The sequence below is a fragment of the Kocuria rosea subsp. polaris genome (assembly GCF_001483755.1).
Taxonomy (GTDB): domain Bacteria; phylum Actinomycetota; class Actinomycetes; order Actinomycetales; family Micrococcaceae; genus Kocuria; species Kocuria cellulosilytica.
Map to the genome: position 1 here is coordinate 506345 of NZ_LQBK01000004.1, position 56273 is coordinate 562617.

Here is a 56273-nt window from a genome sequence, read left to right on the forward strand (position 1 = left end):
CGAGGACGCCTTGGCCCCGCCGCGCTCGCCGTAGCGCAGCTGCAGCATCTGGGAGACCGTGAAGACCCTGAGGGACTGGATGCGGCCGGCGAAGAACAGGCTGAGCGCGGCCAGGCCCGCGGCGATCGCCACGACCAGCCACATCCCGGAGATGCCGTAGGTGAAGCCGAGGCCCACCCCGCCCACGGTGGAGGCGCCGCCCAGGACCACGGCGGCCATGGTGCCCGTGTAGAAGCCGGGGCCCAGGCGGCGGCCGGCCACCCGGTAGTCCTCGGCGTCGTGCGCCCGGCGGCTGGCCCAGAGCCCGACCGCCACCATGGCGACCAGGTACAGCACGATGATCAGCACGTTCATGGATGTCACTGCTTCCTCGGGGCGCTGCCGCCCACGGGGTCGGTCGGGGGAGTTCCTCACCGCGGGTTGTCCAGCAAGAAACAAAAGTTGTCCCACATAGTATGATGCAGATCATGTTTTGGGAACGGGTCCGGGTCGTGACGGGCGGGTGAACCCGTCCGGGAGGAAGAGGCGTCGTCGTGAAAGCACTGCCCATCGAGAGCTCCGGGCACTCCGCCGCCGTGGGATCGCGGCTGCGCAACCACCGGCGGCGCAGCCACATGACCATCGACCAGCTCGCCTCCGCGGCGGGTCTCACCAAGGGCTTCGTGAGCCGGGTCGAGCGGGACATCACCTCCCCGTCCGTGGACTCCCTGGTGCGGATGTGCCAGGTGCTGCGGATCGACGTGGGGGCGCTCTTCGCCGGGCCCGCCGACGTGGAGGTGGTCCGGCTCGCGGACGCCCCGCACATCGACCTCGGCGGCGAGGGGATCGAGGAGCAGCTCGTCACGCCGGCGGCCCAGCGCTCGGTCCAGGTCATCCGGGCCCGCGTGGCCGCCGGCGGCCGGGGCGAGGACGCGATGTACAGCATGGACTGCGAGACCGAGGTGCTGCATCTGGTCAGCGGCCTGTTCCGCCTCCACGTCCCGGACCGCACCTACGACCTGGCGGCCGGGGACACCGTGACGTTCCCCGGCTCCGAGCCGCACACGTGGGAGAACCCCGGCACCGAGGAGGCCGTGCTGCTGTGGATCCTCGGCTCCTGAGCTCCCCGCCCGTCCCGTCCACCATCCCCGTCTCCACCCACCGAGAGGACACCACGCCATGAATCCCGAGCGCATCACCGGCTCCGCCCCGGACGGCACCCCCGTCGTCGGGCCCGTCAACGCCGCCCTGACCCCGCGCTGGGCCGGACTGGGCACGTTCGCCCGCCTGCCGCGCACGGACGAGGTCGCGCACACGGACATCGCCGTGGTGGGCGTGCCGTTCGACGCCGGCGTCTCCTACCGGCCCGGCGCCCGGTTCGGGGCCAACCACGTCCGGGAGTCCTCCCGCCTGCTGCGCCCCTACAACCCCGCGCAGAACGTCTCCCCGTTCGCCGGGACGCAGGTCGCCGACGCCGGGGACATCGTGGCCAACCCCTTCGACATCCCCGAGGCGATCGCCGCCATCGAGGCCCAGGCCGCGGAGCTCATGGGCGAGGACACCCGGCTCGTGGCGATCGGCGGCGACCACACCATCGCCCTGCCGCTGCTGCGCGCCGTCCACGCCCGCCACGGCAAGGTCGCGCTGCTGCACTTCGACGCCCACCTGGACACGTGGGACACCTACTTCGGCGCCGAGTACACCCACGGCACGCCCTTCCGCCGCGCGTTCGAGGAGGGCCTGCTCGACACGGACGCGGTGTGCCACGTCGGCACCCGCGGTCCGCTCTACGGCACCGAGGACCTCGACGACGACGCCCGCTTCGGCTTCGGCATCGTCTCCTCCGCCGACGTCATGCGGCTGGGGGTGGACGCCGTCGTGGCGCACCTGCGGGAGCGCGTCGGCGACCGCCCGCTCTACGTGTCCCTGGACATCGACGTCCTGGACCCGGCCCACGCCCCCGGCACGGGGACCCCGGAGGCCGGCGGCATGACCAGCCGGGAGGTGCTCGAGATCCTGCGCGGGCTGCGGGGCACGCACGTGGTCGGGGCCGACGTCGTCGAGGTCGCCCCGGCCTACGACCACGCGGAGATCACCGGGGTGGCCGCCGCGCACGTGGCCTACGAGCTCATCAGCCTCCTCGCGCTGGGCCCCGGCGCGGCCCCGGACGGGCCCGCCTACGGTCTGTCCGGGCACGTCTACGGGGACGCCGCGCCGGGGCCGGCGCAGGGCCCGGCGCAGGAGACCTCGGGGGAGCAGCGGTGACCGGGGGCGCGGCCGTGACCCCCTGGCCCGGCCACACCTCGCTGTTCGCCCACCGCGCCGACGAGTTCCGGCCCTCCCCGGTCCGCGCCGTGTTCGAGATCGCGATGCGCCCCGGGATGATCTCCCTGGCCGGCGGGAACCCGGACATGAGCGTGCTCCCGCACGACGTCGTTGCCGCGATGGCGGCGCGGATCCTCACCGAGCGCGGGCCCGAGGTGCTGCAGTACGGCTCCGGGGCCGGGATCGAGCGCCTGCCCGGACTGGTCGTCGAGCTCATGCGCCTGCAGGGCGCGGAGACCACGCCCGACTCGATCCAGATCACCACCGGGTCCCAGGCGGGTCTCGACCTCGTGACCAAGCTGTTCTGCGACCCGGGGGACGTGGTCGTGGCCGAGGGCCCCACCTACGTGGGGGCCCTCGGCGTGTTCGGCAGCTACGAGGTCGAGGTCGCGCACGTGGACGTCGACGACGACGGGCTGGACCCCGAGGCGGTCGCCGAGCGGATCGACGGGCTGCGGGCCGCCGGCCGGCGGGTGAAGTTCGTCTACACCGTGCCGAACTTCTCCAACCCCACGGGCGTGACGACCACCGAGGACCGGCGCCGCCGGCTCGTGGAGGTCTGCGCCGAGCGCGGCGTGCTCGTCCTCGAGGACGACCCGTACGCGCTGCTCGGCTTCGACCGCGCCCACCGGCTCCCGTCCCTGTACTCGCTGGACCCCGGCACCGTGATCCACCTGGGCAGCTTCTCCAAGATCTTCTCGCCGGGGCTGCGGGTGGGCTGGATCGCCGCGGCGCCGGCGGTGCGGGCGCGGCTGCAGATCGCGGCCGAGGCCGTGACCATCCACCCGTCCGTGCTCAGCCAGGAGCTCGCCGCGGAGTACGTGGCCGGCGAGCACTGGCGGCCCGCCCTGGACCGGGCGGTGGAGCTCTACCGGTCCCGCTGCGCCGCCATGATGGCGGCCCTCGAGCGGTTCATGCCGGCGGGGGTGCGCTGGACGCGCCCGGCCGGCGGGTTCTTCACGTGGCTGGACCTCGACCCGGCCCTCGACCACGGGGACCTCCTGGGCCGGGCCATCGGGCACGGCGTGGTGCTCGTGCCCGGCGGGGCCTGCTACGCGGACGGGCGCGCCTCCACGAGCCTGCGCCTGGCCTACTCCGCGGCCTCGGAGGAGGACATCACCGAGGGGGTCCGGCGGCTGGGCGAGATGCTGCGCGGCTGAGCGGGAGCGCGGCCGAGCGGCCGAGGCGGCCGCTCGGCCGAGGCGGCCGCTCGGCCACGCGCGTGGGGGAGGTCCTCGCGATCCTGCCCCGCGCGGTCCTGCCCCACGCGGTCCTGCCCCGTGCCCGTGCTGCTGCGGTGTCCCCGGCAGGGGCGATACTGGCCGCATGAGCGAGGAGCCGACCGGCCGGATCGGGGGCCTGTGGTCCAGCGCCCGCGGGAACGGGCCGCACTTCGTCCTGCTGCACCCCGGGGGCACGGACTCCCGCGCCCTGGGCCCACTGGTGGCGGAGCTGACCGGCCGGTACCGGGTGATCACCCCCGACCAGCGCGGGCACGGACGCACCCCCGACCGGGAGGGCCCGCTCTCCTACGCGGCGATGGCCGAGGACACCGTCGCCTTCCTCGGCGCCGCGGCCGAGACGCCGGTGCACCTGCTGGGGTTCAGCGACGGCGCCGTCGTCGCCCTGACCGTGGCGCTGCGACGGCCCGACCTGGTCCGGGACCTCGTGGTCGCGGGCGGGGTGTACCACCACGACGGCTGGGAGCCCGGCGTCCTGGCGGAGGAGGCGGAGGCGCCGGAGTTCATGGCCGACGCCTACGCGGAGGTCTCCCCGGACGGCCGCGAGCACTACGGCGAGGTCGTGGCGAAGCTGCGGCGGATGCACGCGGCGGAACCGGCCTTCACGGACGCGGACCTGGCGGACCTCGGCCTTCCCGTGCTCGTGCTCGTCGGCGACGACGACGAGGTGCGGCTCGAGCACGCCGTGGCCCTGTACCGCGCCCTGCCGCACGGGGAGCTGGCCGTGGTCCCGCACGCCTCCCACGGCGTGCTCGTCGAGAAGCCGCAGCTGTGCGCGCGGCTGATCACCGACTTCCACGCCGCCGACAAGCCGGCCGGCTTCGCCCCGAGACGGCGCCGCACGGGACGCTGACCGGGCAGGCTTGGCGGGAGCGCCGGCGCCGGGCAGGATGGCCGCAACGGACCACTGTGGCCGCGCCCCTCGGGGCCGGCGCCGAGGAGGCGGGATGAGCACGCGGAACCCTGGTGCGGACGTCGTGATGCCGGCGGCGTTCTTCGGGCACGGCAACCCCATGAACGCCCTGGAGGTCAACCGGTACACCTCCGCCTGGCGGGCGTTCGGGGCCTCGGTGCCGCGGCCCCGGGCGATCCTGGTGGTCAGCGCGCACTGGTACATCAACGCCACCGCGGTCACCGCGATTCCGGCGCCGCGCACGATCCACGACTTCTACGGCTTCCCGCAGGAGCTCTTCGACGTGCAGTACCCCGCCCCCGGGCTGCCGCGCCTGGTCGAGGAGATCAGCGACACCGTCCACCCCACCTGGATCGGGGCCGACGTCGACAGCTGGGGCATCGACCACGGCACCTGGTCCGTGCTCACCCACGCCTTCCCGGACGCCACGATCCCGGTGCTGCAGATGAGCATCAACGCCGACAAGCCCCTGGACTACCACCTGGACCTCGGCGCCCGCCTCGCCCCGCTGCGGGAGGCGGGCGTGCTGATCATCGCCAGCGGCAACATCGTGCACAACCTGGGCGGGATGGACTGGACGCGCACCGACGAGGGCTACGACTGGGCGCGGCGCTTCAACGAGGACGCCAAGGAGCGGATCCTCACCGACCCCACCGAGCTGGCGGCCCTGGACGCCCACCGCGACTGGGACCTGGCCGTGCCCACCCCCGACCACTTCATCCCCTCCCTGTACCTGGCCGGGCTCGCCGGGGCCGCCGGGGCCACGGACACGGACGTGCTCGTCGACGGCTACTCCTACGGCTCCCTGTCGATGACCGCCTACACCCTGGGCATGGATCACCTGCCGGCGGCCGGTGCGGGCGGGTCCTCCCGGCCGCCGGCCGGCCTGCCCCCGGACGGCTCCAACATCTGAACTCCGCGACCCGCCGCGCCCGCGACCGGCTCCCGGACGGCGGCGGCCGTGGCCGTCCGCCGGCCCGGTCGTCACCCTCCTGCTGACTATGCTCGTGGGACGACGTCGAGGTGTTCCCCGGAGCGGTTCCCGCGGCCGCGGCAGCACGTGCGCCCCGGGGTAGGAGGCAGAGTGCAGACGCTGACCGTAGGAGTGCTGGCCGACCCCGGCCTGCCGGAGAAGGTGGCCCACCGGGTGGCCGAGGACCTGCCGGGCGCGCTGTCCCAGCGCACCGGCCCGGAGGTGTCCTGGGAGGTGGAGGTCAGCCGTGAGACCCTGCCCCTGACGCCCGAGGGCGACATCCCGATCCTGGACAAGGCCGACGCGCTGCGCGAGGCGCACGGCTGGGACTGTGTGGTGTACCTGACGGACCTGCCGCGCGACCACGACGGGGACCCCATGCTGTGCGAGGTCAGCGCGGGGGCCGCCGCCGCACTGGTCTCGCTGCCGAGCCTGGGCGCGGACCACTTCTCCCGCAAGGCCTGCCGGCTGATGGCCGCCCTGGTCGGCGAGATCCGCAACGATGCCCGGCGCCGCCCGTCCCCGTCCGCGGTGCACGAGGCCCTGGGCCGGACGGCGGTGCGCCGCGTGTCCCCGGCGGACGGCGGGGACACCTCGTACCTCGTGCTGCCCGGGTGGGTGAACCGGCTGCGGCTGCTGATCGGCATGGTGCTGAGCAACCGTCCCGGACGGCTGCTGCCGGCCCTGGCCAGCTGCGTGGCCGCCGCCGCGGCCACCGGCGCCTTCGGCATCTTCTACGCCTCCATCTGGAACATGTCAGACGCCCTGTCCCCGGTCCGGCTGGCCATGGTCAGTCTGGTGGTCACCGCGGCGCTGAGCGGGTGGCTGATCTTCCACAACAACCTCTGGAACCGCACCCGGGACGCCGAGGCGCCCTGGCGGGCGGGCTCGGACAACGCCTCCACGGTCATCACCGTGTGGCTGAGCGTGGCCATGATGTACGTGCTCCTGTGGGCGATGCTCTTCGTCGTGGGCCTGGCGGTGATCGAGGCCGGCTACCTCGAGTCCCAGCTGGGGCATCCGGTGAATGTGCTGGACTACGGGCACCTGGCGTGGCTGGCCGCGTCCCTGGGCACCCTGGCCGGGGCCCTCGGCTCGAACTTCGACAGCGACGAGGCCATCCGCGAGGCCACCTACAGCCGGCGGGAGCACCAGCGCCGCCAGCTCGCCGACACCTACGAGGACTGAGGGCGATGTCGCCGGCGGCCGGCCGGTTCCGTCCGGGGAGCCGGGCTCAGGCCAGCAGGGCCTCCGCGGCCCGGCGCCCGGAGCGCAGGGCGCCCTGGGTCGAGCCGTCGGTGCGGTGGTCACCGCACACGTAGAGGCCGTCGCCGAGGGCCACGGGCCGGTCGGCCACGAGCCCGGGCGGCTGCTCGGGCAGCGCCCGGCGCACCTCGTGCACGGTCAGCAGGTCCCAGGCGGCGGTGTCGGCGGACCAGATCGCGGCCAGCTGCCGGCGGACGTCGGCCTCGGCCGGGAGCGCGGCGCCCCGCGGGAGCAGGGCGCTCGCCTGGATCAGCGCACGGCCGTCCGGGGTGTAGCTGGGGGCGGCGTTGCTGACCACGGCCGTGTCGATCAGCGGGCCGTCGGTCTCGCCCGGCAGGACGAGGCACCCGAGCTCCGAGGGCGCGGACTCCGCCGCGAACCACCAGGTCGCCTCGCCCTTCATGGGGGTCTCCGGCAGGTCCAGGAGCCCGGCGGCGGCAGGGGCCTCGGCGGCCACGACCACCGAGGGCGCCCGCCGGACGGCGTCGCCGGCGCCCACGGCCCACCCGTCGCCGGTGCGCCGCACCGAGTCCACACGGGTCCCGAGGACGGCGGGGGTCCGGAGCCCGTCGTGGATCCAGTCCGGCAGCGCACCCATGCCCGCGGCCGGCAGTCCCGGCGTGCCGAGCAGGAACCAGCCGACGAGCTCGCGCACGAAGGCGGCCGAGGTGCGGCCCTCGTCCTCGAGGATCACGCCGGCCAGGAACGGCTCGAGCACCAGGTCCCGCAGCGGGCCCCGCACCCCGGCGGCGTCGAGCGAGTCGTGCCAGGCGAGGTCCCGCTCCTGCCGCCGCCGGGTGCGGGGGTCCAGACCCGTGGCGAGCCAGGCCGCCAGGGCGGGCAGCCGGCGCAGCTCCACGAGCGGGCTGCGCAGCGTGTCCGCCAGCCGGGACGGGACGCGCCGCGGATCGGCGAGGACGTCGATCCCGTCGCCGCGGCGGACACCGGCCGCGGCGTCGAACTTCTGGATCCTCAGCGCCGCGACGTCCACGCTGCGCCGCAGCTCGGTGTAGGCGGGGTTGAGCACCTGGAACCCGCGGTCGCAGCGGAAGCCGTCGACCACGTCGGTGCGGACCCGGCCCCCGACCCCGTCCGAGGCCTCCAGGACCGCCACGTCCAGTCCGTGCTGCTCGAGCAGCCGGGCGCACTGCAGGCCTGCGAGTCCGGCGCCGACGACGACGACGTCGTGGTCCACGGGAACCTCCTAGCGGATCGGGACGGCCGCGGCGGGGTCGAGCTCCGCGGCCGGTGCGGCGACCCGGGCGGGGATGGTGAACAGCGCCGACTCTACGGTCAGGCCCGGCCCGAACGCCAGGGCGCAGACGGTGCGGACCTCGTCCGCGGGGGCCTCGTCGATCACCTGGCGCAGGACGTGCAGGACGGTCACGCTGCTCATGTTGCCCCGCGTGGCGAGCACGTCCCGGGACTCCCGCAGCGCCTCGGGCGGCAGCCCCAGGGTGTGCTCGAGCTTGTCGAGGATGCCCCGGCCGCCCGGGTGGAGGGCCCAGTCGGTGATGCTGTCCCGGTCCACGGCGCCCTCGGGACCGTCGAGCAGGGCCTCCAGGGCGGCGTGGATGTTGTCCTCGAGGACCTGGGGCACGGCGGCGCCGAGGATCATCTCGAACCCGGCGTCGCCGATGGTCCAGGCCATGGCCTCCTCGCCGTCCGGGATCACGAGGGTGCGGAAGCGGTCGAGCTCGAGCAGCGGCGTGACGCCCTCGGGGACCCTCGCGCTGACCACGGCCGCCGCCGCGCCGTCGGCGAAGAGGGCGGCGCCCCGGATGGCGTCCGGGTCCCGGGCCGGGCGCAGGTGCAGCGTGCACAGCTCCACGGCGACCAGCAGGACGACGGCGTCCGGGCCCGCCGTGGCGATGGACGCGGCCTGGCGCAGTCCGATCAGCCCGCCGTGGCAGCCCATGAAGCCGATGTGCGCGCGGCGGGCGGACGGGTCGAGGCCGAGGTCCCGGACCAGGTGGTAGTCGGGGCCGGGGGCGAAGAAGCCGGTGCAGGAGACGGTCACCACGTCGGTGATCGACGCGGGGTCGAGGCCGGGGCACCGTGCGAGGGCGTCCCGCGCGGCCTCCGCGAAGAGGGCCGGGGCGCGCTCCACGTAGGTGGCGTTGCGGACGCCGGTCAGGGGCCCCAGGAACCGGCCGTCCGGGGTGATGTACGGCGAGCCGCCGCGGGCTCCGTCCTCGACCAGCTCCGGGAGCACCGTGTGCCGGCGCTCGACCCCGGAGGCGCCGAACACCGTGCGCAGCAGCCGGGCGTTGAGCCGGTCGGTGCCGGGCTGGGCCTGGTAGAGGTCCTGGGCGTCGGTCTGCTCGAGCACGTGCGGCGGGAGGGCCGTGCCGAGGGACAGGAGTGCGGGCGTCATCCTCTCCAGTATCCGTCCTCGGGCCGACAGGTGCCACGGAGGACGCGCGGAGGGCGGTGGCGGCGCGGAGGGCCGGACGGGCCCGCGCACGGGCGGGCCCGTCCGGAAGGGCCTCAGACGGTGCTGGTCGCGGTGTCGAAGTCCAGGCGCGGCAGCCGGTCGTGGCGCGGGGCGGCGGGGGCGCCGATGTTCACGACCAGCAGGGAGCGGCGGGTGGTCCCGGCGTGGAACTCGGCGTCCACGCCGGCGGGGTCGAACCCGCCCATGGGGCCCGCGGCGAGGCCCACGGCCCGCACGGCCAGCACGAAGTACCCGGCCTGCAGGTGGGCGTTGTCCCGGCCCATCCGCTCGCGCAGCTCCTCGTTGCCGGCGAACATCTCCTGCTTGCCGGCGGCCGGCGGGAAGACGACGGGCAGGTGCTCGTGCCAGTCCACGTCGTAGCCGAGCACCGCGACGACGGGGGCGGCGGCGGTCTTCGCCCGGTTGCCCTCGGCCATGTGGGGGAGCAGCCGCTCCCGGGCGTCCGCGGAGCGGATCCACGTGACGCGCAGCGGCTGGATGTTCATGGCGGTGGGGCCCATCCTGGCGAGCTCGAAGATCGCGCGGAGCTGCTCGTCGGACACGGGCTCGTCGAGGAACTCGGAGGCCGTGCGGGCCTCGCGGAAGAGCAGGTCCGCGGCGAGGGCGTCGAGGGTGAGCTGGTCCTGCAGGGCGTCGAGAGCCATGGGATGTCCTTTCGGGTGCACGCACTTACTGGTGTACACGTCAACAAAGCGGGAGGCCGGTCTATGCCGGGAAGGACTGTGCGGTCCGTCACGCCGCGGTGGGTACGCTGGCCCCATGATCCCTCGTCCCCGGCAGCGCCCGTTCCCCGCGGCCCCCGGCCGGCGCGGGCCCCGCGGCGGCCGCGGCGGTGCCGCGGCGTCCCCGGCGCTGCGGATGGGGGCGGCCCTGTGCACGACGGGCACGCTGCATCTCGCCCGGCCCGCCCTCTTCGACGGGCTGATCCCCCGTTCGCTGCCCGGGGCGCCGCGCACCTGGACGCTGGGCTCCGGGGCGGCCGAGCTCGGCGTCGGGGCGCTGCTGCTCCACCCCCGCACCCGCCGCGCCGGGGGCTGGGCCGCGGCGGCCCTCCTCGTGGGCGTGTGGCCGGGCAACGTCACCATGGCCTGGCGCGCCCGCCGCGGCTCCCCGGCGCGGCGGGCCGTGACGCTCGCGCGGCTCCCGCTGCAGGTCCCGATGATCGCCGCGGCGCTGCGCATCGCCCGGACCGGCTGAACGCCCACCGCCCGGCGGGACGCCGACCGCCCGGCGGGACGCCCACCGGCGCCCGGGCCGCGAGGGTCGCATTGGGTCACACACGCACACGCTTCCTACGCTGGTCGGAGCACAGGAGTGGGGGCTCCGTTTCCGCAGGGGGATCGCTCTCGCTCCAGTCCATCGGGGGGTGGGCTGTGCGCGCCGTGCCGCCTCCCGTCCCGACGGCCGGAGGAATCCTTGACGACCACCCGCACCACCGCCGCGCTCGCGCTCGCGGCCGCACTCGCGCTCGTCCCGCTGGGCTCCGCCGCGGCGACGACCGGGACCGCACTGCCCGGGGCCCCGGCCTCGCAGCCGGTTCCCGAGGCCGCCGGGACCGATCCCGGAGCGGCTCCCGCCCCGGGGTCGGCCCGGGCGACGGACCGCCTCGTCGTGAAGTTCCACGAGGAGGCCGTCCCCGAGGACTCGCGCGACGTCGTGTACGCGCAGGCGGCCGGCCGCTCCGGGGACGCCGGGCTCGTGGAGACCGCGGCCACCGCGGACGGCGCACAGGTGGTGCGCACCGGCGCGATGCTGGCCGGCGACGAGCTCGAGGCGCTCACCACCGCCCTGGAGCAGGACCCCGCCGTCGAGTACGCGGAGCCGGACCTGCTGGCGACCACCGCCGCGGTGCCGAACGACCCGTCCTACGCGACGCTGCAGTGGAGCCTGTGGGACGACCCGGCCGGGCTGGGCATGCCCCTCGCGTGGGACCGGGCCACCGGCGCCGGGCAGACCATCGCGATCGTGGACACCGGCATCACCTCCCACCCCGACCTGGACGCGAACGTCCTGCCCGGCTACGACTTCGTCTCCACGGCCCAGAACGGCCGGGACGGCGACGGGTGGGACGCGGACCCGACCGACATGGGCGACCACCCGGACTCCGTGCTGTGCCCCAACAGCCCCATGCCGGTGAGCGCCACCTGGCACGGCACCCACACGGCCGGCGTCGCCGCGGCCGACGCGAACAACGGCGTGGGCATCTCGGGCGTGGCCCCGGACGCGAAGATCCTCCCCGTGCGCGCCGTGGGCGCCTGCAGCCAGGGGTACATCACCGACGTCGCCGCGGGCATCCGGTGGGCCAGTGGTGCCCCGGTGGCGGGCGCCGCCGCCAACCCGAACCCCGCGACCGTCATCAACCTCAGCCTCGGCGTGCCGGGGGAGTGCCCGGCGGTGCTGCAGTCCGCGATCAGCGAGGCCCTGGGCCGGGGGATCCCCGTGGTCGCGGCCGCGGGCAACCAGGGTGTGGACGCCGCGCAGTCCGCGCCGGCCAACTGCGCCGGCGTGATCTCGGTCGCCGCGACCGACGTCGCGGGCGCCCTGGCCCCCTACTCCAACTTCGGCTCGGTCACGCTCGCGGCCCCGGGCGGCGATCCCTACGCGCAGATCCTCTCCACCGGCAACGCCGGGACCCAGGGCCTCGGGGCGCCCACGTACACGGAGCGCAACGGCACCTCCATGGCGGCGCCCGCCGTCTCCGGCGCCGTGGCGCAGCTCCGCCAGCTCTCGCCCCGGCTGGGCGTGGCGGGCCTGCGGGACGCACTGACCTCCACGGCCCGGCAGGCCCCCGGTGGGTGCGCGCCGGGGTGCGGCGCGGGAATCGTGGACCCGGTCTCCGCGCTGATCGCGGTGCAGGGCGGCAAGCCCTTCACCACCCGGGGCGGCATCGGCACGCTGCACCGCAAGATCGGCACGACCGCCGGTGAGGCCCGCTCCCGCGAGCTGTGCGCCCTGGGCGGCACCCCGTGCTTCCAGGAGTTCGCCCGGGGATGGATCGTCTGGAACGCCGGCCAGGGTGCTCGCTGGCAGCCGGACCTGCCGAACCGGTGGTGGGAGATCACCTCCACCCGCTGACGCCCCGGCCCTGCGGCGCCGTCCACCCCTGGGGGTGGGCGGCGCCGTCGTCGTCCGCGGCCCGGTTCTCCGGGCCACCTCCGCAAGTACAGTGAAACGCATGGAACTTCCCATTCGGTAACAGAAGCAACCGCTCCGTACGCTGAGCGCAGCGGCGCCGACCCCACCCCCCTTCGCGGCCGGTGCGCTGCGGGTCCTCGCCGCGCGCCGCACCCCCCACCGGCTGGAGCATCCATGACGTCCTTCCCCGGCCGCGCCCTGGCGGCCGCCCTGGTCCTGACCCTGGTCGGTGCCGCCGTCCCCGCAGCCGCCCGGCCCCCCGTGGACACCACCGTGCCGGTCCCGTCCCGGCACGCACCCGGGGCGGAAGACCTCGGGGCGGAAGTCCCCGGGACGGAAGGGGCCGGGGCGGAAGTCCCCGGGACGGAGGAGTCCGGCGCGGACGAGCCCCGGCGCACCGGCGCGACCGACCGGGTGGTCGTGAAGTTCCGGGACGGCGCGGAGGCCGCCCCGCGGACCCGGGAGCGCGTCTACGCGGAGGCCGCGGAGCAGGCCCTGCCGCGGGGCGCGGCGGCGGGCGGGTCCGGGGGGACCGCGCCCCGGCTGGACGAGGTCAGCGAGACCGTGCACTCGGCCCGGGTCGTGGCGGCGGACGGGCTCCTCGACGCGCGGCAGCTCCAGACCCTGACCGCCGCCCTCGAGGAGGACCCGGCCGTCGAGTACGCCGAGCCGGACCACCTCGCGGGCATCGCCGCGGTGCCCGACGACCCCTACTACGCGACGTCCCAGTGGAACCTCCGGCCCTCGGTGGCGGGCCTCGACCTGCCCGCCGCGTGGGACCGGGCCACCGGTGCGGGCCAGACCATCGCGGTCGTGGACACCGGGATCACGCCCCACCCGGACCTGGACGCCAACGTCCTGCCGGGCCACGACTTCGTCTCCCTGCACGCCGGCGGTGTGCAGCCGGGCCACTCCCGCGACGGCGACGGATGGGATCCGGACCCCCAGGACGAGGGCGACTACGCGGGCCTGGACGAGTGCTGGTCCGGCTCCGCGGCCAGGACCTCCTCCTGGCACGGCACGCACACGGCCGGCATCGCGGCGGCACGGGGGAACAACACCACCGGCGTGGCCGGTGTCGCCTACGACGCGAAGCTGCTGCCGGTGCGCGCCCTCGGGGCCTGCGGGGACGGGTACATCTCGGACATCGCCGTGGCGATCGCCTGGGCCGCGGGCCACGACGTCGAGGGCGTCCCGGCGAACCCCCACCCGGCGACCGTCGTGAACCTCAGCCTCGGCTTCCGGTCCAGCACGTGCCCGGCCGTCCTGCAGGAGGGGATCGACCGGGCCCTCGCCCGCGGGACGAGCGTGGTCGTGGCGGCGGGCAACAACGACCGCGACGCCCGGGAGGAGTCCCCGGCCAACTGCCGGGGTGTGATCACCGTGGCCGCCACCACCGCTCAGGGCGCGCGTGCCGGGTACTCCAACTGGGGCAGGGTCACGCTGGCAGCCCCGGGCGGGGACCCCTCCCGGCAGATCCTCTCCACCGCCAACGCCGGGAGCGCCCGGCCCGGCAGCGGCTCCTACTCCTACAAGTACGGCACGTCGATGGCCAGCCCCACGGTCGCCGGGATCGTGGCCCTGGTCCGCGAGACGGATCCGTCCCTCTCCCCGGCCCAGGTCAAGGACGTCCTGGCCGCCACGGCCCGGCCGCTGCCCGGGCCCTGCCCGGGCGGCTGCGGCGCCGGGCTCGTGCACCCCAGAGCCGCCGTGGCCCGGGCCACGCTCCAGGAGGGCTACACCGCGCAGGGCGCCATCGGGTGGCTCCACACCCGGATCGGCTCGTCCACCGGGGCGCCGCGCTCGCACGAACGGTGCGGTCTCGCGCAGGAGGGCTGCTACCAGGAGTTCGAGCGCGGAGCGATCTACTGGAGCCCGGACTCCGGCGCCCGGTGGGTGCACGGCGGCGTGCGGAGCGCCTGGCACCGGGCCGGTGGCGTCAACGGCGTCCTCGGCTATCCGCGGTCCGGGGAGCGGAGCAACGGCGCCGGGGGCGTGCAGCAGCTCTTCCAGGGGGGCACGGTCGTCTGGAGCGCCGGAACCGGCGGGGCCGCCGTGCGGGGGGCCATCGGCCGGCGCTGGGCGGCCCTGGGCGCGGAGACGGGTCTGCTGGGGTACCCGCTGGGCCGCGAGCGCGGCGGTCTGGGCGGGGCGCGGCAGGACTTCGAGCGGGGACGGGTCCTGTGGTCACCCGCCACCGGCGCGCAGCCCGTGCGCGGGGCGATCGGCCGGGCCCACATCGACCTCGGAGGCGAGCAGGGCCGCCTGGGCTACCCGGTGTCCCCGGAGCACCGCTCCGGGGACTCGGTCGTCCAGCACTTCCAGGGCGGAACGATCCGCTACCGCCACGGCGGGATCACGATCTCCTCCCGCTGACCGGGCCCGGCCGGCGCCGGGGACGGCCCGGCTCAGGCGTTGAGCTGGTGGATGCGGGCGCTCAGGACGGTCGCGAAGCCGCACCAGCCGGCGTAGGGGAGCAGCGCGGCGCCGTGGAGCGGGCGTGCCTGCGCCGCACGGCGTGCGAGGTCGGCGGTGCTGACGGTCAGCGCCGCGGCCGTCGCCGTGGCCAGGGCCGTGTCGTGCTTCGTGAAGAAGACCCAGCTCCAGCCCGCGTTCAGGGCGAGGTTCAGCGCGAGCGCCCGGCGGTAGCCGCGCTCGAGCCGCGCCGCCTCGGACGGGGGACGCACCGGCCGCCGGATCGTGCGCACCCGCGAGCCGCGGCGGTGCAGGCCCGGGCCGGCCTGCCGCTGCAGCTCGGTGAGCACGGCGGCGGAGGTGATCGCCAGGTCCGCGTAGAGCGCGGTCCACACGACCGGGAAGACGGCGGCCGGCGGCTGCAGCGCGGGCTTGCGCAGGTGCCGGTACCAGGGGCTGTCCACCCCGGCGGAGGCCGCGGTGCCGGCCGCGGCGGCGGCCCCCGTCTGCACGGTGGTCTTGAGCAGGTTCGTCCAGAACATGGGTCAGTCCTTCTTCTCGGTGGTGTCTTGGTCCTCGGTGCTGCCCGGCCTCCGCACGGTGCCGGATCGCTGCGTGCCGCCCGGTCGCGCTGTGCTGCCCGGTCGCGCTGTGCTGCCCGGTCGCGCTGTGCTGCCCGGTCGCTCCGTGGCGCGCGGCTTCCCTCCGGCGCCCGCCCGCTGCCGCGCCCAGGTGCCGAGGATGCCGGCGACGAGCGACCCGGCGTGGCCGGCGGCCAGATCGCCCATGGTGTCCAGATAGCCCACGTTCACCTGGGGGTCCACCAGGTAGAAGCCGGCGAACTCGAGGTACTCCCACACGAGGGCCAGTGCCGCGCCCAGGGAGCTGACCACCACCACGTGGGACACCGGGCCCGGGGACGAGAGCCGGGACCAGCGCTCGAGGGCGCGGAACGCGAGCTCGGCCAGCACGGCGGTGGCCGCGAAGTGGACGACCAGGTCCCAGTGCTCGAGCTCCTCGTAGAGCAGGAACACGGAGCTCCAGGCCGCGAGCAGCAGCGTCAGGTCCGTGGTGATCTCCAGGGCCGCCGGCAGCCGGGCCCGCCAGGTGATGGTGACGGCCAGGCACACGAGCATCATGACGGAGGCGCCCACGAGGTCGAAGAACAGAATGGTGAGCAGCACGGAGAGGGGGCCGAGCCACCGCACCGCGAGCGCGAGCCGGCTCATCCGCGGCCCCCGCCCGGCCGGTGCCCCAGGCGCGCCTGCCACCGCTCCCACGGGCGCTCGTCGGCCCAGTTCAGCCGGATCGTCCGGAAGCCGCGCGCCAGCCGGCGGACGGCGGGGCGACCGCCCCGCAGCGCCCGGGGGGACATGCCCACGGACAGGCCGGGCCGGAAGAGGATCCGGTGCCCGGGGTCCAGCCGGAAACTGAGGTCCAGGTCGTCGTGCAGCTCCGGGTCCTGCCGGTGGACGCGGTCCCGCACCTCGAGCCACCAGGACCGGCGCATCGCCATGTTCGTGCCGAACAGGGGTGGGTGGGCCAGCGCGGCGGCCGTGCTGAGCACGTACAGGCCCATGTAGAGCACGGACAGCAGCCGGTCGACGCCGGGCGGGAGGCCGTGGAAGCGGCCGGGGCCGGCCACGGCGACCACGTCCGGGCGGGATCCGAGGGCCGCGAGCAGCCCGGCGATCCACTCCGGGCCGGGGAGGCTGTCCGCGTCGCAGCGCACCACCACGTCGCCCCGGGCGGCGTCGTAGCCGGCGGCGGCGGCGGGCGGGATGCCCGGCACGGGCTCGAACACCACGCGGGCCCCGGCGGCGCGGGCGACCTCGGCGGTGCCGTCGCTCGAGGCGTTGTCCACCACCACGATCTCGTCCGGCGGCCGGGTCTGCGCCGCGAGCAGCCGCAGGCACCGCGCGAGGTGCACGGCGTCGTCCCGGGCCGGCACCACCACGGACACCGCCGGGCTCCCGGGCGCCTCCGGCGGCGGGAGTTCCGGGCCGGCGTGGTCTCTGCTGTCGGTCATGGCCCCATTCTCCCGTGCCCGCGCCCTAGAATCGGGACATGCAGTCCGACGAGGGCACGAATAGCACGTCCGGCGCCGAGGCGCCGGACCGGATCCCGGGCGGCAACCCGCACCAGGGACGGCGGGGGTTCGACGTGCTCTTCCTGCTGCAGCACTTCAGCACCGAGGCGGAGCGCTACGCGGACCAGGTCCGCCGCCGTTTCGGCCTGGCGCACAAGGACGTCCACGCCCTCAACGAGGTCATGCAGGCCAACCGTGCGGGCCGGCCGATCCGCGCCGGCGACATCGCCCAGCGGCTCGTGCTGAGCGGCTCGGCGACCACGTCGGTGATCAAGCGCCTGGTCTCCGCGGGCCACCTGGTGCGCGCGGTCGATCCCCGGGACCGGCGGGAGGTCAGCCTGCAGGCCACCGACCAGGCCTACCGCTCCGGCCGGCAGATGTTCTCGGCCATGGGCGAGGAGGTCCTGGCGGTGCTCGACGACTGCACCGACGAGGAGATCGAGGTGCTGCGGCGGCGCCTGCCCCAGCTCACCGACGCGGTCCGGCGGGCCGGCCGCCGGGCGGGGGAGGGCCCGGCGGCGGGGGAGGGCTCGGCGACGGGGGTCGCCGAGGAGCAGGGGGCCGCGCCGGCGGAACCCGGAGCGGTCCCGCGCCCGGCGTGACGCGGACGATTGATTCGATTTTCGAAGGACTGTGGTGGAATGGGGGAATGGTGACGGTCTTCTCGCGCGAATCGGCCTTTCCGAGCGCCCGGCAGGGCACCGGGACACGGACCGGGCACGGCGGCGGGGAACCCGCCCCGGTTCCCGTCCTGGAGGAGTTCCTGGCCGAGGCCACCGGTCGCGCGGAGGCCGTGGACCCCGGCTTCGCCCGGCTGTGGGGCGAGGTCGCCCGGCTCAGCTCCGGGGGCAAGCGGATCCGCCCGCACCTCGTCCGTCTCACGGCCGGCGCCTATCCCGCGCCCGAGCCGGAGCCCGTGGTCGAGGCCGTCGGCGCGGCGTTCGAGCTGCTGCACACCGCCCTCATCGTCCACGACGACGTCATCGACCAGGACGAGCAGCGCCGGCACCAGCCCACGATCAACGCCGCCGCCGCCACCCGCGCGTTCGCGTCGGGCTCGGGGCAGGACCAGGCGCGCCAGTACGGCGCGAGCGTGGGCGTCATCGCGGGGGACCTCGCCCTCGCCGGCGCGTACCGGCTCGTGGCCCGCTCCGGGCTCTCGCCCGAACGGCTGCCCCGCCTCCTCGACCTGCTCGACGCCGCCCTGTTCTCCTCGGCCGCGGGCGAGCTGCTCGACGTGGACCACGCGCTGCCCGGCGCCCGCCCGGGCCGCGAGCAGGTCCTCGCGGCGACGTGCCTGAAGACGGCGGTCTACTCCTTCGAGACCCCCCTGCAGGCCGGGGGAGTGCTGGGCGGGGCCCCCGCGGGGGACGTGGAGGTGCTCGGCCGCCTGGGCCGGACCGTGGGCACCGCCTACCAGCTCGTGGACGACCTGCTCGGGGTCTTCGGGGATCCGGAGGCCACGGGCAAGTCCGTGCTCAGCGACCTGCGGGAGGGCAAGCGGACCATGCTCGTCGCCGCCGCCCTGTGCACCCCCGCCGGCGAGGAGCTCGACGCGATCCTGGGCCGCCACGAGATCAGCGGGGAGCAGGCCCTCCGGGCCCGGGAGCTGCTCGAGCGGTGCGGGGCCCGGCGGGAGGTCGAGGCCATGGTCACCGAGTGCGCGGACGAGGCCCGGGCCCTGCTCGACGCCGCGGGGCTGCCCGCGTCCCTCGAGCAGGACCTGCGGCGCATCGTCGCCGGGGCCACGGAGCGCATCCGGTGACCGCCGCCCAGCACACCGGGTCACCGGCCGAGGCCGCCGCCCGCTACGACGACACCGCCCAGCAGGCGGCCGCGACCGTCATCCGCCGCTACTCCACGTCCTTCGGGCTCGCCTGCCGCCTGCTGGGACCGGAGATCCGCCCGGACGTCTACGCCGTCTACGCGCTGGTGCGGATCGCCGACGAGATCGTCGACGGCGCCAGCGCCGGCGCCGGCGTCCCGCCCCGCGGGTCGCGGGAGCTCCTGGACGCCCTCGAGGAGGAGACGTACGGCGCGATCGAGCGGGGCTTCAGCAGCAACCTCGTGGTGCACGCCTTCGCCCGCGCGGCCCGCCGGGCCGGGATCGGTCCCGAGCTCGTGCGCCCGTTCTTCGCGTCGATGCGCGCCGACCTCAGCGCGGACCGGCACAGCGCCGACTCCCTCGACGAGTACGTGTACGGCTCGGCCGAGGTCGTGGGGCTGATGTGCCTGCAGGTGTTCCTGGCCGGTCGCCCCGTGCCCGAGCAGCGCCGGGCGCAGCTCGTGGCGGGGGCCCGGCGGCTGGGGGCGGCGTTCCAGAAGGTCAACTTCCTGCGCGACCTGGCGGAGGACTACGGGGAGCTCGGCCGCGTGTACTTCCCCGGCGTGGAGCCCGGGGAGTTCTCCGAGGCCGAGAAGAACCGCCTCCTCGACGACATCGACGCCGACCTCGCAGCCGCCCGCGCGGTCATCGACGACCTCCCCCGGTCCTCCCGCGCCGCCGTCCTCGCCGCCCACGACCTGTTCCGGGAGCTGTCCGTGCGGATCCGCGCCACCCCTGCCCGGGAGCTGCTGAGCTCCCGCATCCGCGTGCCGAACCCGCGCAAGGCCGGGCTCGCCGCGGCCGCCGTGGTCCGGGCGCGCGCCCGGCGTCGCGCCCCCGCGCCCCGAGGACGCCGTGCCGTGGTGGTGGGCGCGGGGATCGCCGGACTGGCCGCCGCGGGCCTGCTCGCGAAGGACGGCTGGGACGTGACCGTCCTGGAGCGCGGGAGCGCGACCGGCGGGCGCGCCGGGCTGCTCGAGCGGGACGGGTTCCGCTTCGACACCGGGCCCTCCTGGTACCTCATGCCGGAGGTCTTCGACCACTTCTTCCGGCTCATGGGCTCCAGCGCCGCCGAGGAGCTCGAGCTCGTCCGGCTGGACCCCGCCTACCGGGTCTGGGGCGAGCGCTACGAGCGGCCGATCGACATCCGCTCGGACCTCGAGGACACCGTGGCGCTGTTCGAGTCGGTGGAGCCCGGGGCGGGCGGGCGGATCCGCGCGTACCTGGCCTCGGCGAAGCGGACCTACGAGCTCGCCGTCGACCACTTCCTCTACACCTCCTACGCCTCGTTCACGCCGCTGCTCACGCGGCCGGTGGTGCGGGGCCTGCCGGAGCTCGCCCGCCACCTCACCGGGTCCCTGCACGACCTCGCCGCCCGCACCGTGCAGGACACGCGGCTGCGGCAGGTGCTGGGGTATCCGGCCGTCTTCCTGGCCAGCGCGCCCCGGATGACGCCGTCCCTGTACCACCTCATGAGCCACATGGACCTCACGGACTCCGTCCAGTACCCGCAGGGCGGGTTCCGCCGGGTCGTCGAGGCCGTGGAGGGGCTCGCCCTCGCCCACGGCGCGCGGATCCGGACGGGGGCGGACGTGCTGCGGATCAGCACCTCCCCGGCCGCCGACGGGCCGGTCCGGGCCACCGGCGTCGTGTGGCGGGACGCGGACGGGGCCGAGCACGAGCTCGCCGCGGACGTGGTCGTCTCGGCCGCGGACCTGCACCACACCGAGACCGCGCTGCTCCCGCGCGAGCTGCAGAGCTACCCGCAGCGGTACTGGGACCGGCGCCAGACCGGCCCCGGCGCGGTGCTCGTGATGCTCGGGGTGCGCGGAGAGCTGCCCGGGCTACCGCACCACAGCCTGTTCTTCAGCGAGGACTGGGACGCGAACTTCCGGGCGATCTTCGAGGAGCCCACCAGCGTGCCGGACCCCGCGTCCGTGTACGTCTGCAAGCCCTCGGCGACCGACCCCGCCGTGGCGCCCGAGGGGCACGAGAACCTCTTCGTGCTGATCCCCGTCCCCGCCGACCCCGCGCTGGGAGCGGGCGGGCCGGACGGCACCGGCTCCGCGCGGGTCGAGGCCGTCGCGGACCGGGTGATCGACCAGATCGCGGCGTGGGCCGGCGTGCCGGACCTGCGGGAGCGCGTCGTGGTGCGCCACACCGTGGGCCCCGAGGACTTCCGCCGGGACTTCAACTCCTGGCGCGGCAACGTGCTGGGCCCCGCCCACGTGCTCAAGCAGTCCGCGTTCTTCCGGGGCGCCAACCGCAGCCGAAAGGTCGCGGGCCTGCACTACTGCGGGGCCTCGACCATCCCCGGCATCGGCCTGCCGATGTGCTTGATCAGCGCGGAGATCCTGCTCAAGGACCTGCGCGGGGACACCTCCACCGGTCCCCTGGCAGAACCCCTGGTGCCGCGCGGATGAGCTTCGTGTACCTCGGCTTCCTGCTGTTCAGCCTGGCCGGGATGGTGCTCCTCGACGTGCGCGAGCGGCTGTTCTTCGCCCAGGACCCCCGCCGGGCGGCGCTCGTGCTGCTCGCGGGGCTGGTGTTCTTCCTCGCCTGGGACGTCGCCGGGATCAGCCTCGGGATCTTCCTGCACAGCCGGAGCGCGTGGGCGACCGGCTGGATGGTCGCCCCGCAGATCCCCGTCGAGGAGGTCGTGTTCCTCGTGTTCCTCTGCTACCTGACCATGAACCTGGTCCGGCTCACGGAGAAGGCGCTGGCACGCCGCTCCGCCCGGGCCCGCGGGAAGGCGGAGGCCCCGTGACCTACGCCCTCGTCATTCCCGTCTTCCTCGCGCTCGCCCTGACCCCGGCCACCCTGCTGGTCCGCAGGCCCTCCCCGGCGCCTCCCCGGCGCCGGGCCCTGGCCGTGCTCGGGATCTCCTTCGCGGTGCTCGCGGTGCTCACGGTGGTCTTCGACAACCTCATGATCGCCGCCGGGTTCTTCGACTACGGGGCCGGGCACATCACGGAGCTGCGGATCGGTCTGGTGCCGGTCGAGGACTTCGCGTACCCGCTCGCCGCGCTGCTGCTGCTGCCGTCGCTGTGGTGGGGGCTGGCCGAGCGGGGGCGGCTCGCCGCCACCGTGCGCACCCTCGTGGCCACCTCCCGGCCGCTCTCCTGGGTCAACACCGCCTACCCCTTCGCGGCGGCCTACGTCATGACCACCGGCCGGGCGGACCTGCCCCTCGTGGTGGGGACGCTGTTCTTCCTCTTCCCGTACAACCTGCTGATGTACGGGATCAACGACGTCTTCGACTACGAGTCCGACCTCCGCAACCCCCGCAAGGGCGGTGTCGAGGGCGCGCTCGTGGACCGGTCCGAGCACCGGATGATCCTCGTGGGCTCGGCGCTGGTGGCCCTGCCCTTCCTGGCGTACCTGTTCCTGGCGGGCGGCGCCGCCGCGGCGGGGGTGCTGGTGGTCAGCCTCTTCGCGGTGGTCGCCTACAGCCTCGAGGGGCTGCGCTTCAAGGAGGTCCCGTTCCTGGACTCGGCGACCTCCGCCACGCACTTCGTGTCCCCGGCGGTCTACGGCCTCGTGCTCGCCGGGGCGGACCGGTCACCGGGTCTCGTGGCCCTGTGCGCCGCGTTCTTCCTCTGGTCGATGGCCTCGCAGGCCTTCGGGGCGGTCCAGGACGTCCGGGCGGACCGGGAGGGCGGGCTGCGCTCGATCGCGACGGTCCTGGGCGCCCGCCGCACGGTGTGGGCCGCCGCGGCGTTCTACCTCGCGGCCGGGGTGCTCCTGCTGCTCACCCCCTGGCCCGGGCCGGTGGCGTCCTTCCTGGTGCTGCCCTACCTCGCCAACCTCGTGCCGTTCCTGTCCATCACGGACGCCGGTTGCGAACGCGCCAACCGGGGCTGGCGCCGGTTCCTGTCGCTCAACTACGTCACCGGCTTCCTCGTGACGATGCTGCTGCTCTGGGCGTGGGAGCTCAGCCGGTGACCGGTTCCCGCCGCCCGGGCCGGGGGCCGCGGACGGGACCGGGATCCCGCTGCAGGCGCCGCAGCAGCTTGTCGGTCGAGACCATCGCCCCGCCCAGCACCGCCGGCAGCCCGCCGCCCGGGTGGACGGAGGCCCCCACCCGCCACAGCCACGGCCGCAGGGGACTCGTGTAGGACGGGGCGTGCAGCGGGCCGCTGCGCCAGGCCGGGTGCACCGCCCCGTACAGCGCGCCGCCCGCCGAGCCGTGCGCGGCGAAGTGGGCGGGGTCCAGGATCTCCGTGCTCCGGAAGCGGTCCGGAAGCCGTCCGGGCAGCCCGAGCACCCGGGCGGTGCGCTCGAGCTCCCGCACGACGAACGGGTCCTCGAGGGTGTACGACTTCCCGTTGGCCGGTGCGGTGAGCAGCACGGCGAGCGTGGGAGCGCTGTTGGGGTAGACCCCGTGCGCCGGGTAGTAGTTCGCGAACGCCATGGTCTGCTCGGGCTCGGTCCCGGCCTCCAGGTCGGCGTAGAGATCGGCCGGGCGGTCGGGCAGGACGACGCCGTGCCGGGGCGTCCCCTCGGGCAGCCCGGCGCCGAGCACCGCGTAGATCCCGATCGCCGAGCAGCTGAGCCGGCGCGGCACCCGGGGCGCGCGCCCGGCGAGCAGCCCGTCCAGCCGGTGGGCGTCCAGCCCGCCGACCACGGCGTCGGCCGGGTACGTGCCCCGCTCCGTGCGGACCCGGCGGCGGGCGACGGAGGTCACCGGTTCACCGGTGCGGATCTCCACCCCGGACGCCACCGCCAGCCGCCGCAGGGCCTCGACGAGCTCGTGCACGCCGCCCCGGGGGATCCAGACCCCGTCGCGTGCCATCACGGCGGGCATGCTCGCGTACAGGGCCGGGGTGCGCGCCGGGCCGACCCCGGCGTTGAGGGTGTGGATGGCGATGACCTCGCGCAGGCCCTCGGGCATCCAGGTGAGGCTGTCGAGGTAGCTGCGGGTCGTGAGCCGCCGCCCGTAGAGGCTCCCGAGCCGGCCCAGCGCGGGACGGGCCGCCCGGTCCATCACCTCCGTGGTCAGCAGCCGGGTGATGTCCGGGCCGAGCGGCCCGTGCTCGGCCTCGAAGCGGACCCATGCCGCGTGCCAGGGGTGCCCGGGCGGGACGGGCAGCTCGCACCGGTCGCCGCGGTAGTAGTACGTGCCGACCTCGGGCAGGCGCTCCAGCTCGAGCCCGGCCGTCTCCGCGGCCCTCGGCCCGCGGTCCCCCGCCGGCGCGGCGGCGTCCCGCAGCCGGTCCAGGCGGCGGAGGAGCTCCTCCCACACGCCCGGGAACGTGAACAGGGACGGCCCCGTGTCCATGCGCTGGCCCGCGGCCTCGATGCGGCGGCTCTTGCCCCCGAGCCGGTCGGCGGCCTCGAGCAGGGTGACCTGGTGACCGGCGTGGCCGAGCAGGGCGGCCGAGGTCAGGCCGCCGAGACCGCCGCCGACGACGACGACGCGGCTCACGGGTACAGCCCCAGGTACAGCGCCACCGTCAGCTGCACCCCGGCCACGGAGCCGGCGACGTAGGGGAAGGCGATGGAGTGCCGGTACAGCCGGTGCCCGGTCCCGGGCCGCGGGTCCCGCAGGAGGGACAGCACGAGCCACCCGGCGATGAGGGCGTTGACCGCGGCCACCGGGAGGCTGACCAGCACGAAGCACAGCGTGGACACGGCCCACCAGCCGCCGCTCCACAGGCCCGCCCCGCGCGGGCCGAGCCGGACGGCCGTGGTCGTGATGGCCACCGCGCGGTCCTCCTCGATGTCCTGGACGGCGTCGAAGGCGTGCTTGGCCACGCTCCAGGCCATCAGGCCCAGCGCGGCGGACCACACGGGGGCCTGCCCGAGGGCGAGGGGGAGGAAGACCAGGGGCAGGGCGTAGGCGGCGTTGCTCAGCGAGTCCAGGAAGGGCCGGGCCTTGAAGCGCACGGGCGGGGCCGAGTAGAGCACGAAGACCAGGACGTACAGTACGATCCAGGCCAGCGCGGCCGGGGACAGGGCGACGGCGAACCAGACGAGGAACGGCGCGTTGGTGACGAGCACCGCGGTCCAGATCGTGCGCACCTCGGAGGAGTCGATCAGCGCCCCCTCGAGCGAGCCCTTGCGCGGGTTGAGGGCGTCGGTGTCCTGGTCGAAGACGTCGTTGACGCCGTAGATCAGCAGGTTGAACGGGAGGGTGAGCCACAGCAGGAGCGGCAGCGCCTCCCACTGCCACAGCGACCCGGCGAGCCACATCCCCACCACGCCGGGGCCCAGGGTGTTGACCCAGAGCACCGGCCGGGCGATGTGCACGATCCGCTGCACGGCGGGGACGGATCCTGCCTGGGTCACGGCGGCGGCTCTCCTCGGACGACAGATGACCGGGGAGCCCCGGTGCCTCCAGACTACGTGGGTTCCGGGGCCGGTGGGGCAGGGGCCGGACCGGCCCGGCCCGCGGGAGCAGGCGCGGTAGACGGCCGGCTCGTGCTCCGTCCGGTGCGCGGGGCAGACTGGAGCGGTGCGCATGATGCTGCTGACCTCCGGAACCCGCGGCGACGTGGAGCCGTTCGCGGCCCTGGCGCGCTACGCCGCGGCACAGGGCCACCGCGTCCGGCTGGGGGTCCCGGCGAACAGCGGGGTCGACCTCACCGGGATCGACACCGTGAGCCTGGACGTGGACTTCCACCGGCTGATGGCCGTCCCCGGGCCCTCACCGCGGGCGGCGGTGCGCCACGTCCGCGCGGAGGTCCGACCCGGGATGCGGAGGATGTTCTCCGCGGCCGTGCGGGAGACCCTCGCGTTCGACCCCGGCCTGGTCCTGCACCACCCGCTGGTCCTCACGGCGCCGGCCGTCGCGGACGCCCTCGGCGTCCCCCGGGTGCTGGCCGAGTTCGTGCCCGTGGCGACCCCCACCCGCGAGTTCTCCGCCCCCGGCGGGCCCACGGTCTCGAAGGACCTCGGGCGGTTCAACCGGACCACCTACGCGGTCCCCCGCAGCGGCGCACGGCTGTTCCGCCGGGACGTCGAGCGCGCCTGCCGGCAGCTGCCCGGCGGCCGGGCGCCCGCACCCGCCGCGGCGTCCCGCGCCACCCTCATGGGGATCAGCCCGCAGCTGCTGCCGCGACCCGCCGACTGGCCGGCCACGGTGCACCTGACCGGCGCCTGGCACGCCGGTGCGGGCGCCGCCGCCCCGGACCCCGCGGTGGCCGGATTCGTCCGGGGCGGGCCGTGCCTGGTGGCGACCTTCGGCTCCATGGCGGCCGGCGACCCGGCCGCGCGGGGACGGGCGGTCGTGGACAGCGCGCGGGCCCACGGCCTGCGGACCCTCCTGGTCACGGGCTGGGGCGGACTCGCCCTGCCGGAGGACCGGCGCGGCGACGACGTGCTCGTGGTGCCGGGCGCGCCCCTGGACGCCGTGCTCCCGGACGCCGCGGTGGCGGTCCACCACGGTGGCGCCGGGACCGTGCACACGGTGGCCCGCGCGGGGATCCCCTCCGTGGTGGTGCCCTTCCTCGTCGACCAGCCCTTCTGGGGCCGGCAGCTGCACCGGCTCGGGGTCGCCGCCGCTCCGATCCCGCACCGGAGGCTGAGCGCGGAGACCCTGGTCCCCGCGGTGGGCGACGCCCTCGCCCGCCGGGAGCGGGCGCAGCGCGTGGGCCGCGCGGTGCGGGCGGAGCAGGGGCTGCGGACCGCCCTCGACGTCCTCACCGGGCTCTGAGCCGGGCCGCGGGCGGCGCGCACGCTCCGGGCAGGGGACCGGGGCCCCGCGACCGGCCCCGCGACCGGCCCCGCGACCGGCCCCGCGACCGGCCCGGCGACCGCGCACGGACCCGTCAGCGCGGCTGACGGATCAGCGTCGGAAAACATCGCTGTTCCGCACGGGTGCGGCCCCCGATACTGGAAGGACCGGGCGACGCCCCGCCCGGCAGCACCCTCCAGGAGGACCGCACCATGACCGTCGATCTGCTCCCGCCCCGCTCCACCCCGACCTCCTCGCTCCCGGCCGTGGGCACGGAGGCCGCGACGCCGTCCCGGGACCGCCGCGACGGGCAGCACGGGTGGACCGACGTCGAGCAGAACTGCCCGTACTGCGCGGGCCCCGAGACCGACTGAGCGGCGCACCGCCCCGAGGCGCGGGGCCCGGGGACCTTCCGTCGTAGTGTGGTCGGGAGCACCCCGACCGTCAGGAGGTCCGCCATGGAACGGCGTCTGCCCCAGTGGTCCGAGCTGCGCCCGCTCCTGCAGTTCGAGGCCCCCGCCCTCGACCGCCGCGCGGCCCGGCTGGCCGGGGCCGCGGACCTCTGGGACCTGCGCCGGATCGCCCGCCGCCGCACCCCGCGCCCGGCGTTCGACTACACGGACGGCGCCGCCCAGCGCGAACTGACCCGGCGGCGCTCGCGGGAGGCGTTCGACGCGGTCGAGCTGCTGCCCCGGATCCTGCACGGCATCGCCGCCCCGGACCTGTCCGCGCCGATCGCCGGGACCCGGTCCGCGCTGCCGTTCGGGATCGCGCCGACCGGCTTCACCCGGTTCATGCACTCGGAGGGGGAGATCGGGGGAGTCCGCGCGGCCGAGCAGGCCGGCATCCCCTTCACCCTGTCCACCATGGGCACCCGGTCGCTCGAGGAGGTCGCCGCGGCCGCCCCGGACGCGACCCGCTGGTTCCAGCTGTACCTGTGGAAGGACCGGGCCCGCTCCCGGGACCTGCTGGCGCGCGCCGCGGCCCACGGCTACTGGACCCTGCTCGTCACCGTGGACACCCCGGTGGCGGGCCAGCGGCTGCGGGACGTGCGCAACGGCATGGTCATCCCGCCGAGGCTCACGCTGCGGACGGTGGCCGACGCCGCCCGCCGGCCCGAGTGGTGGTTCAACTTCCTGACCACGGACTCCCTGAAGTTCGCGTCCCTCTCGAGCACGAGCGCCGACCTGCCCACCATCACGAACTCGATGTTCGACCCGACCCTGTCCTACGCGGACCTCGAGTGGATCCGCTCCGAGTGGCCGGGAAAGCTGTTCGTGAAGGGCGTGCTGACCCGCGACGACGCCCGGCAGTCCCTGGCCGCTGGGGCCGACGGGCTGGTCGTCTCCAACCACGGCGGCCGCCAGCTCGACCGCGCCCCCGCCTCGCTGCACGCGCTGCCCGAGGTGCGGGACGAGGTGGGCGAGGACGTCGAGCTGATCCTGGACTCCGGGATCATGAGCGGCGCCGACGTGCTCGCCGCCCTGTGCGCCGGCGCGGACTTCGTGCTCATCGGCCGGGCCTACCTCTACGGGCTGATGGCCGGCGGGCAGCAGGGCGTGGAGCGGGCCGTCGAGCTGCTGGCGGAGGAGATCCGGATCAGCATGCAGCTGATGGGCGCCAGGACGGTCGCCGACCTGGGCCCGCACCTGCTCGGCACCCGCCACCACCCCGACCTCGCCCGCCGGGACGCGCCCGCCGACCAGCGCTGAGCACGCCCCCTCGCGGGCGGGGAGGCCGCCGGCCGGAGCACCCCGGACGGCGGGCTCCCGCCGCCCGGGGTGCTCCGGCGCCCCCCGGGATCAGAGGTCCGCGAGCACCGAGAGCGGGTTCTCCACGGCGTCGGCCACCATGCGCAGGAAGCCGCCGGCGGCCCCGCCGTCGCACACCCGGTGGTCGAACGCGAGGGAGAGCTGGGTGACCTTGCGGACGGCCAGCTGCCCGTCGACCACCCACGGGCGGTCGATGATCCGGCCGATCCCCAGGATCGCGACCTCCGGGTGGTTGATGATCGCCGCGGCCCCGTCCGTGCCGAACACCCCGTAGTTGTTGAGCGTGAACGTGGAGCCGGACAGCTCGGCGGGGCCGGCCTTCCCGGAGCGCGCGAGCTCGGTGAGCCGCCGGAGCTCGGCGTCCAGGCCGCGGGCGCTGAGGGCGTGCGCGCCGCGGATGTTCGGCACCACGAGCCCGCGGTCGGTCTGCGCCGCGAAGCCCAGGTTCACGCCGTCGAAGCGCACGATCTGCTGGCTGCCGTCCTCGAGGGTCTCGATCCGGGTGGCGAGCTCGGGGTGCCGGGCCAGTCCGGCGAGCACGAAGCGCGCGATCAGGGCCATGAGCCCCGGGGCCCGCTCGGGGTCCTGCGCCTTGAGCTCGGCGCGCAGCTCCACGAGCTTCGTGGCGTCCACGTCCACCCAGACGGTGGCCTCGGGGATCTCGCTGCGGGAACGGGTCATGGCCTGCCCGATGGCCTTGCGGATCCCGGTGACCGGCAGCCGCTCGGCGACCCCCAGCCCCGTGCGGGCGTCCACGGCGGAGGGCTCCTGGGTGGAGCGCTCCGGGGCGGGCGCCGGCGAGGACGGGGCGGCCGTCCCCTGCGGGGCCGGCCCCGCGGCGGCGTCCGCCGCGGCCACGACGTCGCGGCGCAGGACGAGCCCGCCGGGCCCGGAGCCGCGCACGGTGGAGATGTCGATCCCGCGGTCCTTGGCGAGCTTGCGCACGATCGGCGAGACGACCGTGGGCGCCAGGCGCGGGGCCGAGGCCATCGCGTCGTGGGCGGCGTCCGCGGCAGCGGCCTGCGCCGCTCCCTGCGCCGCCGCCGCGGCGGCCGGCACGGCGGTGGCCGCGGCAGCCGACCCGTCCGCGGACCCGGCGCGCTTCGGCCGGCGCCGGCGCCCGGCCGCGCCGCCGGCCGGCGTGCCGTAGCCGATGAGCACGCTGCCCGATCCGGCGTCGTCGTCGGAGGCCCCGGCGGCCGCCGCGGGGTCCGCCCCGGCGCGCTCCTCCTCCCGGTAGGACTGCCCGCCCTTGGGGCCGCCGCCCTGCGGGGCGGGGGTCCCGTCCCGGTCCCCGGTGTCCACGGAGATCAGCGGGGCCCCCACGTCGAGGGTCTGCCCGGAGTCGCCGTGCAGCTGGTGCACGGTCCCCGCGAAGGGGCACGGCACCTCCACGGCGGACTTGGCGGTCTCCACCTCGGCGATCGGCTGGTCCACGGCGACGGTGTCGCCCACCCGGACGAGCCAGCTCACGAGTTCGGCCTCGGTCAGTCCCTCGCCGAGATCCGGCAGGGTGAACGTCTTCACGGTCATGGTCAGTCCTCCCACTGCAGGTCGTCCACGGCGTCGAGGATGCGGTCGACGCTCGGCAGGTAGTGCTCCTCGAGCTTGGGCGCCGGGTACGGGATGTCGAACCCGGTCACGCGGCGCACGGGCGCGGCCAGGGAGTGGAAGCAGCGCTCCTGGACGCGGGCCACGATCTCGGCCGCCACGGACGCGAAGCCCGGGGCCTCGGCCACGACCACCACGCGCCCGGTCCTGCGCACCGACGCGGCGACCGTCTCGTCGTCGAACGGGACGATGCTGCGCAGGTCCACGACCTCGAGCGAGCGGCCCTCGGCGGCGGCGGTCGCCGCGGCCGCCAGGGCGGTCGGCACGGACGGCCCGTAGGCGAGGAGCGTGGCGTCCTCGCCGGCGCGGGCGACCACGGCACGGCCCTCCCGGCGCTCGGGAGCACGGTTCTCGTAGCGGTCCCGCAGCTCGGCCAGGTCCACGGGCGCCTTGGACCAGTAGAGCTTCTTGGGCTCGAAGAACACGACGGGGTCGTCGGAGTCGATCGCCTCGCGCAGCATGAGGTAGGCGTCCTCGACCGTGGCGGGGGTGAAGACCTTCAGGCCCGGGGTGTGGGCGTAGTAGGCCTCGGAGGAGTCGCAGTGGTGCTCCACGCCGCCGATGCCCCCGGCGTAGGGGATGCGGATGACGATGGGCAGGCGCACGGCGCCGCGGGTGCGGTTGTGCATCTTCGCGATGTGCGAGGCGACCTGCTCGAAGGCGGGGTAGGCGAAGGCGTCGAACTGCATCTCGATCACGGGGCGCATGCGGTTCATCGCCATGCCCACGGCCATGCCGGCGATCCCGGACTCGGCCAGCGGGGTGTCGAAGCAGCGGGTGCGGCCGAAGCGCTGCGTCAGCCCGTCGGTGATGCGGAAGACGCCGCCGAGGGTGCCGACGTCCTCGCCGAAGACGACGACGCCGTCGTCGGCGGCCAGGGCGTCCGCCAGGGCGGTGTTGAGCGCCTGGGCGAAGGTGGCCGGCTTGACCGCCGGGGCCTCGCCGGACGGCGCGGGGGCTTCCAGGGTGCTCACTGTCCGGTCTCCTCTCGGGCGAGCTCGGCGGCCAGGAACTGCTCCTGCTCGGCGAGCTGCGGGGTCTGCTCGGTGTAGACGTGGCGGAACAGCTCGAGCGGGTCGATCTCCACGTCGGCGTTCATGCCGTCGCGCAGCGTCGTGGCGACGTCCTCGGCGGTCGCGGCGATGCGCTGCTCGGCCGCGTCGTCCAGCACGCCCTCGGCGCCGAGCCAGGCGCGCATCCGGGTGACCGGGTCCTTGGCGATCCACTCCTGCACCTCGGCGTCGTCGCGGTAGCGCGTGGCGTCGTCGGCGTTGGTGTGCGCCTGCATGCGGTAGGTGTGCGCCTCGACGAGGAGCGGCTCGGACTCGGAGCGCGCCAGGTCCACGGCGCGGCGCAGCGTGGCGAGCAGCGCCACGAGGTCGTTGCCGTCCACGCGCTCGCCGGCCATGCCGTAGCCGACCGCCTTGTGCGCGAGGCTGGGGGCCGCGGACTGCTGGGACAGGGGCACGGAGATCGCGTAGCCGTTGTTCTGCACGAAGAACACGACCGGCAGCTTGAACACGGCCGCGAAGTTCAGGGCCTCGTGGAAGTCGCCCTCGCTGGTGGCGCCGTCCCCGCACATCGCCAGCACCACGGTGTCCTCGCCGCGCAGCTTCGCGGCGTGGGCCACGCCCACCGCGTGCAGCAGCTGGGTGGTCAGCGGCGTGGACTGGATGCCCACGCAGTGCTCGTACGGGTCGTAGCCGCCGTGCCACTCGCCGCGGAAGATCGCCATGACCTGCAGGGGGTCCACGCCCTTGGTCATGACCGCCACGGTGTCCCGGTAGGTGGGGAACAGCCAGTCGCCCTCCTCGAGGCACAGGGCGGCCGCCACCTGGCAGGCCTCCTGGCCGTGGCTGGACGGGTAGACGGCCATGCGGCCCTGCCGGACCAGCGCGGAGTTCTGGTCGTTGACCCGCCGGCCCACCACCAGCTTCTCGTAGGCGTCCAGCAGGACGTCCCGGTCGGGCAGCGGGTACTCGTGGCCGGGGCCGGTGCCCTGCTCCTCGGGGGCGAGCAGCCGCCCGCTCGGATCGACCATGCGGATCTCGCCGCGGGCCGGGAGCATGTACTGCTCCGGCGTGATGCCGAAGGTCTGGGAGGCCCGGAGGATCGGGTCCTCGGGGGTCTCGACGGTCTGGCTCATGGTGTCCCCTCGGTCGGTCCCCGGTCCGCGCACGGGGCCGGGGAGGCAGGAAGGCTGGTGCAACTCTGTCTCCCCAGTATGCGAACCGGGCCTGCTTCGTATCCAGAGAGGCCGGAAAGTGCAGAAGACTGAGACGAACGGAGCAGACAGTGTGGACGAAATGTTCTAGTGTGGCGTGGAGCACACGCATTCGTCCGGTGCCGTGCCGGACCCTGTGACCCACCCACCCCGAAGGAGCCCGCCGTGCCCTCGACCCCCGTCTCCCTGGACGAGACCGATCGGAAGATCCTCGCGGAGCTGTCCCGGGACGCGAGGCAGTCGGTCACCGCGATCGCCGCGGCCGTGCACGTCTCCCGCGCCCACGCCTACGCCCGGATCAACCGGCTGCGGGACGAGGGCGTGATCCTGAGCTTCAGCACCGTGATCGACCCGGTGCGGGCGGGGCTGCAGGCCTCCGCCTACGTGACGCTCAAGCTCCAGCAGAACACCTGGCGGGAGCTGTGCGCCCAGCTGCGGGCGATCCCCGCCGTGCACCACATCGCCCTGGTGGGCGGGAACTTCGACGTCATGCTCCTCGTGCGGGCCGTGGACACCGTGCACCTGCGGCAGGTGATCTTCGAGCACATCCAGCAGCTGCCCGGGGTGGTGGACACCCAGACGTTCCTGATCTTCGAGGACATCGACACCCGGGCCTGAGCCGCGGGCCCGGCGCGCACCGCCGGCGTCATGTTCCGTCACGGTCGTCATCTTCGGTCGCGGAGGGACAGCCACTACCTCTGCGCATAGTGTTGTTCCAGCTTCACGAGACGTGACCGCGAAGCTCCGACTGGGTCACGCACCAACCCCATGCTCATTGGGTGGTTCGGATGAGGAAGCGGCCTGCATCCTCCGCGGCGCCCCCACCGGGGGGCCGCGGCCGTCCGGTGCGGGTAAGAGCAAGGCACAGGAGCAGCGCCATGTCCATCCCCGTGACCGACCACGACCTCGCGACCCGGCAGATCCACGCGGGCACCCACGGCGAGGTCGCCCAGCGCACCCTGACGGTGCCGATCTACCAGACCGCGGCGTTCGAGTTCCCCGACTACGAGGCGGCCCGGCAGATGTTCGCCCAGACCCGGCCGGGCTTCACCTACACGCGCACCGGCAATCCCACGGTGGCGGTGCTCGAGCAGCGGATCAGCGACCTCGAGGGCGGCGCGGGCGCGGTGGCCACCGGCTCCGGGCAGTCCGCGGTGGCCGTCGCGCTGCTCGCGCTGCTCGGGCAGGGCGCCGGCAAGCACCTCGTGGCCTCGGAGAAGCTCTACGGCGGCACCGTGGACCTGCTCACCGACACCTTCGCGGACTGCGGGATCGAGGTCTCCTTCGTGGACCCCACCGCCCCGGGGGCGTGGGCCGCGGCCGTGCGCCCCGACACCCGGGCGTTCCTGCTGGAGTCCATCGGCAACCCGCTGGCCACCCTCCCGGACCTGCCCGGCATCGCCGACGTCGCCCGGGCGGCCGGGGTGCCCGTCGTCGTCGACAACACCCTCGCGTCCCCGGCCCTGTACCGGCCGCTCGAGAAGGGCGCCGACATCGTGGTGCACTCGGCCACCAAGTTCCTGGGCGGGCACGGCAACGCGCTGGCCGGGGCGGTCGTGGACGGCGGGACCTTCGACTGGTCCGCGCGGCCGGAGAAGTGGCCGCAGTTCACGCAGGCCCGCGCCCGCTGGGGCGGGCTGAGCCTGGTCGAGAAGTGCGCCGGGGCCAGCCCCTACCTGCACCTGGTCCGTGCCAAGTACGTGCACGACCTCGGCACCACGCTCTCCCCGTTCAACGCCGGGCAGATCCTGCAGGGCACCGAGACCCTCGACCTGCGCGTGGCCCGCCACACGGCCTCGGCCCTGGCGGTGGCCGAGTTCCTGGCCGGGCACCCCGCCGTCGCCCGCGTCCACCACCCCGGCGTGCCCGGGGACCCCGGCGCCGGGATCGCGGCACGGGACTTCCCGCGCGGGACCGGCTCCGTGTTCTCCTTCGACCTGGCCGCCCCGGACGCCGCCGTGGGCCCCTTCATCGACGCGCTGCGGCTGTTCAAGCTGGTCGCCAACGTGGGGGACACCCGCAGCCTCGTGGCCCACCCCGCGGCCATGACGCACTGCCGCCTGACCCCCGAGCAGCGCCGGGCCGGCGGGATCGCCGGGACCACGATCCGGCTGTCGATCGGCCTCGAGTCCCCGCAGGACCTCGTCGCCGACCTCGGCCAGGCCCTCGACACCGTCGTCACCACCGTCCAGACCACCCGGAAGTGAGCCCTGCCATGACGCCCGCCACCGACACCCGCACCCGCCGACGGGGCTTCACGACCACCGCCGTCCACGCCGGGCAGGAGCCGGACCCCCTCACCGGGGCGGTCATCCCGCCGATCTACCAGACCTCCACGTTCGCCCAGGACGGGATCAACGTGCTGCGCGCCGGCCACGAGTACAGCCGCGGCTCCAATCCCACCCGCAGCGGCTTCGAGGAGCAGCTCGCGGCCCTGGAGCGGGGGGAGCGCGGCTTCGCGTTCGCCTCGGGGATCGCCGCCGAGGACGCCCTGCTGCGCGCGGTGCTGCGCCCCGGCGACCACATCGTGCTCGGCGCCGACGGCTACGGCGGCACCAACCGGCTGATCACCAGGGTCCTCGCCCCGTGGGACATCGCCTCCACGCCCGTGGACAGCACCGACCTCGACGCCGTCCGCGCGGCCGTGCGGCCCGGCAGCACCCGGGTGCTGTGGCTCGAGACGCCGTCCAACCCGCTGCTCGGCATCGCCGACGTCGCGGCCTGGGCGCGGCTGGCCGAGGAGGCCGGGGCGCTGCTCGTCGTCGACAACACCTTCGCGTCCCCGTACCTGCAGACCCCCCTCGAGCTCGGCGCGCACGCCGTGGTGCACTCCACCACCAAGTACATCGGCGGGCACTCCGACGTGCTCGGCGGTGCCGTGGTCGTCGGGGCGGCCGAGTGGCGCGGGGTCCCCCTCGCGGAGACGGTCGGCTTCCAGCAGTTCGCCGCCGGCGCCGTGGCCGGTCCCCAGGACAGCTACCTGGCCGCCCGCGGGCTCAAGACCCTGAGCCTGCGGATGGAGCGCCACCAGCACAACGCGCAGCGGATCGCCGAGTGGCTGCTGGAGCGGCCGGAGGTCGCGCAGGTGCTCTACCCCGGGCTGCCCGAGCACCCCGGGCACGCGCTCGCCGCCGCGCAGATGCGCGGGTTCGGCGGCATGGTCTCGTTCCGGCTCGCCGGCGGGGAGGCCGCGGCCCGGGCGGTGGCGGAGGGCACCCGGCTGTACTCGCTGTCCGTGAGCCTGGGCGGGGTGGAGTCCCTGGTCTGCTATCCCTCCGAGATGACGCACGCCTCCGTCCGGGGCACTGCGCTGGCCGTGCCCGTGGACCTCGTGCGGCTCTCGGTGGGCATCGAGGACGTCGAGGACCAGCTCGAGGACCTTGAGGGGGCCCTCACCGCCTGACCGGGGTGCTCCGCCCGGTCGTCGGCCGGGCCCGCGCTCATCGGGCGGTGTCGGGCCCGCCGGCCGGGCCGGGACTGCCGGCGGTGTCCGGGCCGTCGGCCGGGCCGGGACTGCCGGCGGTGTCCGGGTCGTCCGCCGGGTCCGGCCCCGGCCAGACCGGGGCGGGGGCCTGCCGGCCGAGGAGCAGCCGCCGGACCAGGTGCACGAGCATCGCCGTGAACACGACGGCCCAGGCGCCCAGGGCCACCCACAGCCAGGCGGCCCCGACCAGCCCCACGATCGGCAGGCCGTCCGCCCGGCCCAGGTAGATGCTGGCCACGGCGTACATGCCCAGCGGGAAGACCACGCTCCACAGCGAGGACTCGTAGCGCAGCGGGACCCGGTGCACGCGGTGGCGCCACCACCCCGCGGCCACCAGGGCCGGGATCAACCACGTGGCGAACGCCCAGAACACCACGCCCAGGCCGGCCACGAGCCCGCGGACCACGGCGACCATGGGGGTGTCGGACATCTCCACGATCCGGGAGGCCGCGAGCACGGTGATGGCGCACGCCCCCATCGCCACCCAGTAGGGCGGGGTCAGATCGACCGGCCGCAGCGGGTACAGCATCATGCGCAGGGTCACCAGCACGCCCGCGGACGCGTAGAGGAACAGCCCCACGGACCAGCAGACGACCGCGACGACGGACAGCGCGTGACGGGCGGTGCCGTCGGCCACCACGGGGTCCAGGGCCGCGGCGGCCACGGCCACGGACTGGCTGGCCACCACCCAGATGAACCACGTGCCGTTGGCCGTGCTGACCACCGGCCGGGTGCGCCGCGAGAGCACGGCCGTCCACGGCACCACGTAGCCCAGGACCAGCCAGACGGCGCCGGCCAGGCCCAGGAGCACGGCCGTGGCGCCGTGCCAGCCCGTCGTCGCCAGCCGTGCCGCCAGCACGTTGGTGCCCGCCACGAAGGTGAAGAAGCCGAAGGCGCGCCGGGGGTCGAGGAACTCGACGAGCAGCTCCCGCCGGAAGGCGGCGAACCGCCAGACGGTCAGCAGGCACAGCACGGCCCAGCCGCCCGCGCACACGGCGAGCAGCACCGCGGAGAGCATGGGGAAGCCCTGCAGCTGCAGGCCCACCGAGAGGATGCCGCTGGCCATGACGAGGGCGAAGTACCCCGGCGCCAGGCCGCGGACGCCGTCGCGGACGCGCTGTCGAAGAGTCCCGGACACCCGGCCAGGCTACCGGGCGCCGGCGGACGCCCGGGGGCCCGCCTCGTGCGGTGGTCGCCGCGGCGCTAGCCTGGGGCCCATGAGCACCCCGCACGACGACGCCCCGCTCGAGCTGCCCGGTCCCGTGGTGAGCACGGAGTGGCTGGCCGGGCACCTCGACGACCCCCGGCTCGTGCTGGTGGACGCGAGCTCCACGCTCAACCGGACCGGTGAGGCCCTGCCCGGGGCCCTGCTCCTGGACCTGGACGGGCCCTTCTCGGACCCGGCCTCGGACCTGCCGCACACGGCGCCGCCGGCGGAGCAGCTCACGGTGGCGGCGCGGGCCCTCGGCATCTCGCGCACCAGCACGGTCGTGGCCTACGACGGCCAGGGGATCTTCGCGTCCGCCCGGGTCTGGTGGCTGCTCCGGGGCGCGGGCTTCGACCGGGTCGCCGTCCTCGACGGCGGCCTCCCGGCGTGGGTCGCCGAGGGGCGGCCCACCGGGGCGCACGCCGCGCCGCCGGCCGAGCCCGGGGACGTCGAGCTCGCGCCGCGGGCGGGCTGCTTCGTCGGGGCGGAGGACGTCGCCCGCGCCCTGGACGATCCGGGCGCCGTCGTCCTGGACGCCCGCTCCGCGGGCCGGTTCGCGGGCACCGAGCCCGAGCCGCGACCGGGCCTGCGCCCCGGGCACATGCCGGGGGCGGTCAGCCTGCCGTACACCGAGCTGCAGGACGGGCAGGGGCGGCTGCTGCCGCTGCCGCGGCTGCGGGAGCAGATCGAGGCCGCCGCGCCCGGGGGACGGCGCATCGTCACCAGCTGCGGCTCGGGGATCACCGCCTGCGTGCTCGCCCTCGGCGCCCACCTGGCCGGCCGGGAGGACGTCGCGGTCTACGACGGCTCGTGGAGCGAGTGGGGCCGGCCCGGCCCCCGGCCCGTGGCGGGGCCGGAGACGCTCAGCCCCCGGCTGGGACCTCCCCCGCCGGGGTGACCGGCCCGGTGCTCCGCCCCGCCGGGTCGGCCTGCCCGGCGCTCCCGGTCCCGGGGCCGTCCAGCGCGGCGGCGGCGGCGAGGATGTTGCGCGCCATGGACGGGAAGATGAACCCGTGGAAGGGCCACACCCCCCACCAGTAGAGCCGCCCGGGCAGGCCCCGGGGGAAGAAGATGGCCCGCTGCGTGTACCGGCTGCCCTCGCCCTCGGGCTCCACGGACAGCTCGAGCCACGCGCGGCCGGGGGCGCGCATCTCGGCGTGCAGGAGCAGCTTGTGCCCCTCCTCCAGCTCCTCGACGCGCCACCAGTCCACGTACTCGCCCACCTGGAGGTCGGTGGCGTCGCGGCGGCCGCGGTTCAGGCCGGCCCCGCCCACGAGCTTGTCCATGAGCCCGCGGACCTGCCACGCGAGGGGCAGCGAGTACCAGCCGTTGCGCCCGCCGATGGACTCGATGACCCGCCACACCTGGTCGGGCCGGGCCGGCCCCGTGCGGCTGCGCTCGTCCACGAACACCGTGCGCCCCGCCCAGTCCGGGTCCGAGGGCAGCGGGTCGGCGGCCGCCTCGGAGGAGCTGTAGTGGACGTCCCACGTGGTCTCCACGGAGTTGTCCTCGATCTTCTTCAGCGCGAGGGCCACGGCGCGGCGGTAGCCGGCCAGGCCTTCCGGGGGCTGGGGGATGTAGTCGTCGATGTCGTGCTCGTCCGACACCGCGTCGTGCTGCAGCGACTGCACGAGCGGCACGGCCAGGGCCAGGGGGATCGGGGTGACCATGCCCACCCAGAACCCCGACAGCCGGGGCGCCGGGAGGGGCAGGTGGAAGACCACCCGCCGGCGCAGCCCGGCGACCCGCGCGTACCGGCGCATGGCGTCGGCGTAGGTCATGACGTCGCGGGAGCCGATGTCGAAGGTGCGGTTGAGCCCCTCCGGCAGGTCCATCGCGTGGAGGAGGTAGTACAGCACGTCGCGGACCGCGATCGGCTCGATGCTGTTGGTCACCCAGGACGGCGCGGGCATGACCGGGAGGGTGTCGCCGAGGTGGCGGATCATCTCGAAGGACGCCGAGCCGGAGCCGATCACCGTCCCGGCCTGCAGGACCACCGCCGGGACGGAGCCCTCGAGCAGGATCTCGCCGACCCGGACCCGCGAGCGCATGTGCTGGGAGAGCTCCACGCCCCTGGGGTGCAGGCCCGAGAGGTAGACGATGCGGCGCACCCCGGCACGCTCGGCGGCCCGGGCCACGGTCCGGGCCATCCCGGCCTCCTCCTCCTCGAACTGGCGGGAACCGCCCATGGAGTGCACGAGGTAGTACAGGGTGTGGACGTCCTGGCACGCGGCGGTCATCCCGTCGAGGTCGTTGAGGTCCGTCTCGGCGACCTCCACCTGGTCCTGCCACGGCACGGCGCGCAGCTTGCCGGGGGAGCGGACGGCGACGCGCACCGTGTGCCCCGCCTCGAGCATCCGGGGCGCCAGGCGCCCTCCGACGTAGCCGGTGGCACCGGTGATGAGGACGCGCTGGGGAGAGCTCATGGCCTGCCTTTCGTGCGGGTCCCGCGAGCCTACCAACGCGGCCCGACAGCTCCCCGGGGCGCGTCCCGGGCGGGAGCGTCCCCGGCACGCGCCCCGGCACGCGGAACGGCCGCGGTGCCGGAGCACCGCGGCCGTTCGGAGGGCCTCCCGCAGGAACGGGTCAGGGCAGGGCCAGGCGGAAGATCTTCGCCCAGTAGGAGCCGACCTGCTTGGGCAGCGGCCCGGTCGTGTAGGGCAGCCCGTAGCGCTCGCAGATCTCCCGGACCTTCACGGCGACCTCTGCGTAGCGGTTGGAGGGCAGGTCCGGGAACAGGTGGTGCTCGATCTGGAAGGACAGGTTGCCGGTCATCAGGTGCATCAGCTTGGACCCGGAGATGTTGGCCGAGCCGAGCATCTGCCGCAGGTACCAGTCCCCGCGGGTCTCGCCCTCGATCTGCTCCTCGGTGAACGTGTCCACGCCCTCGGGGAAGTGTCCGCAGAAGATCACGGCGTGCGCCCAGATGTTGCGGGCGGCGTTGGCGGTCACGGTCGCGGCCAGGGCCTGCTTCCCGGAGCCGGTGAGCTTCGCGGCGGCGGGCGTGGCCACGTAGTCCTTGGCGACCTGCTTGAGGAACTTGGCGCCCAGGGCCTTGAGCCCCTGCTTGAGGTCGGCCTTCGACTTCGTGCCCTCCCGCACCTGGTCGAACTCGAGGTCGTAGATGGCGATGCCGAACTCGAACACGGGGGCGAGCAGCGCGTTGTAGAGCGGGTTGCCGAGGTTCCACCACTGCCAGGGCTGGCCCTCGTCCACGCGGAAGACGTTGTACCCGACGTCGCGGTCCTTGCCGAGGACGTTCGTCCAGGTGTGGTGCAGGTCGTTGTGGGTGTGCTGCCACGCCTTGGAGGGGGTCACGAAGTCCCACTCCCAGGTGGTGGAGTGGATGTCGGGGTCGCGCATCCAGTCCCACTGGCCGTGCAGCACGTTGTGGCCGATCTCCATGTTCTCCAGGATCTTGGCCACGGTGAGCATGCCGGTGCCCGCGATCCAGGCGGGCTTGTGCTTGGCGAACAGCAGGGTGGCGCGCCCGGCCAGCTCGAGGGAGCGCTGCGTGGCGATGACCCGGCGGATGTAGGCCGCGTCCGCGGCGCCGCGGCTGGCGATCACGGACTCGCGGAGCGCGTCGAGCTCGCGGCCGAGCTCCTCGACCTGCTCGTCGGTGAGGTGGGCGGCCGTGGACGGCTTGGGCGCCGCTGCGCGCCGGCCCGAGTCGAGCAGGAATGGGGTGACGATCGTCATGGTGTCGCTCCTTCGGAACGGGGTCGGAGAACGAGTGCTGGAAGTGGTCGGGTCAGGCGTCGAGGCTGACGGGGCCGGCGGCCGTGGACACACAGGTCTGCACGAGGTGTCCGGGCTCGCCGTGCACCTCACCGGTGCGGGTGTCGCGGACCTGCCCGGAGAGCAGCGGGGTCACGCAGGCGTGGCAGATGCCCATCCGGCAGCCGCTGCGCATCATCAGGCCGGCGTACTCGCCGGCGGCCAGGAGGGTCGTGCCGCTGTCGGCCTCGACCTCCTTGTCGGACTTCTCGAACGTCACGCGCCCGCCCTCCCCGCCGGCGCCGGGGGCGACCACGGCGGCGAAGCGCTCGACCCGCAGCTCGCCCTCCTCGCGGTTCCAGAGCGCCTCGGCGGCGTCGAGGAAGTCGGCGGGCCCGCAGGCGTACGCGGCGCGGTCGCGCCAGTCGGGGCACGCGGAGTCGAGGTCGGCGGTGGCCGCGAGGTCGAGGCGGCGGCCGCGCTCGTCGGTGAACCACTGCACGAGCCGGAAGCCCGGGAACTGGTCGGTGAGCTCCAGCAGCTCCTCGCGGAAGAGGGAGTCCTCCGGGGAGCGCGAGGAGTGCACGAGCACCAGGTCGGCGTCCGCGCGGCGGGGCACGAGGGTGCGGATCATGGACATGACCGGCGTCAGCCCGCTGCCGGCGGTGAGCATCAGCAGCGGACGCGGGCTCTCGGGGAGGACGAAGTCGCCCTCGGGCGGGGCGAGGAACAGGACGTCGCCGGGCCGGGTCCCGCGGACCAGGGCGGTGGAGACCTTGCCCATCGCCGTCACCGTGATGGCGGGGTCCTGACCGGCCCCCGTGCTGAGGGAGTAGGAGCGCCAGTGCCGCACGCCGTCGATCTCCACGCCGATGCGGGCCCACTGGCCGGCCTCGTGCGCGTTCCAGCCCCGGCCGGGACGGAAGCGGATCGTCACCGAGTCCGCGGTCTCGGGCACCACGGAGGTCACCAGGCCGCGCAGCTGGCGGGCGCTGGCGAGGGGGTCGACGAGCCGCAGGAAGTCCTCGGGCGAGCGGGGGGTGGTGAAGGCCGAAGCCAGGCGGGTGAACAGTCGCAGTTGGGGCACCTAATAACTGTGCCCCAATTCCGGCCGCAGTTCTCGTCCTGTCGCGTACTCTTTCAGCAGAGAATTTGTGGTGCCGGCATGAAAGCGGGGAAACATGGAGCAGGCGGAGCACATGGTGCAGGCGCAGCCGGCGCGCCGGGCGGACCGGGAGCTGCCGTGGACGTCCCTCCCGCCGGCGCTGACGCCCCTCCTCGTCCCGCACCTGCCGGCGGTGACCGAGGAGCTCCTGGACGCCGTCCGGCTCGACGTCCCGGTCTACGCCAGGCCGATGGAGGGCCTGTTCGGCGACAGCATCCGCCGCGGGGTCGAGGTGGCCCTGACCCGGTTCCTGCAGCTGCCCGGCACCCAGCAGACGGCGCTGATGGGCGACGACCGGCGGGTCTACGAGGGGCTCGGCCGCGGCGAGGTGCGGGAGGGCCGCCCGATGGACGCCCTCTTCGCGGCCTACCGCTCCGGGGCGCGCACCACCCTGCGCTCCCTCTCCCGCGTGGCCATGGACGCCGGGTTCGAGGCGTCCGTGCTGATCGGCCTCGCGGAGTCCGTCTTCGCCTACATCGAGGAGCTCTCCGCGGCCAGCGCCGAGGGGTACGCCATGGAGCAGTCCGAGCGGGCGGGGGAGCGGGACCGGCTGCTGGACGCGCTCGCGGACATGCTGGTGCGCGGCCACGTGGCCGAGGACGCGGTGCGCGCGGCGGCCAGTGCCGCCGGGTGGCCGGTGCCCGAGCGGGTGGTCGTGGTGACGCTGGCCGCCGACCGGCGCGTGGGGCTGCGCTCACGCCTCGGGGAGCGCGCCCTGCTCACGTCCCGCCCCGGGGACGTCGTGGCGGTGGTCCCCGAGCCCGCCTCCCCGACCGGCCGCAAGGAGCTGGCGCGCGCCCTCACCGGGCGCGGCGCGGTGATCGGCCCGGGCCGGCCCTGGTACGCGGCCCCCGACTCGCTGCGCCTGGCCGTGCTGACCCGGGACCTGCTGCAGCGGGAGGAGCCTGCCGATCCCGGGCCGCTGTGGGTCTCCGAGCACCTCGTGGAGCTCGTCCTGCACAGCGAGCGCAGCGTGGTCGAGGACCTCGCCGCGCAGCGCCTCGCCCCGCTGGACGAGCTCAAGCCCGGCCAGCGGGAGCGGCTGGCCACCACCCTCCTGTGCTGGCTCGAGCACCACGGGCAGCGCGCGGCGATGGCCGCCGAGCTGAACATCCACGAGCAGACGGTCGGGTACCGGGTGAACCAGCTGCGGGAGGTCTTCGGGGACGCCCTGCACGAGCCCAAGAGCCGCTTCGAGCTCGAGCTGGTCCTGCGCGCAGGGTTCCGCTGAGCCGGGCGCCCCGGCGGGCTCAGCCGGTCCGCTTGTAGGCCTCCCGCTCCCGGGCGTCGGAGTCGATCTGCTCCTGGACCGTGATCGCGCTCCCGCCCAGGTGCGCCGGCATCCACCACGCGCCGGGCTCGGGGGTGACGGGGTAGTCCGCGATGCAGCGGTCGATCCCGTCCTGCAGCACGGAGCGCAGCCGCGCACTCGCGGCGCGGACGTCCTCCCCCGGGGCCACCCGCAGCACCGGGCCGACGTGGACGCGCACCGGTGTGCGCCACAGGTCGCGCAGCCGGAGCCCGCCGCGTCCCCGGGTGAGCATCCGGTGGCCGCCCCACACGGACACCGGGATGACGGGGGCGCCGGTCTCGGCGGCCATGCGCACGGCGCCGGTGCGCAGCGGGCGCACGGTCCAGCTGCGGCTGACCCCGCCCTCGGGGAAGACGGCGAGGAACTCGCCGCGAGCCAGCTTCGCCACGGCCTCGGCGTAGGCCGGGGCGCCGTCGGCGCGGTCGACGACGACGTGGTCGCACAACTGGCACACCGCGGTGACGAAGGCGCTGCCGGTGTGCTTGCGGGTGATGAGGAAGCGGGAGTGGGCCCGCAGCCGGCGCCAGACCACCAGCTGCGCGAAGACGAAGTCGAGGTAGCCGAAGTGGGTCACCGCCACCACGGCACCCCGGCCGGGCCGGACCTCCCGGTCCAGCCCGTGCACCACCTGGTCGGTGGGCAGGTGCTCCTCGCCCGAGGCCAGCAGGGGCACGCGGAAGAGCTTCACGGCGGCCAGGCCGGCGAGCACGATGGCCCGGTAGGCGTACTTGTTGGGGCGCAGCTGCAGGGCCACGGGCCTCCCTCGGGGACAGGCCCGCGGAGGGCGGGCCGGGAACGGTCTGCCGAGAATCGTAGACCAGGGCGGGGCGGGGGCGCCGGTGCCGTGCGCAACGGCGGTCAGCCGCCGCCGCGGAGTGCGGTCATCCCCCATACCGGGCGCGGGTCCCGCCCCGATACGCTGGCAGCACCGCGCCGGTCCGGCGCCCGCGGCACCGGGTGCCGCGACCGGTTCCGCCTCTGTCCACCAGGAGAACCCGATGTCCTACCTTCCACCGTCAGCACCCCGCCCGCAGTACCGGGCGCAGGGGGACGACCGCACCATCGCGGTCCTCACCCACCTGTCCGGCCTGGTCGGCGCGCTGGTCTCCGTCGGGTGGCTCGGCTTCGTGGGTCCCCTCGTCGTCTGGCTGGTCTACCGCGAGAAGAACGCGTTCCTGCGGGCCACCTCGGCCGGGTCGTTCAACTTCAACCTGTCCATGTGGCTGCTCAACGTGGCCGCGTGGGTGTGCCTGTTCACCGTGATCCTGATCCCCGTGGCGATCGTGCTCTGGATCGTCGCCGCGGTGCTGCTGGTCGTGTGCCACGTCCTGGCCGTGCTGAAGGCCAACAAGGGCGAGGTGTACCGCTACCCGCTCCAGCTGCCGGTGCTGAACTAGTCCTGTCGGACGGGTACGGGCGCGGCCCGGTGCGCGAGCACCACGACCGCCACGAGGACGAGCAGCGCGGCGCTGAGACCGTCGAAGCCGATCAGCGCCAGCACCGGTCCGGCGAGCGCGCCCCCGGTCGCGCCGGCGAGGTTCATGAACAGGTCCGAGACGCCCTGCAGCTTCGGCCGCTCGGCGGGCGGGACGGCCTCGGCCACGAGCGTGGAGCCGGCGACCGTCGAGGCCGACCACCCGAGCCCGAGCAGCACCAGGCTGACCGTCACGAGCACCGGGGAGGTCGAGCCGAACCAGGACAGCACGAGGGACGCCACGAACAGGGCCTGTCCGAGCAGCACCGTGGGGCGGCGCCCGGCCCGGTCCGCGAGCCAGCCGAACACGGGGGCGAGGGCGTACATCCCGGCCACGTGCAGGCTGATGGTCAGGCCGACGACGCTCAGCGACGCCCCGTGGATCGTCAGGTGCACGGGCGTCATGGACATGAGCGCCACCATCACGGCGTGGCTCAGCGCCACGGTGAGCACGGCCCGGCGGGCGGGCGACGACGCCCGCAGCACCGCCAGCCCGCCCGCGGGGGAGGGCTTGTCCTTCCCCGCGGCCTCGCCGTCGGCCACGGCCAGCAGCAGCGGGTCGGGCCGCAGCGCCGTGAGGTAGACCAGGGCGCCGAAGGCCTGCGCCACGAGGGCGATGACGAACCCGCCCGTGAGCTCCGGCAGGCCCAGGGCCCGTCCGATCAGCTCGCCGGGCTCGAAGAGGTTGGGGCCCAGCACCGCGCCGATCGTCGTGGACCACACCACCAGGGACAGGTCCCGGGCCCGGGTGTCGTCGGCGGCGAGGTCGGTCGCCGCGAACCGGGACTGCAGGTTGAGGGCCGAGCCGGCGCCGAGCAGCGCCAGGCCCACCAGCAGGACGGGGAAGCTCGAGAGGACGGCGGCGCCGATCGTGATCGAGGCGCCGGCCATGGCGGTGAACGCCCCGGTGCTCAGCGAGATCCGCCGGCCGCGGGCCTGGGCGAGCCGGGCGAGGGGGACGGCGAGCAGGGCGGCGCCCAGGGTGTTCATGGTCGCGGCCATGCCGGACCAGGCCGAGGAGCCGGAGACCTCGGTGACGAGGAGGGCGCCCAGGGCCAGGGTGGCGCCGACGCCCAGCCCGCCGAGGATCTGGCCGAGCGCCAGGACGCGGACCACTCTCTGTTGCAGGGCGCGCCGGTCCACGGTGGAGTTCGTCGGGTGCATGACCGCCATCCTATACCCCTGGGGGTAACCCGGCGGTGTGTGTCGCGGCCTGCGGTGTGGTTCGATGCACGGCATGTGCTCCCTGCCTGATCCCGCGGCCCGGCCCGGCGCCACAACCGGCCTCGTGCGCGGCGAGGACGGCCTCGCCCGCCCCGTCTGGGCGGCGTCGGACCCCCTGCTGCGCGACTACTACGACACCGAGTGGGGTGTCCCCGTGCGGGACGAGCGGGGGCTCTACGAGCGGATCTGCCTCGAGGGCTTCCAGTCCGGCCTGTCCTGGGCCACGATCCTGCGCAAGCGGCCCGCCTTCCGCGCCGCCTTCGCGGACTTCGACCCGGACACGGTCGCCGGCTTCGGGCCGGCCGACGTCGACCGGCTCCTGGGCGACGCCGGGATCGTGCGCCACCGGGGCAAGATCGAGGCCGCCGTCGGCAACGCCCGCGCCACCGTGGCCCTGCGCGCGGAGGGCGGGCTGGCCGAGCTGGTGTGGTCGTTCCGCCCGGCACGGACCCCGCGTCCGCGCACGGCGGAAGAGGTCCCGACCCGCTCGCCGGAGTCCGAGGCCCTGTCCCGGGCCCTGCGGGCGCGCGGGTTCCGCTTCGTGGGGCCGACCACGATGCACGCCCTCATGGAGGCGGTCGGGATCGTGGACACCCACCTGGTGGGCAGCCACCGCCGCGGCAGCTCCGGGGTGTGGCCGGACGCGCCGGACGGTGCGTAGGATTTCTGGCACCGAACCCGACGACGCCCCGCGTCGCCTTCCGGCAGGAGGCCCGGCCATGTACGACAACAGCGAGCAGCGCAGCGCGGTGCTGCCCCTGGTGCTGAGCACCGTGGGCTCCGTCCTGGTCGGCATGGTGGTGCGCAGGCTCCGGGAGGACCGGGCGGCGGCACGCGGTGAGACGCCCGGGCGGGGCGCCCGGCGGGCGGGACGGACCCGGCCCGCCCGGAGGAACTCGCGCGGGCCGGTGCTCTGAGGCCGTGACGAGCCACGCGATCAGCTGGGTGGACGTCTTCTCGGCCGCGCCGCTGGGCGGCAACCCGCTCGCCGTCGTGCACGCGGCCGACGGCCTCGACGAGGACACGATGGCGCGCTTCGCCCGCTGGACCAACCTCTCCGAGACCACGTTCCTGCTCGAGCCCTCCGCCCCGGGCGCCGACTACCGGGTGCGGATCTTCACGCCCGGCGGGGAGCTCCCGTTCGCGGGCCACCCCACGCTCGGGACGGCCTCGGCCTGGCTCGCCCTCGGCGGGGAGCCCGCGGGCGAGGACGTCGTGCAGGAGTGCGGGGTCGGGCTCGTGAGCGTGCGGCGCCGGGCGGGCGGGCTCGCCTTCGCGGCCCCGCCCCTGCTGCGCTACGAGCCCGTGGCCGAGCCCGCGCTGCTGGACCGGGTGGCGCGGTCCCTGCGGACGGACCAGTCCGCGCTCCTCGACGTGTCGTGGGTGGACAACGGTCCCGGCTGGATCGGTGTGCGCGTGGCGGACGCCGAGACCGTCCTGGGGATCCGCGCGGACTGGTCCGCCATGGCGGGGCTCAAGCTCGGCGTGGTCGGGCCGCACCCGCAGGGCGCGGAGTGCGCGGTCGAGGTGCGGGCGTTCGTGGGCGACTGGGTCGTGGAGGACCCGGTCACGGGCAGCCTCCAGGCCGGCCTGGCCCGGTGGCTGACCGACCACGGGTGGGCCCCGGACCGCTACGTCGCCGCCCAGGGCACGGTCCTCGGGCGCACCGGGCGCGTGCTGGTGGAGCGGGACGGGGAGACCGTCTGGGTCGGCGGGCACGTCAGCCCGGTGGTCCGCGGCACCGTGGAGCTGTAGGCGACGGCCCGCGGGGCGCGCGGCCTCAGTATCGTGGGGGCATGACGACCCAGGACATCACCTTCCGCACCCGCAAGTGGGTCAAGCCGGAGGATCTCAACGCCAACGGCACCCTCTTCGGCGGGAGCCTGCTCCGCTGGATCGACGAGGAGGCGGCGATCTACGCGATCGTCCAGCTCGGCAACCGGCGCGCGGTGACCAAGTACATGTCGGAGATCAACTTCGTGAGCTCCGCCGAGCAGGGCGACATCATCGAGATGGGCCTCACGGCCACGGCCTTCGGGCGCACGTCCCTGACCATGCGCGCCCAGGTGCGCAACATGATCACCCGGGACCTCATCCTGAGCATCGACAAGATCGTCTTCGTGAACCTCGACCCGGAGGGCCGGCCCGTCCCGCACGGCTACACCGAGATCACCTACGACCGGGACCGGATCCCCACCACGGCGCTGCCGGCGGCGCCCGAGAGGAGCCGCTGAGATGACGGTGCGGCGCCTGCGGGCCGAACGGATCACCGACTCCGTCACCCACCACGGCGAGGGGCCGTGCTGGTCGGCGTCCTGGGGCGGGCTGCGCTGGGTCGACCTGACCGCGGGGGACGTCCTGTCCTTCGGCGCGGACGGCGAGGTGCTCCGCAAGCACGTCGGGGACGTCGTGGCGTGCGTGCGCCCGCGCGCGACCGGTGGCGCGGTGCTCGCGCTCGAGACGGGGGTGGCCCTCGAGGACCCCGACGGCACCGTGCACCCGGCCGAGCCGCTCTGGGAGCCCGGGGCGGTGCGGATGAACGAGGGAGGGGCCGCCCCGGACGGCTCCCTCTACGTGGGGTCCATGGCCTGGGACCAGGCCGAGGGGGCGGCCGCGCTCTACCGCGTGGCCCCGGACCTGCGGTGGGAGCCGGTCCTGGAGGGCGTGACCGTCTCCAACGGCATCGCCTGGTCCCCGGACGGCGCCCTGGCCTACTACAACGACACGCCCACCGGGAAGGTCGACGTCCTCGACTGGTCGGAGGCCGCAGGGCTGCACGGCCGGCGCACCTTCGTGGTGCCCGAGCTCGAGGAGGGGGACGTCCACCCCGACGGGCTGACCGTCGACTCCGAGGGTGCGGTGTGGGTGGCGCTGCACGGCGCCGGCCAGGTGCACCGCTACACGGCCGAGGGGGTCCTGGACACCGTCGTGGAGGTCGGCGCGCGCCAGACCACCGCCTGCTGCCTGGGCGGGGAGGACCTGCGCACCCTCTACGTCACCACGTCCCGGGAGAACCTCGCCGCCGACGAGGATCCGGCCGCCGGCTCCCTGTTCGCCGTCCGGGTGGACGTCCCCGGCCTGCCCGTCCTGCCCTTCGCGGGCTGACGGCACCGACGGGCTTGACCCTCACGCCGCGGAAGGGCCCAGGGTGGAGGGCATGGACGGACAGCGAGCCGCGACGGCCGGCGGACGGCTCACCGTGGGACAGGTGGCGCGGCGCTTCGGCGTCACCGTGCGCACGCTCCACCACTACGACGACGTCGGCCTGCTGCGCCCCGGCGAGCGCTCGGCCGGCGGCTACCGCCTGTACACGGAGGACGACCTGCTCCGTCTGCAGCACGTCGTGGTCTACCGCCGGCTCGGCTTCTCCCTCGGGCACATCGAGGAGCTGCTGGTCGACGGGGAGCTCGGGTCCGTGCGGGCGCACCTGCGCCGGCAGCGCGAGACCGTCCTGGCGAGGCAGGCCGAGCTGGCCGAGCTCGTCACCGCGATCGATCGAGCACTGGAGAAGGACATGACCGGAATCGACCTGACCCCGGAGGAGCGGCGCGAGCTGTTCGGCGACGGCTTCAGCGACGAGCACGCGGCGGAGGCCGAGCGCCGCTGGGGGGACACCGACGCGTGGCAGCAGTCCCGCCGGCGCACGGCGGGCTACGACAAGGAGGACTGGCAGCGGATCGCCGCCGGGACCGCGGCGATCAACGAGCGGTTCGTGCAGGCCCGGCGCGCCGGGCTGCCCGCGGACTCGGCCGAGGCGATGGACGCTGCGGAGGCCGCCCGGCGCCAGATCCACGAGCGCTTCTACGACCTCCCGCCGGAGCTCCACCGGGCCCTGGGGGACATGTACGTGGCGGACCCGCGGTTCACGAGGACGTACGAGGACCTGGAGCCCGGGTTGGCGCAGTACGTCCGCGACGCGATTCACGCGAACGCCGACCGCGCCGCGGGCTGACGGACCCCGCCGGCTGTCCCGGCCCCGCGCCCGCCGGTCTACGATCGACGCGAGGAGGACACCCATGACCGAGACCCCCCGGGCGACCACGGACGTCGTCACCGCCTCCATCCGGCTGCTCGCGGAGCAGGGCTGGGAGGCCACGACCGTGGACCGGCTCGCGCTGGCCGCGGGGATCAGCCGGGCCACGTTCTTCCGCAAGTACGGGTCCAAGGAGGACATCGTCTTCGCGGACCACGCCGCGAACCTCGAGCAGCTCGAGCAGCTGCTGGCCCGCGCGGCCGCCGACCCGGACGCCGATCCGGCCGCCGCGCTGCGGGACGGCGTGCTGCTCGTCTTCCGCCACCACCTCGACCACCGCGAGCGCGCCCTGGCCCGCAACGCCCTGCTGCGGCAGGTCCCCCAGCTGCGGGACCGGGAGCTCATCACGTCCCACCGCTACGAACGGGTCCTGCAGCGCTACCTGCGCTCGGCGCTGCCGGACTCCCCGGGACGGGCCACCCTGGCCACGGCGCTGTCCGCGGCCGCGGTGGCGGTGCACAACGCCGCCCTGCGGGCCTGGCTGCGCGCCCCGGACACCGACCCCTCGGCCGAGCTGGCGGCGCAGCTCGAGCGGCTCGCGCGCACGCTGCTCTCCGGCTACGAGGCCGGCGGCGCCGCGCGGCCGGCGGCGGCCGGGACGCGCCCCGCCGTCGTCGTCACCGTCCTGGACCCCGGCGCGGACACGGAGCAGGTCCTGGCGTCCGTGCGGGAGGCCCTGGGCTGAGGGCTCAGACCTCGTCGGCGAGGATCGCGTAGATCAGCTCGTCGCGCCACTCGCCCAGCTGGTGGTGGCTCTCCCGCAGGGTCGCCTCCAGGCGCATGCCGATGCGCTCGCAGACCTTGGCGGAGCTCACGTTGAGGGCGTCCAGGCTCGCGCAGACCCGGTGCGCCCCCAGCTCGGCGAACGCGAACTCGATCGCGGCGCGGGCGGCCTCGGAGGCGATGCCCCGGCCCGCGTGGTCGGGATGGACCACCCAGCCGATCTCGACCTGCGCGGCGGCGGCGTCCGTGAGGGTCAGCACGACCTCGCCCGCCAGCTCCCGTGAACCCTTCGGGGAGACGGCGAAGCGGACGTGGTCGCCGTCCCGGCTCCAGGGGCGCATGCCGCTGTTCTCGGCCAGCGCGCGCTCGCACTCCTCGCGCGTGCGCGGGCCGCGCCACGCGTACTGCGCGTAGTCCTCGCGGCTCTGGTAGGAGTGCATGGGGTCGAGGTCCGCGGCGTCGAAGCGGCGGAACGCGAGGCGTTCGGTCTCTGGGGGCAGCACGTCGATCATCACCGGCCAGCGTATCCGGCGCACGGGCCGGAGAGCACGCCCGGTGCGCCGCGGACTCACGGGCGGTGCAGCCGGAGGCCGCACCCCTCTTCCACGAACTTCGCCAGACTGCGGTAGCCGAAGTCGGTGTAGCTCCGGTGCGGCATCGTCCGGCGCAGGAGGACCCCCAGACGCGAGCCGTGGACGGCCCCGTCGACGAGCACCGCGGGATTCTCGGCGACGAGCCGCATGGCGGCGCTCCGGTACTCCTGGAGCCCGGCCGGGGCCACCGGTGGAGGCTGCGGCGCGGGGACCTCCACCGGCGCCACGGTCCTCGCCGGGGCGGTCACCGGCTCCGCGAGCTCGACGACGTGGTGGTGGTCGACGACGGAGCGCAGGAGCGGGCTGACGCCGCCGGCGTTGCGCCCCGTGGTGGTCACCAGGACGACGTGCTTGCCCAGCGAGTGCAGCCGCCGTACCAGGGGGACGAACCCGGCGTCCCCCGTGGCCAGGACGAAGACCCCCACCCAGGGACAGTCGCTGGCGATCCGCAGCGCGTCCACTACCATCTCCATGTCGGCGGCGTTCTTGATCCCCTGGCCGAAGGAAAACACCTGCACGGGTTCGACGCCGCTCTCCAGCATCGTGCGGCGGTAGGCGCCCATCTCGGGCCGGCTCCAGTCCGAGTAGGCGCGGGCCGAGGCGACCAGACCGCCGAGGCCGTTGCGGCGCACGAACTCGCCCGAGCCCCGGACGATCTCGCGCACGGGTGCGGACCTCACGTCCTGGTGGTGTCCGCCGAAGAGGTTCTCCAGATCCAGGAGGACGGCGACGTCGCGGCGGAGGGGGGTGGGCATGGGGATCCTCGTTCTTCTCGTGCTGCCACGAGCATACCCAGACGTTCACCAAAGCAACCGACCGCGACCTGTACAAACCACTGTGAGACTCAATCCCTTGACCTGAGACTGAGTATCAGTCAGAGTGGTGGCGATCACATCGTTCGTCAGGAGTCCGCCCATGGCACCCGCCGCGCCCGCCCCGTCCTTCCCCTCCACCGTCACGGTGGACGTCGAGCAGCTGGTCCTGCCCGGCCGGTCCGCCCCCGTCGCCCTCGTGCGGCTGGACTCCACCCCGCCGGGCGGACTGATCATCTGGGGCTCCGCGGCCCTGGAGCAGCTCCGGGACGTCCTGGGCTCCATCGACCAGTCGGCGGTCGAGGCGATCGTGGTCACCGGCAACGCACGGTCCTTCGGCGCGGGGGCCAACCTCAAGGAGATCCGCCACGCCCAGCTCAGCGGCGTCTCCGACCGGTACGTGGGACTCGGCCACGAGGCCTTCGGCGTCCTGGCCGACGCGAGCGTGCCCACGTTCTCCCTGCTCACGGGGCAGGCCCTGGGCGGAGGGCTCGAGCTCGCCCTGCACACGGACTACCGCGCCGCCCATCCGCGCACCGGTCCGCTCGGGCTGCCGGAGTGCCGGCTCGGCTTCTTCCCCGGCTGGGGCGGCGTGCACCTGCTCCCGCACCTGATCGGCCCGGCCGCGGCGCTGCGCGTCATCGTGTTCGACTCCCTGCGGGGCCGGAACGCCAAGGCGGCGGAAGCCCTCGAACTGGGCCTCGTGGACGTCGTGCTCGACGCGGCTCCGGGGACCGGGGAGTGGGACTCCGCCTGGCAGGGGTGGGTCGCCGGCACGCTCGCCGCGCTCGACGCGGGCGAGCCCCGCCGCCGTGCGGGCACCCCCGGCGGCACGGGCGAGCAGGAGTGGCACGAGGCCGTGGAGCAGGCCCGGGTCCGCGCCGAGCGCACCTGGCACGGCGCGGCCCCGGCCCCGCTCGTGGCGATCGACCTGGTGGCCGCGGCCCGCACCGAGACCCGCACCGAGAACGGGGCGAAGGCCGTGGCCGCCTTCGCCGAGCTGGTCCGCGGGGACGTGGCGAAGGCCTCCCTCTACGCGTTCGAGCTCGTCTCGGCACGGTCCCGGCAGGCCGCGGACGTGCCCGCGGCGGACCCCGTGCCCCTGCGCAAGGCCGCGGTGATCGGCGCCGGCCTGATGGCCGGCCAGCTCGCCTCGCTCATCGCGAGCGGAGCCCGGATCCCCGTGGTCATGACCGACCTCGACGACGAACGGCTCGCCGCCGGCGTGGCCCGGACCCGGGAGCGCTTCGCCGCCCAGGCGGCCAGGGGGAGGATCAGCGCGGAGCAGGCCGAGCAGCTGTCCGCCCTCGTCACGGGGGCGAGCGGGCCGGAGGACCTCGCCGACGCGGACTTCGTGATCGAGGCCGTCTTCGAGGACCTCGACGTGAAGAAGAAGGTCTTCGCCCAGTGGGAGGAGGTCGTCCGGCCGGACGCGATCCTCGCGACGAACACGAGCTCCCTGTCCGTCACCGCCATGGCGGAGGACCTCCGGCACCCCGAGCGGGTGGTCGGCTTCCACGTCTTCAACCCCGTGGAGGTCACCCCGCTCCTGGAGATCGTCGCCGGGCGGCGGACCGGTGACACGGCCCTCGCGACCGCGTTCGAGCTCGCCGCGGTGTTGCGCCGCACGGCGGTGCGCGTCCAGGACGCCCCGGGCTTCGTGGTCAACCGGGTGCTGACCCGGCTGTTCGACGTGGTCGTCCAGGCGATCGACGCGGGCACGGACGTGGCGGCCGCCGACCACGCCCCCGATCCGATGGGCCTGCCCATGACCCCGCTGCGGCTGCTCGACTTCGTGGGCCCGGCCGTGCTGCACCACGTGGACGAGACCATGCACCGGGCGTATCCCGAGCGCTTCGCGCGGTCCCCGTGGATGGACGCGGTGGTCGAGGCGGGCCTGACCCACGTGCTGCCCACCGAGCAGGCCCCGGAGACGGGCGCGGACGGCTACCTCGCGGCGGACGCCGCCCGGCTGCTCGAGCGGACCCGGACGCGGCGTCCCGCCGGCGCCCCGGGCGCTCCGGCCTCGCCGGAGGAGCTGCTCGTGCGGATCCAGGACGCCCTGGCCGAGGAGATCGGCGCCATGCTGGCCGAGGGCGTCGTCGCCGGGCCCGAGGACGTGGACCTGTGCATGGTCCTCGGCGCCAACTATCCCTTCCACCTGGGCGGGATCACCCCGTACCTCGACCGCACGGGCGCCTCCGAGCGCGTCCTCGGCCGGCCCTTCCACGGGCGCTGAGCCCGACCCCGACGTCCTGCCCGCACACCGAACGAAGGATCCTTCCATGACCGCCACCCCCGAGACCGGCGCGAACCTGTTCCCCGCCGGCACCGTGGAGCCCGACTACGTCCTCGACGAGGCCCTCGACACCGATGTCGCCGGGGCCTTCGACGCGGTCTCCGACACCGACCGGGAGCACTGGATGCGCGCCCGCCGGTTCGTCCAGGAGGACCTCCTGCCCGTCATCGGCGAGCACTGGGACCGCTCGGAGTACTCCCTCGACCTCGTCCGCAGGCTCGGGGAGCTCGACCTGCTGCGCGACGGCGTGGCCGTCGACGGCTACCCGGAGATGTCCAAGACCGCCGCGGGCCTGGTCAGCATGGAGCTCTCCCGGGGCGACGGGTCCATCGCGACCGTCTCCGGCGTCCAGGGCGGGCTCGCGATGCGCTCGATCGCGATGTGCGGCTCCGAGGAGCAGCGCCGGCGCTGGCTCCCGCGGATGGCCACGGGCGAGCTCCTCGGCGCGTTCGCCCTCACGGAGCCCACCCACGGCTCGGACTCGGTGAGCCTCGAGACCCGGGCCACCCCGGTGGACGGCGGCTGGGTGCTCAACGGCGAGAAGAAGTGGATCGGCAACGGCTCGATGGGCGGGATCACCGTGGTGTGGGCCCGCTCCGACGAGGACGGCCAGGTCCGCGGCTTCGTGGTCCCGCAGGAGAGCGAGGGCTACACCGGCACGACCATCCGCGGGAAGCTCGCCCTGCGCGCCATCCACCAGGCGCACCTGCGGTTCGACGGCGTCTTCGTGCCCGAGGAGAACGCGCTGCCGGCGGCACGGTCCTTCAAGAACACCGCCGACGTCCTGTTCGCCACCCGGATCAGCGTGGCCTGGGGCGCGGTGGGCCACGCCCAGGCCTGCTACGAGACCGCCGTGCAGTACGCCAAGCAGCGCGTGCAGTTCGGCCGGCCGCTGGCCGCCTCGCAGATCGTCCAGGAGCGCCTGGCCCGGATGCTCAGCGAGCTGACCCAGATCCAGCTTCTCGTGGCGCGGATGACCGAGCGGGAGGAGGCCGGGAAGCTCACCGCCGAGCAGGCGTCGCTGGCGAAGTACACCTCCACGCGCACCGCCCGCTCGATCGCGGCCAACGCCCGGGACCTCCTGGGCGGCAACGGCATCCTGATCGAGAACCGCGTGGCCCGTCACTTCGCCGACATCGAGGCCCTGCACACCTACGAGGGCACCGAGACGGTGCAGGCCCTGATCGTCGGGCGCAGCATCACCGGCATCTCCGCCTTCGCCTGAGCTCCCGCGACCCCGACCGGCCCGAGGCCCGGACCTCCGCTGCAGGGGCGTCCCGGGCCCCGGAACGACGACGGCGCCCCTGCCGGCAGGGGCGCCGTCGTGCTCTTCCCGGGGGGACCCTCAGAGGTCCGCGCCGCCGTGGAAGGAGTCGTTGCTCGGGTCGATCTCGTCCTCGAACGCGGGGTCCTCGGGAACGTCGAGGTCCGCGATCGCCTCGCCCATGGCGGGCTCCTCGGGCGGGACCTGCTCGTCCCCCGCCTCGTAGCGGCCCTCCGCCGTCTCGTCCCGGAGTTCCTGCTCCGAGGGGACCTCGGGGTGCTCGGGGTCCACGCGCTCGTCCGGCGCGCCGGCCTCCGCGTCCTCGACCAGCGGATCCTCGCGCCAGTGCTCGGGATCGACCTCGGCGGCGCCCTCGTAGGTGTCGGGGGTCTCCGGCAGCTCTTCCGGTGAGGTGCTCATCTGCTGTCCTTTCGGGTCGGGGCATCGGTGTTCCATCAGCCTACGCACTGCCGCCCCCGCCGCTCCTGCCGCCCTCTCCCGTCCGCCCCGAAGCCGGGTCCCCGCCCGGTCCCGCAGGGGTTTTGACGGCCCTCCGGGGCGTGTGTAATGTATTCCGAGTCGCCGCAAGGGACGCGAGAGATCGCCCCGGACGGCAACGCCGAATCCGGCGGACCGACCTCCTCGAACCACCCGACCGATCACCGCTGCGCGGTGGCCGGCCGCTTGTGGGCCGGGAACGGGTCCGGTACGCTGGTGGAGCTGTTTCGGGCAGTGACGGGAAACCGTCGCGGTCCGCGGCGCCGAATCCGGCAGATCCACGAACTCTCCATTCCGAAGAGCCAGCACCGTTGAACGGTGGAAAAGCGATTTGGGAAAGCGGAGAAGATGCGGATAAGCTGAGGAGGTCGCCGAGGGGAAAGCGAGAGATCGCAAGAACCGCAGCGAAAAAGAATTCCAACACGGTTTCCGGGTGTGGTGCCCGGTTGCTGGTCTGTTGTTTGAGAACTCAATAGTGTGCCATGTTTGTTGATACCGAATGTTTTTTCGGTTGATTGGTTGTTGCTGTCCTGCCTCCGTGGGATGGTGGCGACATTTTCA

Annotated in this window: 53 protein-coding genes and 1 riboswitch (1 of these 54 cut by a window edge); of the genes, 32 read left to right on the forward strand and 21 right to left on the reverse strand. The window is 74.9% G+C overall.

The annotated features are described in order from the left end of the window. Positions 1–354 carry the beginning of a sodium:solute symporter family protein gene (locus AVL61_RS04695; protein ID WP_058873159.1) on the reverse strand. It extends 1116 nt beyond the left edge of the window, so only the first 354 of its 1470 coding nucleotides appear in the window; it begins with the start codon at positions 352–354; the stop codon falls past the left edge of the window. Positions 355–533: 179 nt separating this feature from the next. On the opposite strand from AVL61_RS04695, the gene AVL61_RS04700 reads away from it, so the two are divergent. From AVL61_RS04700 to AVL61_RS04725, 6 genes are all read left to right on the forward strand, one after another. Beyond that, positions 534–1100 (forward strand): helix-turn-helix domain-containing protein, encoded by a 567-nt coding sequence (locus AVL61_RS04700; RefSeq protein WP_058873160.1) that lies wholly within the window; start codon positions 534–536, stop codon positions 1098–1100. Between the two features lie 58 nt (positions 1101–1158). Continuing rightward, positions 1159–2244, forward strand: a complete 1086-nt coding sequence (speB, locus tag AVL61_RS04705; RefSeq protein ID WP_058873161.1) for an agmatinase — start codon at positions 1159–1161, stop codon at positions 2242–2244. Positions 2245–2258: 14 nt separating this feature from the next. After that, positions 2259–3464, forward strand: coding sequence for an aminotransferase-like domain-containing protein (locus AVL61_RS04710; RefSeq protein ID WP_231738274.1), 1206 nt, complete (start codon positions 2259–2261; stop codon positions 3462–3464). A gap of 166 nt (positions 3465–3630) precedes the next feature. Then, positions 3631–4398, forward strand: a complete 768-nt coding sequence (locus tag AVL61_RS04715) for an alpha/beta fold hydrolase (RefSeq protein WP_058873163.1) — start codon at positions 3631–3633, stop codon at positions 4396–4398. A 94-nt stretch (positions 4399–4492) separates the two neighbouring features. After that, positions 4493–5371 (forward strand): 4,5-DOPA-extradiol-dioxygenase, encoded by an 879-nt coding sequence (ygiD, locus tag AVL61_RS04720; protein WP_197412637.1) that lies wholly within the window; start codon positions 4493–4495, stop codon positions 5369–5371. A gap of 171 nt (positions 5372–5542) precedes the next feature. Next, a complete protein-coding gene (locus AVL61_RS04725) occupies positions 5543–6619 on the forward strand; it encodes a hypothetical protein (protein WP_157571288.1) in 1077 nt (358 codons plus the stop codon). Between the two features lie 46 nt (positions 6620–6665). Here AVL61_RS04725 and AVL61_RS04730 read toward each other — a convergent pair whose 3' ends face one another. The 3 genes from AVL61_RS04730 to AVL61_RS04740 all read right to left on the reverse strand — a co-directional run bounded on the left by AVL61_RS04730 (position 6666) and on the right by AVL61_RS04740 (position 9799). Next, a complete protein-coding gene (locus AVL61_RS04730) occupies positions 6666–7892 on the reverse strand; it encodes an FAD-dependent oxidoreductase (protein WP_058873165.1) in 1227 nt (408 codons plus the stop codon). Between the two features lie 9 nt (positions 7893–7901). Further along, the gene (locus AVL61_RS04735; RefSeq protein WP_058873166.1) at positions 7902–9074 is read right to left on the reverse strand and encodes a type III polyketide synthase; all 1173 of its coding nucleotides are present in this window, start codon (positions 9072–9074) and stop codon (positions 7902–7904) included. A 113-nt stretch (positions 9075–9187) separates the two neighbouring features. Then, positions 9188–9799 carry a malonic semialdehyde reductase gene (locus tag AVL61_RS04740; protein ID WP_058873167.1) on the reverse strand — a complete coding sequence of 204 codons (612 nt, stop codon included), beginning with the start codon at positions 9797–9799 and terminating at the stop codon, positions 9188–9190. A 115-nt stretch (positions 9800–9914) separates the two neighbouring features. Between AVL61_RS04740 and AVL61_RS04745 the strand changes: the two genes are divergently transcribed. From AVL61_RS04745 to AVL61_RS04760, 3 genes are all read left to right on the forward strand, one after another. Next, positions 9915–10352, forward strand: coding sequence for a DoxX family protein (locus AVL61_RS04745; protein WP_331457101.1), 438 nt, complete (start codon positions 9915–9917; stop codon positions 10350–10352). 219 nt (positions 10353–10571) lie between these two features. Then, positions 10572–12230 carry a S8 family serine peptidase gene (locus AVL61_RS04750; RefSeq protein WP_058873168.1) on the forward strand — a complete coding sequence of 553 codons (1659 nt, stop codon included), beginning with the start codon at positions 10572–10574 and terminating at the stop codon, positions 12228–12230. 234 nt (positions 12231–12464) lie between these two features. Further along, positions 12465–14666 (forward strand): S8 family serine peptidase, encoded by a 2202-nt coding sequence (locus AVL61_RS04760; protein ID WP_058873170.1) that lies wholly within the window; start codon positions 12465–12467, stop codon positions 14664–14666. Between the two features lie 32 nt (positions 14667–14698). Here AVL61_RS04760 and AVL61_RS04765 read toward each other — a convergent pair whose 3' ends face one another. The 3 genes from AVL61_RS04765 to AVL61_RS04775 are packed head-to-tail and all read right to left on the reverse strand — an operon-like array spanning position 14699 to position 16734. Next, complete coding sequence (locus AVL61_RS04765; protein ID WP_058873171.1) at positions 14699–15247, reverse strand: TspO/MBR family protein; 549 nt, start codon at positions 15245–15247, stop codon at positions 14699–14701. Between the two features lie 3 nt (positions 15248–15250). Then, on the reverse strand, positions 15251–15934 hold the full coding sequence (locus AVL61_RS04770; RefSeq protein ID WP_157571289.1) for a DUF2238 domain-containing protein: 684 nt from the start codon (positions 15932–15934) through the stop codon (positions 15251–15253). Beyond that, positions 15931–16734 carry a glycosyltransferase family A protein gene (locus AVL61_RS04775; RefSeq protein WP_058873173.1) on the reverse strand — a complete coding sequence of 268 codons (804 nt, stop codon included), beginning with the start codon at positions 16732–16734 and terminating at the stop codon, positions 15931–15933. Before AVL61_RS04775 ends, AVL61_RS04770 begins: the two co-directional genes overlap by 4 nt. Before the next feature lie 38 nt (positions 16735–16772). Here AVL61_RS04775 and AVL61_RS04780 point away from each other — a divergent pair, with 38 nt between their 5' ends. Genes AVL61_RS04780 through AVL61_RS04800 form a run of 5 tightly spaced genes read left to right on the forward strand, consistent with a single transcriptional unit; the run spans position 16773 to position 22564 of the window. Further along, positions 16773–17396 carry a MarR family winged helix-turn-helix transcriptional regulator gene (locus tag AVL61_RS04780; RefSeq protein WP_058873174.1) on the forward strand — a complete coding sequence of 208 codons (624 nt, stop codon included), beginning with the start codon at positions 16773–16775 and terminating at the stop codon, positions 17394–17396. A gap of 47 nt (positions 17397–17443) precedes the next feature. Further along, complete coding sequence (locus tag AVL61_RS04785) at positions 17444–18559, forward strand: polyprenyl synthetase family protein (RefSeq protein ID WP_082696954.1); 1116 nt, start codon at positions 17444–17446, stop codon at positions 18557–18559. After that, on the forward strand, positions 18556–21042 hold the full coding sequence (crtI, locus tag AVL61_RS04790; protein WP_082696955.1) for a phytoene desaturase family protein: 2487 nt from the start codon (positions 18556–18558) through the stop codon (positions 21040–21042). Before AVL61_RS04785 ends, crtI begins: the two co-directional genes overlap by 4 nt. After that, positions 21039–21386, forward strand: coding sequence for a lycopene cyclase domain-containing protein (locus AVL61_RS04795; protein ID WP_058873175.1), 348 nt, complete (start codon positions 21039–21041; stop codon positions 21384–21386). The genes crtI and AVL61_RS04795 overlap by 4 nt, the downstream gene beginning before the upstream one ends. After that, positions 21383–22564, forward strand: coding sequence for a prenyltransferase (locus AVL61_RS04800; RefSeq protein ID WP_058873176.1), 1182 nt, complete (start codon positions 21383–21385; stop codon positions 22562–22564). The genes AVL61_RS04795 and AVL61_RS04800 overlap by 4 nt, the downstream gene beginning before the upstream one ends. Here the strand turns inward: AVL61_RS04800 and AVL61_RS04805 are convergent. Then, a complete protein-coding gene (locus AVL61_RS04805; RefSeq protein WP_058873177.1) occupies positions 22554–24047 on the reverse strand; it encodes a phytoene desaturase family protein in 1494 nt (497 codons plus the stop codon). The genes AVL61_RS04800 and AVL61_RS04805 overlap by 11 nt on opposite strands. Then, a complete protein-coding gene (locus AVL61_RS04810) occupies positions 24044–24910 on the reverse strand; it encodes a UbiA family prenyltransferase (protein WP_058873178.1) in 867 nt (288 codons plus the stop codon). Before AVL61_RS04810 ends, AVL61_RS04805 begins: the two co-directional genes overlap by 4 nt. A gap of 172 nt (positions 24911–25082) precedes the next feature. On the opposite strand from AVL61_RS04810, the gene AVL61_RS04815 reads away from it, so the two are divergent. From AVL61_RS04815 to AVL61_RS04820, 3 genes are all read left to right on the forward strand, one after another. Then, a complete protein-coding gene (locus tag AVL61_RS04815; protein WP_058873179.1) occupies positions 25083–26276 on the forward strand; it encodes a glycosyltransferase in 1194 nt (397 codons plus the stop codon). A 233-nt stretch (positions 26277–26509) separates the two neighbouring features. Then, entirely contained in the window at positions 26510–26671 is a 162-nt protein-coding gene (locus AVL61_RS17775; protein ID WP_157571290.1) for a hypothetical protein, read from the forward strand. 84 nt (positions 26672–26755) lie between these two features. Then, positions 26756–28009, forward strand: coding sequence for an alpha-hydroxy acid oxidase (locus AVL61_RS04820; protein WP_058873180.1), 1254 nt, complete (start codon positions 26756–26758; stop codon positions 28007–28009). 90 nt (positions 28010–28099) lie between these two features. Here AVL61_RS04820 and AVL61_RS04825 read toward each other — a convergent pair whose 3' ends face one another. From AVL61_RS04825 to AVL61_RS04835, 3 genes are read right to left on the reverse strand one after another with little or no spacing between them, the layout of a single operon-like run. Then, positions 28100–29602 (reverse strand): dihydrolipoamide acetyltransferase family protein, encoded by a 1503-nt coding sequence (locus tag AVL61_RS04825; protein ID WP_058873181.1) that lies wholly within the window; start codon positions 29600–29602, stop codon positions 28100–28102. Positions 29603–29604: 2 nt separating this feature from the next. Next, positions 29605–30654, reverse strand: coding sequence for an alpha-ketoacid dehydrogenase subunit beta (locus AVL61_RS04830; protein WP_058873182.1), 1050 nt, complete (start codon positions 30652–30654; stop codon positions 29605–29607). Continuing rightward, the gene (locus AVL61_RS04835) at positions 30651–31826 is read right to left on the reverse strand and encodes a thiamine pyrophosphate-dependent dehydrogenase E1 component subunit alpha (protein ID WP_058873183.1); all 1176 of its coding nucleotides are present in this window, start codon (positions 31824–31826) and stop codon (positions 30651–30653) included. Before AVL61_RS04835 ends, AVL61_RS04830 begins: the two co-directional genes overlap by 4 nt. 243 nt (positions 31827–32069) lie before the next feature. Here AVL61_RS04835 and AVL61_RS04840 point away from each other — a divergent pair, with 243 nt between their 5' ends. The 3 genes from AVL61_RS04840 (at position 32070) to AVL61_RS04850 (ending at position 35307) form a co-directional block, all read left to right on the forward strand. Beyond that, the gene (locus AVL61_RS04840; RefSeq protein WP_058873184.1) at positions 32070–32522 is read left to right on the forward strand and encodes an Lrp/AsnC family transcriptional regulator; all 453 of its coding nucleotides are present in this window, start codon (positions 32070–32072) and stop codon (positions 32520–32522) included. Between the two features lie 101 nt (positions 32523–32623). Next, positions 32624–32768: riboswitch (SAM riboswitch) on the forward strand. Positions 32769–32782: 14 nt separating this feature from the next. After that, positions 32783–34111 (forward strand): O-acetylhomoserine aminocarboxypropyltransferase/cysteine synthase family protein, encoded by a 1329-nt coding sequence (locus tag AVL61_RS04845; RefSeq protein ID WP_058873185.1) that lies wholly within the window; start codon positions 32783–32785, stop codon positions 34109–34111. Positions 34112–34119: 8 nt separating this feature from the next. Beyond that, complete coding sequence (locus tag AVL61_RS04850) at positions 34120–35307, forward strand: cystathionine gamma-synthase (RefSeq protein ID WP_058873186.1); 1188 nt, start codon at positions 34120–34122, stop codon at positions 35305–35307. A 37-nt stretch (positions 35308–35344) separates the two neighbouring features. On the opposite strand, the gene AVL61_RS04855 is transcribed toward AVL61_RS04850, so the two are convergent. Next, entirely contained in the window at positions 35345–36526 is a 1182-nt protein-coding gene (locus tag AVL61_RS04855; protein WP_082696956.1) for a tellurite resistance/C4-dicarboxylate transporter family protein, read from the reverse strand. A 79-nt stretch (positions 36527–36605) separates the two neighbouring features. On the opposite strand from AVL61_RS04855, the gene AVL61_RS04860 reads away from it, so the two are divergent. After that, complete coding sequence (locus AVL61_RS04860; protein ID WP_058873188.1) at positions 36606–37493, forward strand: sulfurtransferase; 888 nt, start codon at positions 36606–36608, stop codon at positions 37491–37493. On the opposite strand, the gene AVL61_RS04865 is transcribed toward AVL61_RS04860, so the two are convergent. The 3 genes from AVL61_RS04865 to AVL61_RS04875 all read right to left on the reverse strand — a co-directional run bounded on the left by AVL61_RS04865 (position 37459) and on the right by AVL61_RS04875 (position 41402). After that, a complete protein-coding gene (locus AVL61_RS04865; protein ID WP_058873189.1) occupies positions 37459–39021 on the reverse strand; it encodes an SDR family oxidoreductase in 1563 nt (520 codons plus the stop codon). The two genes, AVL61_RS04860 and AVL61_RS04865, sit on opposite strands and share 35 nt — an antisense overlap. A gap of 160 nt (positions 39022–39181) precedes the next feature. Beyond that, entirely contained in the window at positions 39182–40297 is a 1116-nt protein-coding gene (locus tag AVL61_RS04870) for a fatty acid desaturase family protein (RefSeq protein ID WP_058873190.1), read from the reverse strand. A gap of 52 nt (positions 40298–40349) precedes the next feature. Further along, positions 40350–41402: a ferredoxin reductase gene (locus AVL61_RS04875; protein ID WP_058873191.1), complete on the reverse strand. Its 1053-nt coding sequence runs from the start codon at positions 41400–41402 to the stop codon at positions 40350–40352. A 94-nt stretch (positions 41403–41496) separates the two neighbouring features. Between AVL61_RS04875 and AVL61_RS04880 the strand changes: the two genes are divergently transcribed. Next, positions 41497–42711, forward strand: a complete 1215-nt coding sequence (locus AVL61_RS04880) for a PucR family transcriptional regulator (RefSeq protein ID WP_058873192.1) — start codon at positions 41497–41499, stop codon at positions 42709–42711. 19 nt (positions 42712–42730) lie between these two features. Here AVL61_RS04880 and AVL61_RS04885 read toward each other — a convergent pair whose 3' ends face one another. Next, on the reverse strand, positions 42731–43546 hold the full coding sequence (locus AVL61_RS04885) for a lysophospholipid acyltransferase family protein (protein WP_058873193.1): 816 nt from the start codon (positions 43544–43546) through the stop codon (positions 42731–42733). A gap of 244 nt (positions 43547–43790) precedes the next feature. Between AVL61_RS04885 and AVL61_RS04890 the strand changes: the two genes are divergently transcribed. After that, positions 43791–44189, forward strand: a complete 399-nt coding sequence (locus AVL61_RS04890; RefSeq protein ID WP_058873194.1) for a DUF4870 domain-containing protein — start codon at positions 43791–43793, stop codon at positions 44187–44189. Here AVL61_RS04890 and AVL61_RS04895 read toward each other — a convergent pair. Then, positions 44186–45439, reverse strand: coding sequence for an MFS transporter (locus AVL61_RS04895; protein ID WP_058873195.1), 1254 nt, complete (start codon positions 45437–45439; stop codon positions 44186–44188). The two genes, AVL61_RS04890 and AVL61_RS04895, sit on opposite strands and share 4 nt — an antisense overlap. 55 nt (positions 45440–45494) lie before the next feature. On the opposite strand from AVL61_RS04895, the gene AVL61_RS04900 reads away from it, so the two are divergent. From AVL61_RS04900 to AVL61_RS04930, 7 genes are all read left to right on the forward strand, one after another. Continuing rightward, the gene (locus tag AVL61_RS04900) at positions 45495–46151 is read left to right on the forward strand and encodes a DNA-3-methyladenine glycosylase I (protein ID WP_058873196.1); all 657 of its coding nucleotides are present in this window, start codon (positions 45495–45497) and stop codon (positions 46149–46151) included. Between the two features lie 58 nt (positions 46152–46209). Then, positions 46210–46407, forward strand: a complete 198-nt coding sequence (locus tag AVL61_RS04905; protein ID WP_058873197.1) for a hypothetical protein — start codon at positions 46210–46212, stop codon at positions 46405–46407. A gap of 4 nt (positions 46408–46411) precedes the next feature. After that, the gene (locus AVL61_RS04910; protein WP_058873198.1) at positions 46412–47245 is read left to right on the forward strand and encodes a PhzF family phenazine biosynthesis protein; all 834 of its coding nucleotides are present in this window, start codon (positions 46412–46414) and stop codon (positions 47243–47245) included. A 41-nt stretch (positions 47246–47286) separates the two neighbouring features. After that, positions 47287–47724: an acyl-CoA thioesterase gene (locus AVL61_RS04915; protein ID WP_082696958.1), complete on the forward strand. Its 438-nt coding sequence runs from the start codon at positions 47287–47289 to the stop codon at positions 47722–47724. Between the two features lies 1 nt (position 47725). Beyond that, on the forward strand, positions 47726–48595 hold the full coding sequence (locus tag AVL61_RS04920; RefSeq protein ID WP_197412638.1) for an SMP-30/gluconolactonase/LRE family protein: 870 nt from the start codon (positions 47726–47728) through the stop codon (positions 48593–48595). 52 nt (positions 48596–48647) lie between these two features. Then, positions 48648–49442: a MerR family transcriptional regulator gene (locus AVL61_RS04925; RefSeq protein ID WP_058873199.1), complete on the forward strand. Its 795-nt coding sequence runs from the start codon at positions 48648–48650 to the stop codon at positions 49440–49442. A gap of 64 nt (positions 49443–49506) precedes the next feature. Continuing rightward, the gene (locus tag AVL61_RS04930; RefSeq protein WP_058873200.1) at positions 49507–50208 is read left to right on the forward strand and encodes a TetR/AcrR family transcriptional regulator; all 702 of its coding nucleotides are present in this window, start codon (positions 49507–49509) and stop codon (positions 50206–50208) included. Between the two features lie 4 nt (positions 50209–50212). Here AVL61_RS04930 and AVL61_RS04935 read toward each other — a convergent pair whose 3' ends face one another. Further along, positions 50213–50758, reverse strand: coding sequence for a GNAT family N-acetyltransferase (locus AVL61_RS04935; RefSeq protein ID WP_058873262.1), 546 nt, complete (start codon positions 50756–50758; stop codon positions 50213–50215). Between the two features lie 56 nt (positions 50759–50814). Further along, positions 50815–51594: an NYN domain-containing protein gene (locus AVL61_RS04940; RefSeq protein WP_058873201.1), complete on the reverse strand. Its 780-nt coding sequence runs from the start codon at positions 51592–51594 to the stop codon at positions 50815–50817. 160 nt (positions 51595–51754) lie between these two features. Between AVL61_RS04940 and AVL61_RS04945 the strand changes: the two genes are divergently transcribed. Both AVL61_RS04945 and AVL61_RS04950 read left to right on the forward strand, forming a co-directional pair. Then, positions 51755–53890, forward strand: a complete 2136-nt coding sequence (locus AVL61_RS04945) for a 3-hydroxyacyl-CoA dehydrogenase NAD-binding domain-containing protein (RefSeq protein WP_058873202.1) — start codon at positions 51755–51757, stop codon at positions 53888–53890. Between the two features lie 46 nt (positions 53891–53936). Continuing rightward, positions 53937–55175, forward strand: a complete 1239-nt coding sequence (locus AVL61_RS04950; RefSeq protein WP_058873203.1) for an acyl-CoA dehydrogenase family protein — start codon at positions 53937–53939, stop codon at positions 55173–55175. A 120-nt stretch (positions 55176–55295) separates the two neighbouring features. Here the strand turns inward: AVL61_RS04950 and AVL61_RS04955 are convergent, their stop codons facing one another. Continuing rightward, positions 55296–55634: a hypothetical protein gene (locus AVL61_RS04955; RefSeq protein WP_058873204.1), complete on the reverse strand. Its 339-nt coding sequence runs from the start codon at positions 55632–55634 to the stop codon at positions 55296–55298. Positions 55635–56273 lie beyond the last annotated feature (639 nt).

Coding starts and splice junctions, on each gene's coding strand:
- speB (WP_058873161.1), top strand. CDS start 1,159: ATGAATCCCGAGCGCATCACCGGCTCCGCCCCGGACGGCACCCCCGTC.
- AVL61_RS04715 (WP_058873163.1), top strand. CDS start 3,631: ATGAGCGAGGAGCCGACCGGCCGGATCGGGGGCCTGTGGTCCAGCGCC.
- ygiD (WP_197412637.1), top strand. CDS start 4,493: ATGAGCACGCGGAACCCTGGTGCGGACGTCGTGATGCCGGCGGCGTTC.
- AVL61_RS04735 (WP_058873166.1), bottom strand. CDS start 9,074: ATGACGCCCGCACTCCTGTCCCTCGGCACGGCCCTCCCGCCGCACGTG.
- AVL61_RS04740 (WP_058873167.1), bottom strand. CDS start 9,799: ATGGCTCTCGACGCCCTGCAGGACCAGCTCACCCTCGACGCCCTCGCC.
- AVL61_RS04745 (WP_331457101.1), top strand. CDS start 9,915: ATGATCCCTCGTCCCCGGCAGCGCCCGTTCCCCGCGGCCCCCGGCCGG.
- AVL61_RS04760 (WP_058873170.1), top strand. CDS start 12,465: ATGACGTCCTTCCCCGGCCGCGCCCTGGCGGCCGCCCTGGTCCTGACC.
- AVL61_RS04765 (WP_058873171.1), bottom strand. CDS start 15,247: ATGTTCTGGACGAACCTGCTCAAGACCACCGTGCAGACGGGGGCCGCC.
- AVL61_RS04770 (WP_157571289.1), bottom strand. CDS start 15,934: ATGAGCCGGCTCGCGCTCGCGGTGCGGTGGCTCGGCCCCCTCTCCGTG.
- AVL61_RS04775 (WP_058873173.1), bottom strand. CDS start 16,734: ATGACCGACAGCAGAGACCACGCCGGCCCGGAACTCCCGCCGCCGGAG.
- AVL61_RS04780 (WP_058873174.1), top strand. CDS start 16,773: ATGCAGTCCGACGAGGGCACGAATAGCACGTCCGGCGCCGAGGCGCCG.
- AVL61_RS04785 (WP_082696954.1), top strand. CDS start 17,444: ATGGTGACGGTCTTCTCGCGCGAATCGGCCTTTCCGAGCGCCCGGCAG.
- AVL61_RS04795 (WP_058873175.1), top strand. CDS start 21,039: ATGAGCTTCGTGTACCTCGGCTTCCTGCTGTTCAGCCTGGCCGGGATG.
- AVL61_RS04815 (WP_058873179.1), top strand. CDS start 25,083: ATGATGCTGCTGACCTCCGGAACCCGCGGCGACGTGGAGCCGTTCGCG.
- AVL61_RS17775 (WP_157571290.1), top strand. CDS start 26,510: ATGACCGTCGATCTGCTCCCGCCCCGCTCCACCCCGACCTCCTCGCTC.
- AVL61_RS04820 (WP_058873180.1), top strand. CDS start 26,756: ATGGAACGGCGTCTGCCCCAGTGGTCCGAGCTGCGCCCGCTCCTGCAG.
- AVL61_RS04825 (WP_058873181.1), bottom strand. CDS start 29,602: ATGACCGTGAAGACGTTCACCCTGCCGGATCTCGGCGAGGGACTGACC.
- AVL61_RS04835 (WP_058873183.1), bottom strand. CDS start 31,826: ATGAGCCAGACCGTCGAGACCCCCGAGGACCCGATCCTCCGGGCCTCC.
- AVL61_RS04845 (WP_058873185.1), top strand. CDS start 32,783: ATGTCCATCCCCGTGACCGACCACGACCTCGCGACCCGGCAGATCCAC.
- AVL61_RS04850 (WP_058873186.1), top strand. CDS start 34,120: ATGACGCCCGCCACCGACACCCGCACCCGCCGACGGGGCTTCACGACC.
- AVL61_RS04860 (WP_058873188.1), top strand. CDS start 36,606: ATGAGCACCCCGCACGACGACGCCCCGCTCGAGCTGCCCGGTCCCGTG.
- AVL61_RS04865 (WP_058873189.1), bottom strand. CDS start 39,021: ATGAGCTCTCCCCAGCGCGTCCTCATCACCGGTGCCACCGGCTACGTC.
- AVL61_RS04870 (WP_058873190.1), bottom strand. CDS start 40,297: ATGACGATCGTCACCCCATTCCTGCTCGACTCGGGCCGGCGCGCAGCG.
- AVL61_RS04880 (WP_058873192.1), top strand. CDS start 41,497: ATGGAGCAGGCGGAGCACATGGTGCAGGCGCAGCCGGCGCGCCGGGCG.
- AVL61_RS04890 (WP_058873194.1), top strand. CDS start 43,791: ATGTCCTACCTTCCACCGTCAGCACCCCGCCCGCAGTACCGGGCGCAG.
- AVL61_RS04895 (WP_058873195.1), bottom strand. CDS start 45,439: ATGGCGGTCATGCACCCGACGAACTCCACCGTGGACCGGCGCGCCCTG.
- AVL61_RS04900 (WP_058873196.1), top strand. CDS start 45,495: ATGCACGGCATGTGCTCCCTGCCTGATCCCGCGGCCCGGCCCGGCGCC.
- AVL61_RS04905 (WP_058873197.1), top strand. CDS start 46,210: ATGTACGACAACAGCGAGCAGCGCAGCGCGGTGCTGCCCCTGGTGCTG.
- AVL61_RS04915 (WP_082696958.1), top strand. CDS start 47,287: ATGACGACCCAGGACATCACCTTCCGCACCCGCAAGTGGGTCAAGCCG.
- AVL61_RS04920 (WP_197412638.1), top strand. CDS start 47,726: ATGACGGTGCGGCGCCTGCGGGCCGAACGGATCACCGACTCCGTCACC.
- AVL61_RS04925 (WP_058873199.1), top strand. CDS start 48,648: ATGGACGGACAGCGAGCCGCGACGGCCGGCGGACGGCTCACCGTGGGA.
- AVL61_RS04930 (WP_058873200.1), top strand. CDS start 49,507: ATGACCGAGACCCCCCGGGCGACCACGGACGTCGTCACCGCCTCCATC.
- AVL61_RS04935 (WP_058873262.1), bottom strand. CDS start 50,758: ATGATCGACGTGCTGCCCCCAGAGACCGAACGCCTCGCGTTCCGCCGC.
- AVL61_RS04940 (WP_058873201.1), bottom strand. CDS start 51,594: ATGCCCACCCCCCTCCGCCGCGACGTCGCCGTCCTCCTGGATCTGGAG.
- AVL61_RS04945 (WP_058873202.1), top strand. CDS start 51,755: ATGGCACCCGCCGCGCCCGCCCCGTCCTTCCCCTCCACCGTCACGGTG.
- AVL61_RS04950 (WP_058873203.1), top strand. CDS start 53,937: ATGACCGCCACCCCCGAGACCGGCGCGAACCTGTTCCCCGCCGGCACC.
- AVL61_RS04955 (WP_058873204.1), bottom strand. CDS start 55,634: ATGAGCACCTCACCGGAAGAGCTGCCGGAGACCCCCGACACCTACGAG.